Origin of the sequence: Streptomyces sp. NPDC015032, assembly GCF_043080425.1 — a bacterium.
Lineage (GTDB): Bacteria > Actinomycetota > Actinomycetes > Streptomycetales > Streptomycetaceae > Streptomyces.
The window spans coordinates 169219-226292 of the sequence record NZ_JBIBVN010000012.1; the positions used below are offsets into that span (position 1 = coordinate 169219).

Annotated in this window: 48 protein-coding genes and 3 pseudogenes (1 of these 51 running past the window's edge); 19 read left to right on the forward strand and 32 right to left on the reverse strand. The window is 70.6% G+C overall.

Annotated elements, in window-relative coordinates; genetic code table 11:
- From ACF08M_RS19550 to ACF08M_RS19570, 5 genes are all read right to left on the reverse strand, one after another.
- On the reverse strand, positions 1-1658 hold the 5' portion of the coding sequence (locus ACF08M_RS19550) for an ABC transporter permease (RefSeq protein ID WP_392186496.1). Its footprint begins 745 nt before the window's first position; 1658 of the gene's 2403 nt are visible here — the first part of the coding sequence; its start codon is at positions 1656-1658; its stop codon lies beyond the left edge, outside the window.
- Entirely contained in the window at positions 1655-2341 is a 687-nt protein-coding gene (locus ACF08M_RS19555; protein WP_392186497.1) for an ABC transporter ATP-binding protein, read from the reverse strand. The genes ACF08M_RS19550 and ACF08M_RS19555 overlap by 4 nt, the downstream gene beginning before the upstream one ends.
- Positions 2338-2862 carry a PadR family transcriptional regulator gene (locus tag ACF08M_RS19560; protein ID WP_392186498.1) on the reverse strand — a complete coding sequence of 175 codons (525 nt, stop codon included), beginning with the start codon at positions 2860-2862 and terminating at the stop codon, positions 2338-2340. The genes ACF08M_RS19555 and ACF08M_RS19560 overlap by 4 nt, the downstream gene beginning before the upstream one ends.
- A gap of 154 nt (positions 2863-3016) precedes the next feature.
- The gene (locus ACF08M_RS19565; protein WP_392186558.1) at positions 3017-3205 is read right to left on the reverse strand and encodes a hypothetical protein; all 189 of its coding nucleotides are present in this window, start codon (positions 3203-3205) and stop codon (positions 3017-3019) included.
- Positions 3206-3269: 64 nt separating this feature from the next.
- Positions 3270-4181, reverse strand: coding sequence for an SPFH domain-containing protein (locus tag ACF08M_RS19570; RefSeq protein ID WP_392186559.1), 912 nt, complete (start codon positions 4179-4181; stop codon positions 3270-3272).
- Between the two features lie 289 nt (positions 4182-4470).
- Between ACF08M_RS19570 and ACF08M_RS19575 the strand changes: the two genes are divergently transcribed.
- Positions 4471-6708, forward strand: coding sequence for a transglycosylase domain-containing protein (locus ACF08M_RS19575; protein WP_392186499.1), 2238 nt, complete (start codon positions 4471-4473; stop codon positions 6706-6708).
- A gap of 82 nt (positions 6709-6790) precedes the next feature.
- Here ACF08M_RS19575 and ACF08M_RS19580 read toward each other — a convergent pair whose 3' ends face one another.
- From ACF08M_RS19580 to ACF08M_RS19595, 4 genes are all read right to left on the reverse strand, one after another.
- On the reverse strand, positions 6791-8269 hold the full coding sequence (locus ACF08M_RS19580) for a catalase (RefSeq protein ID WP_392186500.1): 1479 nt from the start codon (positions 8267-8269) through the stop codon (positions 6791-6793).
- A 135-nt stretch (positions 8270-8404) separates the two neighbouring features.
- The gene (locus ACF08M_RS19585) at positions 8405-10345 is read right to left on the reverse strand and encodes a SpoIIE family protein phosphatase (RefSeq protein WP_392186501.1); all 1941 of its coding nucleotides are present in this window, start codon (positions 10343-10345) and stop codon (positions 8405-8407) included.
- 371 nt (positions 10346-10716) lie between these two features.
- Positions 10717-11412 carry a DUF402 domain-containing protein gene (locus ACF08M_RS19590; protein ID WP_392186502.1) on the reverse strand — a complete coding sequence of 232 codons (696 nt, stop codon included), beginning with the start codon at positions 11410-11412 and terminating at the stop codon, positions 10717-10719.
- A gap of 300 nt (positions 11413-11712) precedes the next feature.
- A complete protein-coding gene (locus tag ACF08M_RS19595; RefSeq protein ID WP_392186503.1) occupies positions 11713-13137 on the reverse strand; it encodes a class II fumarate hydratase in 1425 nt (474 codons plus the stop codon).
- A 142-nt stretch (positions 13138-13279) separates the two neighbouring features.
- Between ACF08M_RS19595 and ACF08M_RS19600 the strand changes: the two genes are divergently transcribed.
- On the forward strand, positions 13280-14809 hold the full coding sequence (locus tag ACF08M_RS19600) for a ricin-type beta-trefoil lectin domain protein (protein ID WP_392186504.1): 1530 nt from the start codon (positions 13280-13282) through the stop codon (positions 14807-14809).
- Between the two features lie 172 nt (positions 14810-14981).
- On the opposite strand, the pseudogene ACF08M_RS19605 reads toward ACF08M_RS19600, so the two are convergent.
- Positions 14982-16055, reverse strand: a pseudogene (locus ACF08M_RS19605) (M18 family aminopeptidase); the annotation flags it as partial.
- Between the two features lie 119 nt (positions 16056-16174).
- Between ACF08M_RS19605 and ACF08M_RS19610 the strand changes: the two are divergent.
- Complete coding sequence (locus tag ACF08M_RS19610; RefSeq protein ID WP_392186560.1) at positions 16175-17803, forward strand: IS200/IS605 family accessory protein TnpB-related protein; 1629 nt, start codon at positions 16175-16177, stop codon at positions 17801-17803.
- 655 nt (positions 17804-18458) lie between these two features.
- On the forward strand, positions 18459-18686 hold the full coding sequence (locus ACF08M_RS19615) for a hypothetical protein (RefSeq protein WP_392186505.1): 228 nt from the start codon (positions 18459-18461) through the stop codon (positions 18684-18686).
- Between the two features lie 104 nt (positions 18687-18790).
- Here ACF08M_RS19615 and ACF08M_RS19620 read toward each other — a convergent pair whose 3' ends face one another.
- The gene (locus ACF08M_RS19620) at positions 18791-20464 is read right to left on the reverse strand and encodes a fumarate hydratase (protein WP_392186506.1); all 1674 of its coding nucleotides are present in this window, start codon (positions 20462-20464) and stop codon (positions 18791-18793) included.
- 208 nt (positions 20465-20672) lie between these two features.
- Here ACF08M_RS19620 and ACF08M_RS19625 point away from each other — a divergent pair, with 208 nt between their 5' ends.
- Together ACF08M_RS19625 and ACF08M_RS19630 are read left to right on the forward strand one after the other, a co-directional pair.
- Positions 20673-21341, forward strand: coding sequence for a DUF1707 domain-containing protein (locus ACF08M_RS19625; RefSeq protein ID WP_392186507.1), 669 nt, complete (start codon positions 20673-20675; stop codon positions 21339-21341).
- Between the two features lie 237 nt (positions 21342-21578).
- On the forward strand, positions 21579-21962 hold the full coding sequence (locus tag ACF08M_RS19630) for a WhiB family transcriptional regulator (protein ID WP_392186508.1): 384 nt from the start codon (positions 21579-21581) through the stop codon (positions 21960-21962).
- A gap of 226 nt (positions 21963-22188) precedes the next feature.
- Here the strand turns inward: ACF08M_RS19630 and glpX are convergent, their stop codons facing one another.
- Positions 22189-23220 (reverse strand): class II fructose-bisphosphatase, encoded by a 1032-nt coding sequence (glpX, locus tag ACF08M_RS19635; protein WP_389794188.1) that lies wholly within the window; start codon positions 23218-23220, stop codon positions 22189-22191.
- Between the two features lie 142 nt (positions 23221-23362).
- Here glpX and ACF08M_RS19640 point away from each other — a divergent pair, with 142 nt between their 5' ends.
- On the forward strand, positions 23363-23881 hold the full coding sequence (locus ACF08M_RS19640) for a DUF4245 domain-containing protein (protein ID WP_392186509.1): 519 nt from the start codon (positions 23363-23365) through the stop codon (positions 23879-23881).
- A gap of 148 nt (positions 23882-24029) precedes the next feature.
- Here the strand turns inward: ACF08M_RS19640 and ACF08M_RS19645 are convergent, their stop codons facing one another.
- The 4 genes from ACF08M_RS19645 to ACF08M_RS19660 form a co-directional block, all read right to left on the reverse strand.
- Positions 24030-24620: a malonic semialdehyde reductase gene (locus ACF08M_RS19645; RefSeq protein ID WP_392186510.1), complete on the reverse strand. Its 591-nt coding sequence runs from the start codon at positions 24618-24620 to the stop codon at positions 24030-24032.
- Between the two features lie 309 nt (positions 24621-24929).
- On the reverse strand, positions 24930-25196 hold the full coding sequence (locus ACF08M_RS19650) for an exodeoxyribonuclease VII small subunit (protein WP_392186511.1): 267 nt from the start codon (positions 25194-25196) through the stop codon (positions 24930-24932).
- A gap of 211 nt (positions 25197-25407) precedes the next feature.
- On the reverse strand, positions 25408-26619 hold the full coding sequence (xseA, locus tag ACF08M_RS19655; protein WP_392186512.1) for an exodeoxyribonuclease VII large subunit: 1212 nt from the start codon (positions 26617-26619) through the stop codon (positions 25408-25410).
- Between the two features lie 257 nt (positions 26620-26876).
- Positions 26877-28268, reverse strand: a complete 1392-nt coding sequence (locus tag ACF08M_RS19660; protein WP_392186513.1) for an APC family permease — start codon at positions 28266-28268, stop codon at positions 26877-26879.
- 74 nt (positions 28269-28342) lie between these two features.
- Between ACF08M_RS19660 and ACF08M_RS19665 the strand changes: the two genes are divergently transcribed.
- Positions 28343-29332 (forward strand): 4-hydroxy-3-methylbut-2-enyl diphosphate reductase, encoded by a 990-nt coding sequence (locus ACF08M_RS19665; RefSeq protein ID WP_392186514.1) that lies wholly within the window; start codon positions 28343-28345, stop codon positions 29330-29332.
- A gap of 67 nt (positions 29333-29399) precedes the next feature.
- Positions 29400-30140 (forward strand): polyphosphate--glucose phosphotransferase, encoded by a 741-nt coding sequence (gene ppgK / locus ACF08M_RS19670; RefSeq protein WP_392186515.1) that lies wholly within the window; start codon positions 29400-29402, stop codon positions 30138-30140.
- A gap of 103 nt (positions 30141-30243) precedes the next feature.
- Here ppgK and ACF08M_RS19675 read toward each other — a convergent pair whose 3' ends face one another.
- Positions 30244-30849 (reverse strand): DUF6542 domain-containing protein, encoded by a 606-nt coding sequence (locus ACF08M_RS19675; protein ID WP_392186516.1) that lies wholly within the window; start codon positions 30847-30849, stop codon positions 30244-30246.
- Between the two features lie 249 nt (positions 30850-31098).
- Between ACF08M_RS19675 and ychF the strand changes: the two genes are divergently transcribed.
- Positions 31099-32187: a redox-regulated ATPase YchF gene (ychF, locus tag ACF08M_RS19680; protein WP_392186517.1), complete on the forward strand. Its 1089-nt coding sequence runs from the start codon at positions 31099-31101 to the stop codon at positions 32185-32187.
- Between the two features lie 134 nt (positions 32188-32321).
- Here ychF and ACF08M_RS19685 read toward each other — a convergent pair whose 3' ends face one another.
- Positions 32322-32585, reverse strand: coding sequence for a type II toxin-antitoxin system RelE/ParE family toxin (locus tag ACF08M_RS19685; RefSeq protein WP_392186518.1), 264 nt, complete (start codon positions 32583-32585; stop codon positions 32322-32324).
- Positions 32578-32847, reverse strand: a complete 270-nt coding sequence (locus ACF08M_RS19690; RefSeq protein WP_100828042.1) for a type II toxin-antitoxin system Phd/YefM family antitoxin — start codon at positions 32845-32847, stop codon at positions 32578-32580. Before ACF08M_RS19690 ends, ACF08M_RS19685 begins: the two co-directional genes overlap by 8 nt.
- Before the next feature lie 42 nt (positions 32848-32889).
- Here ACF08M_RS19690 and ACF08M_RS19695 point away from each other — a divergent pair, with 42 nt between their 5' ends.
- Positions 32890-33024, forward strand: a complete 135-nt coding sequence (locus ACF08M_RS19695) for a hypothetical protein (protein WP_392186519.1) — start codon at positions 32890-32892, stop codon at positions 33022-33024.
- A gap of 407 nt (positions 33025-33431) precedes the next feature.
- On the opposite strand, the gene ACF08M_RS19700 is transcribed toward ACF08M_RS19695, so the two are convergent.
- From ACF08M_RS19700 to ACF08M_RS19710, 3 genes are all read right to left on the reverse strand, one after another.
- Entirely contained in the window at positions 33432-34478 is a 1047-nt protein-coding gene (locus ACF08M_RS19700) for a hypothetical protein (protein ID WP_392186520.1), read from the reverse strand.
- Between the two features lie 107 nt (positions 34479-34585).
- Entirely contained in the window at positions 34586-34711 is a 126-nt protein-coding gene (locus ACF08M_RS19705; protein WP_392186521.1) for a type II toxin-antitoxin system RelE/ParE family toxin, read from the reverse strand.
- A gap of 65 nt (positions 34712-34776) precedes the next feature.
- Complete coding sequence (locus ACF08M_RS19710) at positions 34777-35163, reverse strand: hypothetical protein (RefSeq protein ID WP_392186522.1); 387 nt, start codon at positions 35161-35163, stop codon at positions 34777-34779.
- 19 nt (positions 35164-35182) lie between these two features.
- On the opposite strand from ACF08M_RS19710, the gene ACF08M_RS19715 reads away from it, so the two are divergent.
- Positions 35183-35518 carry a hypothetical protein gene (locus ACF08M_RS19715; protein ID WP_392186523.1) on the forward strand — a complete coding sequence of 112 codons (336 nt, stop codon included), beginning with the start codon at positions 35183-35185 and terminating at the stop codon, positions 35516-35518.
- Between the two features lie 166 nt (positions 35519-35684).
- On the opposite strand, the gene ACF08M_RS19720 is transcribed toward ACF08M_RS19715, so the two are convergent.
- Both ACF08M_RS19720 and ACF08M_RS19725 read right to left on the reverse strand, forming a co-directional pair.
- The gene (locus tag ACF08M_RS19720) at positions 35685-38360 is read right to left on the reverse strand and encodes a discoidin domain-containing protein (protein WP_392186524.1); all 2676 of its coding nucleotides are present in this window, start codon (positions 38358-38360) and stop codon (positions 35685-35687) included.
- 87 nt (positions 38361-38447) lie between these two features.
- A complete protein-coding gene (locus ACF08M_RS19725) occupies positions 38448-39545 on the reverse strand; it encodes a threonine synthase (protein WP_392186525.1) in 1098 nt (365 codons plus the stop codon).
- Positions 39546-39802: 257 nt separating this feature from the next.
- Between ACF08M_RS19725 and ACF08M_RS19730 the strand changes: the two genes are divergently transcribed.
- The 5 genes from ACF08M_RS19730 to ACF08M_RS19750 all read left to right on the forward strand — a co-directional run bounded on the left by ACF08M_RS19730 (position 39803) and on the right by ACF08M_RS19750 (position 45021).
- Positions 39803-40555, forward strand: a complete 753-nt coding sequence (locus ACF08M_RS19730) for a GntR family transcriptional regulator (protein ID WP_392186526.1) — start codon at positions 39803-39805, stop codon at positions 40553-40555.
- A 297-nt stretch (positions 40556-40852) separates the two neighbouring features.
- Positions 40853-41035 (forward strand): SPOR domain-containing protein, encoded by a 183-nt coding sequence (locus ACF08M_RS19735; RefSeq protein WP_392186527.1) that lies wholly within the window; start codon positions 40853-40855, stop codon positions 41033-41035.
- Positions 41036-41077: 42 nt separating this feature from the next.
- The gene (locus ACF08M_RS19740; RefSeq protein ID WP_392186528.1) at positions 41078-41482 is read left to right on the forward strand and encodes a (deoxy)nucleoside triphosphate pyrophosphohydrolase; all 405 of its coding nucleotides are present in this window, start codon (positions 41078-41080) and stop codon (positions 41480-41482) included.
- Positions 41483-41845: 363 nt separating this feature from the next.
- A complete protein-coding gene (locus ACF08M_RS19745; RefSeq protein WP_392186561.1) occupies positions 41846-42274 on the forward strand; it encodes an ATP-binding protein in 429 nt (142 codons plus the stop codon).
- A 203-nt stretch (positions 42275-42477) separates the two neighbouring features.
- Complete coding sequence (locus ACF08M_RS19750) at positions 42478-45021, forward strand: SpoIIE family protein phosphatase (protein ID WP_392186562.1); 2544 nt, start codon at positions 42478-42480, stop codon at positions 45019-45021.
- Between the two features lie 349 nt (positions 45022-45370).
- Here ACF08M_RS19750 and ACF08M_RS19755 read toward each other — a convergent pair.
- The 6 genes and pseudogenes from ACF08M_RS19755 to ACF08M_RS19780 form a co-directional block, all read right to left on the reverse strand.
- Positions 45371-46621, reverse strand: a pseudogene (locus tag ACF08M_RS19755) (TPM domain-containing protein); the annotation flags it as partial.
- Positions 46622-47366: 745 nt separating this feature from the next.
- Complete coding sequence (locus ACF08M_RS19760) at positions 47367-48857, reverse strand: glucoamylase family protein (RefSeq protein WP_392186529.1); 1491 nt, start codon at positions 48855-48857, stop codon at positions 47367-47369.
- 299 nt (positions 48858-49156) lie between these two features.
- Positions 49157-50359 carry a glycoside hydrolase family 1 protein gene (locus ACF08M_RS19765; RefSeq protein ID WP_392186530.1) on the reverse strand — a complete coding sequence of 401 codons (1203 nt, stop codon included), beginning with the start codon at positions 50357-50359 and terminating at the stop codon, positions 49157-49159.
- 114 nt (positions 50360-50473) lie between these two features.
- A complete protein-coding gene (locus tag ACF08M_RS19770) occupies positions 50474-51382 on the reverse strand; it encodes a carbohydrate ABC transporter permease (protein WP_392186531.1) in 909 nt (302 codons plus the stop codon).
- Positions 51379-52368 (reverse strand): carbohydrate ABC transporter permease, encoded by a 990-nt coding sequence (locus ACF08M_RS19775; protein ID WP_392186532.1) that lies wholly within the window; start codon positions 52366-52368, stop codon positions 51379-51381. Before ACF08M_RS19775 ends, ACF08M_RS19770 begins: the two co-directional genes overlap by 4 nt.
- Before the next feature lie 5 nt (positions 52369-52373).
- On the reverse strand, positions 52374-53624 hold the full coding sequence (locus ACF08M_RS19780; protein ID WP_392186533.1) for a sugar ABC transporter substrate-binding protein: 1251 nt from the start codon (positions 53622-53624) through the stop codon (positions 52374-52376).
- A gap of 262 nt (positions 53625-53886) precedes the next feature.
- Here ACF08M_RS19780 and ACF08M_RS19785 point away from each other — a divergent pair, with 262 nt between their 5' ends.
- Positions 53887-54876, forward strand: a complete 990-nt coding sequence (locus ACF08M_RS19785) for an acetylxylan esterase (protein WP_392186534.1) — start codon at positions 53887-53889, stop codon at positions 54874-54876.
- 148 nt (positions 54877-55024) lie between these two features.
- Here ACF08M_RS19785 and ACF08M_RS19790 read toward each other — a convergent pair whose 3' ends face one another.
- A complete protein-coding gene (locus ACF08M_RS19790; RefSeq protein WP_392186535.1) occupies positions 55025-56077 on the reverse strand; it encodes a LacI family DNA-binding transcriptional regulator in 1053 nt (350 codons plus the stop codon).
- A 169-nt stretch (positions 56078-56246) separates the two neighbouring features.
- On the opposite strand from ACF08M_RS19790, the gene ACF08M_RS19795 reads away from it, so the two are divergent.
- Positions 56247-56714: a MarR family winged helix-turn-helix transcriptional regulator gene (locus tag ACF08M_RS19795; protein WP_392186536.1), complete on the forward strand. Its 468-nt coding sequence runs from the start codon at positions 56247-56249 to the stop codon at positions 56712-56714.
- Between the two features lie 49 nt (positions 56715-56763).
- On the opposite strand, the pseudogene ACF08M_RS19800 reads toward ACF08M_RS19795, so the two are convergent.
- Positions 56764-56901 (reverse strand): annotated as a pseudogene (locus ACF08M_RS19800) (succinate dehydrogenase/fumarate reductase iron-sulfur subunit); the annotation flags it as partial.
- Positions 56902-57074 lie beyond the last annotated feature (173 nt).

A 57074-nucleotide genomic window follows, 5' to 3' on the forward strand; every position in this document is an offset into this window, starting at 1 on the left:
CGGACGACGAAGACATCGCCCTCCTCGCAGGAGCTGATCCGGGCGATCTCGCGCAGGGTCGCGCAGTCGCCGACGGTCAGCGAGGTGGTGGGCTGGACCTCGTCGTCCTTGTACTTTCCGGGTTTGACGACGTACGTCTCGACCATCCCGATGACCCCGGTCACCCCCTCGGTGGCCCGGAACTTCTTGATGGTCCGCGTGGCCGCGTCGCCGGTGACGGTCGCGGAGAACGTGAAGAACTGGGCCCGCGTGGGGTCCTGCCCCGTCATCCGGCTGAACTCGTTGCCCACCGCGGCGAACAGCATCTGCAGCGCCACCGCACCCGCGACCGCGACCGTGATGCCGCTGACCGCGCGGGAGGCCGCGCTGCTGCTCAGCTGGAGCCTGCGGGTGGCGAGCTGCCAGGGCACCGGGCCGCCGCGCAACCGGTTCACGCACGCCTCGACCAGCCACGGCAGCAGCAGCGCGAGCCCGACGAGCACCAGCACGGCGCCGCCCGCGATCGGATACGGGTTCACCTCGGTGCCCGTCTTGCCGGACAGCACGAGTATCGCCAGGCCCGCGACCGGAACCAGCAGGCGCCACCAGAGCCGGCGCTTGTGGTCGCGGCCGCTTCGCACGACTCCGAGCGGTTCGATGACCACCGAACGCAGGGCAATCAGCGTGACCAGCACCGCCGCCACCGGAACCGCGACCACGACCAGCGCCGCCAGCCAGGGGTCGGGAACCAGGTCCGCGGGGAAGGCGCTGACGTCCCACACCTCGACGGAGCCCATGAAGTGACGCCCCACCAGGAAGAAGACCAGGCCGGCCAGCAGCCCGAGCACCGCCCCGAAGAACGCCTCGCCGGCCGCGATCCGGCGGGTCATCCGGCTGTCCGCACCCACCAGACGCAGCGCGGCGAGCCTGCGGTCGCGCCGCTCGCCGCCGAACCGCACGGCCGTCGCGATGAAGATCGCGACCGGCATCAGCAGGACGACGCAGATCATGATGGTCAGCACGACGAGGATCGGCGACAGGGGATGGGGCGGGCCCGGGTCGCCGTAACCGGCGATCCGATGGCCGCCGTTGGCGGGAGTCAGTGTGTCGCTGCCCGCGTAGTAGAACAGCTCTCCCGGAGAGATCAGGCCGGGGTCGGCGATCGTGCCGGTGATCCGGTACGGCAGCCGCTCCCTGAGGAGGCTTCCCTCCGAGGAGCCGAGCAGCTCCTTCAGGGCGGGGGAGACCACCATCTCGTCCGCGCCGGGGAAGCGTGCCACACCCGGCGGGACGACCGGACGGGTACCGTCCGCACGCATCAGGTAGCCCCGGACGGTCCGGCCGCGGTACTCGGTCTCCGCGTTGATCCGGAGCACCGAGGTGTCGGTCTTCTCGGCCTGGGTGTCGGGCGATTCGGAGTTCGTGGTCTCGGAGCGGGCCTGGTCGCGCGCGGAACGGTGGTCGAGCAGCTGAGGCACGGAGGCGGCGACCAGCAGCAGCGCCACACCGAGGCCGACGCCGACGGCGGTCAGCAGGGTGCGGATCCAGCCCTCGCGCCCGCCGCCCGCGGCGAACCGGATACCGAGACCGAGGTCGCGGAGCCAGGCGGCGAAGCCGGTGGGCGCGGTGGGCCGGGGCGGTGTCGCGGCCGGTGCGTCCTTGTGGTCGAGCAGGGTCATCCGGCGTGCTCCAGATCCTGGGCCCGGCCGTCGCGCACGGTGACGTCGCGGTCGGAGTACGCGGCGACCCGGGCCTCGTGGGTCACCAGGACCACGGCGACATTGGTGGACCGGGCCGCCTCGGTGAGCAGTTGCATGACCCGCTCGCCGTTGAAGGAGTCCAGGGCGCCGGTCGGTTCGTCGGCGAATATCACCCTGGGGGAGGCGGCCAGCGCACGGGCCACCGCGACGCGCTGGCCCTGGCCGCCGGAGACCTCGCCGGGGCGCTTGCCGCCGACGGTGTCGACCTCCAGGCGCTCCAGCCAGTGGCGAGCGGTGGATTCGGCGACCTTGCGCTTGGTGCCGCTCAGCCGGAGCGGCAGGGCGACGTTCTCCACGCAGGTCAGCTCCGGGACGAGCTGGCCGAACTGGAAGACGAAGCCGAACTCGGTGCGGCGCAGGGTGCTGCGTTCGGCGTCGGACAGTGCGGAGAGCTCGCGGCCCGCGTAGGTGATCGTGCCCTTGTCAGGGGTGACGATTCCGGCGAGGCAGTGCAGCAGGGTGGACTTGCCGGAGCCCGACGGGCCCATCACGGCGACGACCTCGCCGGGGTGGATGGAGAACGACGCGCCGTCGAGCGCGGGCGTCGTTCCGTACGACTTGTACAGGCTGTCGGCGCTGAGCAGGGAGCCGGTGGGGGTCATGCGCCCACCTCCGCGGCGAGCCGGTCGAGCCGGGCGGCGGTCAGTTCGAGCCAGCGCAGATCGGCTTCGAGATGGAAGAGCGCGTGGTCGCAGATCAGCTGGTCGGCGAGGTCGCCCTTGCGCTTGCGGTCGGTGAGGATGCGCATGAGGCGCAGATGCTCCCCGCGCTGGGCGTCCAGCAGGGTCTCGGCGCTGCGGCCGGTGAGCAGGGCCAGGACGACCTTGGTGTAGAGCGTCGACTGGAGGTACGGCTCGGGCTTCTCCGGCTGCGCGAGCCAGGTGCCGACGTCGGTGATGCCCGCCTCGGTGATGGCGTACCGCTTGCGCTCGGGGCCGCCCCCGCTCTCGACGCCGTCGACCTCGACGAGGCCGCTCTTGAGGAGCCGGGACATGGTCGAGTAGACCTGCCCGTAGTGCAGGGGGCGGTCGTGGCCGAACTTCTCGTCGAAGGCGCGCTTGAGGTCGTAGCCGTGGCGGGGGCCGGACTCCAGGAGCCCGAGCAGGGTGTGGCCGATAGACATGCGCAGCACTATACACGGCATGTATACCTCGGGTGTATACGAGTCTCCCGCCCTCGGGCCTCTGGGCCCCGGCCTCCCCTCCCGGACCCCGGCCCCTCGAACCCCGAATCCCGAGCCCCGAACCCCCGAGCCCCGAACCCCGGGGGCCCCGGAGTCACTCGGGGGGCGGGGACTTCGGGGGCCGCCCTCGGCGGGGAATCGGGCGGGCCGTGCCGGGCAGGCGGCCGGCCTCGGCCAGCGCCCTGCGCAGCAGGAACTCGATCTGGGCGTTCGCGCTGCGCAGCTCGTCGGCGGCCCAGCGGGAGAGTGCGTCGTGCACCGCGGGGTCCAGCCGCAGCAGCATCTGCTTGCGCTGCTGCGGCTGCGGCGGCTTGTGCCCGGGGGTCTCTTCCGTCACTGGTCTTCCGTCACTGGTAAAGAGTGCCCGTGTTGAGGACCGGCTGCGCCGCGCGGTCACCGCAGAGCACCACCATCAGATTGCTGACCATGGCGGCCTTCCGCTCCGAGTCGAGCTCGACGATGTCCTGCTCGGCGATCCGGGTCAGCGCCATCTCGACCATGCCGACCGCGCCCTCGACGATCTGCTGCCGGGCCGCGACCACCGCGCCGGCCTGCTGGCGCTGAAGCATCGCGGAGGCGATCTCGGGAGCGTACGCGAGATGACTGAAGCGCGATTCGATGATCCGTACGCCGGCGGCCTGCACCCGGGCGGTGAGCTCCACGGCCAGCTTCTCGGTGATCTCCTCCGCGTTGCCGCGCAGCGAGAGGGCGCCCTCCTCATGGGCGTCGTAGGGGTACTCGATCGCGATGTGCCGGACAGCCGCCTCGGTCTGGGTGGCGACGAACTCCAGGAAGTCGTCGACCTCGAAGAGTGCCTGCGCGGTGTCCTCGACCTTCCAGACGACGATCGAGGCGAGCTCGATCGGGTTGCCGTAGGCGTCGTTGACCTTCAGGACCGCGGTCTCGTGGTTGCGGACCCGGGTGGAGATCTTCCGGCTGCTGGTGAGCGGATTGATCCAGCGCAGCCCGTCGGTGCGGATCGTGCCGACGTACCGGCCGAAGAGCTGGATCACCCGCGCCTCGCCCGGTGCGACCATCTTCACACCCGTCATGCAGAAGAACGAGGCGATGACGAGCAGGACCCCGAAGATGCACACCGGTATGCCCACGCCGTTGTTCCCGTTCGAGCCGACGACGCCGCCGACGATGGCCAGGCCGATGCCGGCGATCACCCCGACCACAGTCAGCAGCAGGCCGAGACCGCCGGGGATGCTGTGCGCCGTCACCTCTCTCACCTGCGGTTCGGGCATCTCAGGCATCTCGGGCGCGAGGTCGGCGGTCAGGGTGGACACGGTGTGCGGATTGCCTTGGTCGGGCATGGGATCCCCCGTTTCGAAAGACTGGCAGAGAAACACTCAGTGCTAGCAATGTGATTACACATTACCTGGATTCGCAACCCTGGGCGCCTCTCATGAGTCGGTTCCCTAGAGAACGGGTGCTGATTGTCACGTCCGGAAAAGACCACATCGCTTGCTTTTTGTCCTCGCCGACGGTGTTAGCTGGCTGGGCTGAGCTGTGGTCGAGCAGAGAAAGAGGAGCAACACAGAGATGGGTCGAGCGGATGCGCGACGAGCCCAGGGGCGCGAGTCGCGTCGGGCCGCGAAGAGCGGCGGCATACGCAGACTCTTCACCTGGCGGAAGATGCTGGGCACGTTCCTCGGGTTCTGCCTGCTGATCATGGGCGCCTTCGTGGCGCTGTACATGTACGTGGACATTCCCAAGGCCAACGCCTTGGCCGAGCGGCAGAGCAACGTCTACCAGTACAGCGACGGCACCGTGCTGACCCGCACCGGTGACGGGGTCAACCGCCAGATCGTGGACCTCTCCGAGGTGCCCAAGGAGGTGCAGCACACCTTCGTCGCCGCCGAGAACAAGACGTTCTACCAGGACCAGGGCGTCGACTTGAAGGGCACCGCGCGCGGCCTCCTCAACACGCTCACCGGCAAGGGCAAGCAGGGTGGCTCGACCATCACCCAGCAGTACGTGAAGAACTACTACCTGACGCAGGACCCGACGATCAGCCGGAAGCTCAAGGAACTGGTGATCTCTCTCAAGGTCGACCAGCAGAAGAGCAAGAGCGAGATCCTCGCCGGGTACATCAACACCGCCTACTACGGACGCGGTGCGAGCGGGATCCAGGCCGCGGCGCAGGCCTACTACGGGGTCGACGCCAAGGACCTCAACGTCTCCCAGGGCGCCTACCTGGCCGCGCTGCTCCAGGCCCCCAGCCAGTACGACTGGTCGTCCGCCACGGAGACCGGCAGGAAGCTCGTCAAGGACCGCTGGGGCTACACGCTCGACAACATGGTCGAGATGCACTGGCTCGGCAAGTCCGAGCGCGACAAGCTGGAGTTCCCGGTCCCGGACAAGCCCAAGCCCGCCAAGGGCATGGAGGGCCAGACCGGCTACCTCGTCGAGGCGGCCAACAAGGAGCTGGACAAGCAGGGCATCACCGCGGAGGTGCGGCGGACCGGCGGCTGGACCTTCACCCTCAACATCGACCGGAAGCGGCAGAAGGAGCTGGAGAAGGCGGTCGACCGGCAGCTGGAGTCCAAGCTGGACCGCAAGGGCAACAAGGTCGACGCGACCGTCCAGGCGGGTGCCACCTCCGTCGATCCGAAGACCGGTGCCGTCGTCGCGCTCTACGGCGGGGTGGACTATGTCAAGCACTACATATCCAACGCCACGCGCCAGGACTACCAGCCCGCCTCCACCTTCAAGCCGCTGGTGCTCGCCTCCGCCCTGGAGAACGAGTCGAAGACCCAGGGCGGCGACCTGATCGGCGTCAACACCCGTTACGACGGCACCAGCAAGCGCCCCGTCGTGGGCAGCGACACCCCGTTCGCCCCGCAGAACGAGGACGGCGTCAGCTACGGCGATGTCACCGTGCAGAAAGCGATGAACAACTCGATCAACTCGGTCTTCGCGCAGATGGTGGTCGATGTCGGCCCGTCCGCGGTGAAGAAGACCGCGCTGGATCTCGGCCTCCCCGACAAGAACTTCCCCGAGCGTCCCGCCATCACGCTCGGCACGATGAACGCCTCGACCTGGGACATGGCGGGGGCCTACGCCACGCTCGACAACCACGGCAAGAAGATCACCCCCTTCATCGTGAAGTCCGCCAAGCACCGCGACCGGACGGTCGAGCCGGTCAAGGGCGTCGGCGACCAGGTGATCAGCCGCAAGTCCGCCGACACCATCACCTCCGTCCTCCAGGGCGTCGTGGAGAGCGGCTCCGGCAGCAAGGCGGCCAACGCCTCGTACCAGGCGGCGGGCAAGACGGGTACGTCGGAGAACAACAAGTCGGCCTGGTTCGCCGCGTACACCCCGGACCTCACCACCGTCGTGGCGCTCTTCGGCGAATCCCCCAAGGACGGCGGCGGCCAGGTCACCCTGACCGGTACCGCCAACTCCGGCCGGGCCAACGGTGGCGGCTTCCCGGCGGAGATCTGGGCGGACTACACCCTCGATGCGCTGAACGGCGGTTCCGGGGCCCGGTTCGACCTCCCGGACGTCGAGCGCGGCCAGGTCACCCTGCCGTCCAGCCCGCCGAACACCCCCTCGGCACCGGAGAGCCCCACGCCGCCCCCGTCCCAGGAGCCGAGCCGGCCGGCGCAGAGCCCGAGCGACAAGCCCAGCCCGCCGGCCAGCCAGTCGCCGGAACCGCCGGCGAGCCAGTCCCCGGAGCCGCCGGCGAGCCAGAGCCCGGGGCTGCCGGACGGGGGAGCGGACTCCGGAGGGCCGGGCAACGGCAACAACGTCGCGAAAAACCCGCCCGGACAGTGAGGGCATGAGGACATGAGGACATGGGTGAGGGGCGGTGCCGGCCGGCACCGCCCCTCACCCATGTCCGCCGCGTACGACGGTGTCAGCCGCCGTCGACCTTCTTCGCGATCCGGTCGCCGAGATCCTTGTCGACATTGCGCCAGTACTGCAGCGCGCGTTCCAGGACCGGGGCGCTCACACCGTCCAGCAGATGGCCGGAAATGTTCGACACCAGCCGCTCGCGGGCTGCCTCGTCGAGGACCTTGCGCACCAAGGTGCCCGCCTGGCCCCAGTCGTCGTCCTCGCGGTGCAGCTTGTACGCCTCGTGCACCATTTCGCCCGCCGTGGCCCAGCCCGCCGGGTCGCCGAACCGCTGGGTGTCCGCAGTGGGACCACCGTACGAGTTCGGTGCGTAGACCGCTCCCGTACGCGTCGGCTCGTACCGCATGGGGCCGTCCTTCGCGTACGAGTTCCGCCCGAACCTCGGACGGTTCGGGGGCAGCTGCGCGTAGTTCGGCCCGATCCGGTACCGGTGGGTGTCCGGGTACGAGAAGAGCCGGCCGAGCAGCATCTTGTCCGGCGACGGACCGATGCCGGGCACCAGGTTCGACGGCTCGAAGGACGCCTGCTCGATGTGGACGAAGAAGTCCTCGGGGTTCTCGTCGAGCGTCATCCGGCCGACTTCGATCTCCGGGTAGTCGCCGTGCGGCCACACCTTCGTGAGGTCGAACGGGTTGAACCGGTAGTCCGGCGCGTCCTCGAACGGCATGATCTGCACGTACAGCGTCCAGCTCGGGTGGTCACCGCGCTTGATCGACTCGAACAGGTCGCGGCGGTGGACGTCCCCGTCGACGCCCGCGATCTCGTCCGCCTCGGCCTGCGGGTAGAAGTCGATGCCCTGGTCGGTCTTGAAGCGGTACTTCACCCAGAACTTCTCGCCGCCGGCATTCACCCACATGTAGGTGTGCGAGCTGTAGCCGTTCATGTGGCGGTACGTCCTCGGGATGCCCCGGTCACCCATCAGCCACGTCACCATGTGGGCGGACTCCGGGGAGAGCGTCCAGAAGTCCCACTGCATGTCGTGGTCGCGCACCGCGCTGTCCGGGCGGCGCTTCTGCGAGCGGATGAAGTCCTGGAATTTCATCGGGTCGCGCACGAAGAAGATCGGCGTGTTGTTGCCGACCATGTCGTAGTTGCCGAGCTCGGTGTAGAACTTCAGGGCGAACCCACGGGGGTCGCGCCAGGTGTCGGGGGAGCCCTGTTCGCCTGCGACCGTGGAGAAGCGGGCGAGCATGGCGGTCTGCTTGCCCGGCTGGAAGAGGTCGGCCTTGGTGAACTGGCTGACGTCGTTGGTCACCTTGAAGAATCCGTAGGCACCGGAGCCCTTGGCGTGGACCACTCGTTCGGGGACCCGTTCACGGTTGAACTGGGCCATCTTCTCGATGAGGTAGTGGTCCTGGAGCAGGATCGGCCCGTCGGATCCGACGGTGAGCGAGTGTTCGTCGCTCTCCACCGGGATTCCGGCGTTGTTCGTGGTGTAGGGGGTGTTCAGAGTCTTGGGGGTATGCAGTTCCTCGGGCACGAGCGTCCTCCCGTCGGTGGGGGTTTCGGTCAGGTCGTCTCGTTCACGACTGAAGTCAACTCCGCCGACAGGAGGTCGGCAACATTTGGCTACCGTCTGTGCAGGGCTCTTCCCCGTGCCCGGTCCGGGCCCTCTCTACTGGCCCCGGGTCGGCATCTCGAACCAGACCACCTTGCCCGTCGAAAGACGTGTCGCGCCCCACCGCCGGGCCAGCCGGTTCACCAGGAACAGGCCGCGGCCGCCCTCGTCCATGTCCCGGGCCCGGCGCTGCCGGGGCAGCTGCGGGGCGTCGTCACCGACCTCGCAGCGCAGGGTGTCGGTCCGCAGCAGCCGCAGCGTCACCGGCCGCTCCGCGTAGCGCACGGCATTGGTCACCACCTCGCTGACCAGCAGCTCCATCGAGTCGGAGAGATCGTCGAGCCCCCAACGGCTCAGCGCCCGGCGGGCCAGTCTGCGGGCCCGCCCCGGAGCGGTCTCCTCCGGTTCCAGGTGCCAGTACGCGACATCGCTCGGCGCGATCCCGTCGAACCGGGCGGCGAGCAGCGCGATGTCGTCGTCCCGGTCGCCGGGACCGAGCATGTCCAGGACGTCGTCGCACAACGCCTCCAGCGGCGGCGAGTGGTCCGGGCCGGTCAGCCCGGCGGTGGTGGCGAGCCGTTCGCGCAGCTGCTCGATCCCGGTCCAGACGTCCCGCAGCCGGGATTCCACCAGACCGTCGGTGTACAGCAGCAGCGTGGCGCCCGCGGGCGCGTCCAGTTCGACGGCCTCGAAGTCCACCCCGCCGACGCCGATCGGGGCGCCGGACGGTACCCGCAGCACCTCCGCGCGGCCGCCCAGGTGGAGCAGGACGGGCGGCGGATGCCCGGCGTTGGCGATCGTGATGCGGTGCGCGACCGGGTCGTACACCGCGTACAGGCACGTCGCCATGCGGTCGCTGCCGAGCCGCTGCGCCTGCTCGTCGAGGTGGTGCAGCACCTCCTGCGGCGGCAGGTCCAGCCCGGCGAGGGTCTGCGCGGTGGTGCGCAGCTGGCCCATGATCGCCGCCGAGGTCATGGAGTGGCCCATGACGTCCCCGACGACGAGGGCGACCCTGCTCCCGGGCAGCGGGATCGCGTCGTACCAGTCGCCGCCGACCCGGGCCGTCTCGGCGGCCGGGAGGTAGCGGGAGGCGAGCCGGACGCCGGTCGGCTGCGGCAGCGAGTCGGGCAGCATGGTGCGCTGGAGCTCGTCGGCGATGTACGCCTCGCGTCCGTACAGCACGGCCTTGTCGATGCCCAGCGCGGTGTGCGTCGCCAGCTGGGCGGCTACCAGCAGGTCATTGGCCTCGAAGGGCGGCCGCTCGGTTCCGCGCAGGAATACGGCGGCGCCGATCACCCGTCGCCGGCCGCGCAGCGGGGCGAGGATCGCCCGGTGTCCGGTGGGTACGGTCCGGCCGGAGCCGAGCAGTTCGGGCAGCGCGGCGCGGGCCGCCGCGGAGTCGCCGAAGACCGGCCGCACCCCGCGCAGCACCTCGGCGAGCGCGCCGCCCGAGCGGACCTCGCACAGATCCGCCGCGGGCGGCAGATCGCCGTGCGGGTCGATGACGGGCAGCCGCAGGCGTTCGATCTCCGACGAGGTCTCGGTCTCCTCCTCGTTCAGCCGCAGCCGGTCCGACCGGCGCAGCCGCAGCACGAACGGGGAGACCGGCCGCTCGTCACCGACCGGGAGCGGGTCGCGGAGATAGACCAGTATGGCGTCGGAGAACGTCGGCACGCTGGCCCGGCACAGGCCCAGCACGATCTCGTCCAGGTCTATGCCGCGGGCGATCCGCCGGGTGGCGGCCCCCACGAAACGCAGCCGGTCGCCCTCGCGACGGGCGGCGGCCTGGGGGTCGAGTCCTGGGGGGCCGGGGCTCACCGCGGAAGCGGCGGGAGCCGCCGGACTGGCCGCGGCGCCCGGCGCCGTGGCGGGGCCGGGGATCGCGGCGGTGGCAGGGGAAGCAGCCGGCGCGGCGTCCTGCTGCCGCGGCCGGGTGCGTTCCTGCGACCGGGCGGCGAGAGGCTGCCGGCCTTCGTGGGAGGTGGGATGCTCCGTCACGCGTGGGGTTCCGTCCGTCCGGGCCGGTTGTATGAGGCAATCACCTCGTGAGGCGCTACTGTGCCCCGGCAAGAGCGGTGATAACAACGGCTGTCACCGGATGCCCCCGAAAGAGGGGCCGAAACCGGATGCCCGCAGGGTGGTTCGCCGACAACGTTTCCGGTGACGGGGCGGGCGACAGCGAGCACGTCTCCACCCCCTCGTAGTGGCTCATGCGATTCATACGACTGATGTGGCTCATCCAGCTCATGCAGTGCGTGGTGCTCGTGCGATGACTTGCGGTCAGGTCCGGTGCCGCGCGCCCCGGTTGGAGCGGTGCGGCTCTCCGGAGGGCGATCCTACGTTTGCCCCCCTGGGGTGGGACAAGGGTCTCACGATGCCATGGGGGAGGGGGTACGGTCCCAGTCATCCGGGAGCATGGGAACGCGCCAGTGCGGATCGGGCCGCCAGTCCTCCCAGCCGTCCCGGAACGGCGTCCCCCATGCCCGGATCACCTCGACGGCCGCGTGGCCCGCCTCCCGCACCCGCCGAGCGGTCCGCGGGGTCATCAGACCGACCCGCTGCGCCTGGGCGAACTCGTCCTCGTCGCGCCAGACCCAGCTGCGGTCCGGGTGGACGGAGATGTCGAGAAAGTGATCCTCGGAGTCGACGCCGCCCGCCCAGCGGGTGCGCGGTTCCTCCAGGTTCACGTACCAGCTGCGGAACTTCCAGCCCTGCTCCCAGAACAGCCACACCGACCAGGGTTCACCAGGACGGGCGAGCTTCAGCACGCCGTTTCCGAGCCAGGGCGAGCGGGCGGTGGTGCGCGGGGCGGTGTAGCGGGTGGCGAGCGGCTCGTCGTGCACCTCGGTGCCGTTCGCCAGCACCGGCTTCACGCACTCGGTGCCGGGCGCCACCCACACGGCGAGCAACGCGTCGGTGTCCTGGACGACGGTGACGGGGCGGCAGATGTGCACCGGGGCCGGGGCGGGGTCCGGCGCCTCCCCGGGCAGCGGGCCGTTGCCGCGGTAGCGCCACAGGATCTGATCGCCCGGCGCCCAGTGCTCGATGTACTCCGTACCTGCCATGGGCAGATCCTAAGTGCTGTCCCGTAACCCCTGGCGGGCGCACGACGACAGCTACTTCCCCAAGCTCTCGGCTGCGCTCGAGCAGGGGAGGCCCCATCCTCGCCGCGTTGTCGGAATGTCCGAATACATCCAGTATGCGGACGTCCCTCAGCCTTGCGATGCACCGCATCTGACGCCGCGCGCTGATCCACCAGGGATTACGGGACAGCCCTTAGGCCGACCGGCACGGGGAGGGCGGTGTCCGTCCTCCCCGTGCCGGTCGGCCCAGGATCTGCCGCGGCCCCCGCGCCGCGAGGCGTATCACGGGCGGGTCATACGCAGCACGTCCAGTGCCTCGTCGAGCTGCTCCACCGTGAGATCGCCGCGTTCGACGTATCCCGAGGCCAGCACCACCTCGCGGATCGTCCGGCGCTCGGCCAGGGACCTCTTGGCGACCTTCGCCGCCTCCTCGTAGCCGATGTACTTGTTCAGCGGGGTGACGACGGACGGCGAGGACTCCGCGTACTCCCTGGCCCGCTCCGCGTTCGCGGTGATCCCGTCCACCGTGCGGTCCGCGAGCAGCCGGGAGACGTTGGCCAGCAGCCGTACCGACTCCAGCAGGTTCTTCGCGATGACCGGCAGCATCACATTCAGTTCGAAGTTGCCCGCCGCGCCCGCGACGGCGACCGTCGCGTCGTTCCCCATCACCTGGGCCGCGACCATCAGGACGGCCTCGGGAATGACCGGATTCACCTTCCCCGGCATGATCGACGAGCCGGGCTGGAGGTCGGGCAGGCTGATCTCGGCCAGGCCGGTGCGCGGCCCGGACGCCATCCAGCGCAGATCGTTGGAGATCTTGGTGAGCGAGACGGCGAGGGTGCGGAGCTGGCCGGACGTCTCCACGAGCCCGTCCCGCGCGCCCTGTGCCTCGAAGTGGTCCCTGGCCTCGGTGAGCGGCAGCCCGGTGACGCGGGCGACCTCGGCGATGACGGCGGCGGAGAAGCCGGGCGGGGTGTTGATGCCGGTGCCGACGGCCGTGCCGCCCAGCGGCAGCTCGGCGAGGCGGGGGAGGGACGCGCGGAGCCGTTCGATCCCGTACCTGATCTGCGCCGCGTAGCCGCCGAACTCCTGGCCCAGGGTGACGGGTGTGGCGTCCATCAGATGCGTACGGCCCGACTTCACGACCGTCGCGAACTCGGCGGACTTGCGCTCCAGCGCGGTGGCCAGATGGTCCAGTGCCGGGATCAGCTCGCCGGTGACGGCGGCGGTGGCGGCGATGTGGATGGAGGACGGGAAGACGTCGTTGGACGACTGCGAGGCGTTGACGTGGTCGTTGGGATGGACCTCGCGGCCCAGGCGTTCGGTGGCGAGGGTGGCCACGACCTCATTGGTGTTCATGTTGGACGAGGTGCCGGACCCGGTCTGGAAGACATCGATCGGGAAGTGGGCGTCCCAGCGGCCGCCGGCGACCTCCTCGGCGGCCTCCTGGACGGCCAGGGCGATATCCGGGTCGAGCACTCCCAGTTCGGCGTTCACCTTGGCAGCGGCCGCCTTGATCCGGGCCAGGGCCTCGATGTGGGCCCGCTCCAGACGCTGCCCGGAGATCGGGAAGTTCTCCACCGCGCGCTGCGTCTGGGCCCGCCACCTGGCGTTCGCGGGCACCCTCACCTCGCCCATCGAATCGTGCTCGATGCGGAAATCCGTGCCGTCCGCGGGGGGCTGTGCGGTGGCCTGTGCGTCGTCCATGGGGTTCAACCTCCTGAAAAAGTTGAGCACTTGTCTCGTTCTGTGTATTCCCAAGTTGCCTACCGGCCAGTAAATACCGGGGGTGCTGCATTTCCCCGGGGGACGACCCCCGTACCCCCGTGCAGCAACCCGGGGAGGCGCAATGAGGCGCACCAGGCACAGACTTCGCAGTACGGTCGCGGCCGCCGCGGCCATGGCGGCGGCATTCGGCGGCATGGCCGCCGCCGCAGGACCGGCGGGTGCGGCGGACCGGCCCGGTACCACCACTACCGCATCCACCCCCCTCTCGCCCGAACTGGAGGCCATCCGCGCCGCCGAAGCCACCCGGCTGTACGGCGACCCGGCCGAGCGCCCGCTCGCCGACCGCAAGACCGGGCTGATCTCGCTCGGCGACAGCGAGATCTCCGGCGAGGGCGTCGGCACGTACGAGGCGGGCACCGACGGCCCCGACAACTGGTGCCACCGCTCGCCCGACTCCGCCATCCACCGCACCGGCATCCCGGCCGACGTCACGTACAACGTCTCCTGCTCCGGCGCGTACACCGGCAACATCGTGATCGGCGGTTCGAAGCAGTACGCCGACGAACTCGTGCAGAGCGACAACCTCGCCATCAAGGCGCGCAACACCCGCATCAAGATGATCGTGCTGGTCGCCGGCGCCAATGACGACCTCCAGTTCGGCCCGGTGATGACGGACTGCGTCCAGCGCTGGGTGCTCTCCCAGGGGACCTGCCGGCCGCAGTACGAGGGCGGCTGGCAGGCGCGCGTCGACGGACTCGTGCCCGAGGTCGAGAAGACGGTGCGCGACCTGAAGACCGTCATGTCCGACGCCGGATACACCAACGGCGACTACAAGCTCGTGGTCATGGGCTACCCGAGCCCCATCGGACCGGACTTCTACGACAACCCGGACTTCCCCGGCAAGCTTCCCGGCGGCTGCGCCGGCTACGACTCCGACGCCGCCTGGGGCCGCAACGTCGCGGTCCCCGCCTTCGAACGCGGTATGCGCAGGGCCGCCGCCGACACCCGGGCCGTCTACCTCGACAACTCCCGGCTCTTCCACGGCCACGAGGTCTGCAGCGAGAACACCTGGGCCCGCGGCCTCTCCATCGACCTGTCGCACTTCCCGCCGGACTCCAACTCCGTCCGGCAGTCCTTCCACCCGAACGAGCGGGGGCACGGCGCCTTCGCGTCCTGCCTGACCCAGATCTACCACTCGAACCTGCGCGAGGCGAGCTGCGCCGATCCGGCGAGCACCGGGCAGCCGGTGCTGGAGGCCGCGGCGTGGGACGACGTCTTCAGGCCCCTGAAGAACGAGGCCACGGGCACCTGCGTGGACGTTCCCGCCTCGGTGACCCGCAAGGACACCGGGATCGGCGGCTGGGACTGCCACGGCGGCCGCAACCAGGGCTGGTGGTACGACTCCGGCACGAAGAACCTCCGTACCGAGCTGGGCCACGACCGGTGCCTCGACGTGCCGGGCGCCGACTACAGGGCGGGCGCCGCGCTCATCCTGTGGAACTGCTCCGGCGCGGCCAACCAGCAGTTCGTCAAGGAGTCGGGCACCGTGCGTCCGGCGGCCGCCACCGGGCTGTGCCTCACGCTCGCGGCGGCCGAGGACCCGCTGAAGCTGCAGACCTGCGACGGCAGCGCGAAGCAACGGTTCGCGTAACCGCGTCCCGCGAGGGGGAGGGGCGGGCCGGTCTCGGTCCGGGCGGCCAGGACCGACCCCGCCCCCGCCCCTCCCCCTCGGGTGCGTGGCCCCGGCCGCCCCCGCCCCTCCGCCCCGGCCGCCCTCGTCCCTCCGCCCCGGCCGCCCTCGTCCCTCCGCCCCGGCCGGTGCGTCAGCCGGACGTCATGAACGCGCCCAGGACAGCGGCCAGATGACCGGGGTCCGCGGCCCCGCACAGCTCACGCGCCGAGTGCATGGACAGCCCCGGCACCCCCACGTCGACCGTCGTGACACCCAGCCGGGCCGCGGTGAGCGGGCCGATCGACGTGCCGCACGGCATCGCGTTGTTGGAGACGAACGGCTGCCACGGTGCCCCCGCCCGCTCGCACGCCGCCGTGAACACCGCCATGCCGGTGCTGTCGGTGGCGTACCGCTGATTGACGTTGACCTTGACCGTGGGACCGCCGTTGGGCAGCGGCTGGTGGCCCGGGTCGTGCCGTTCGGCGTAGTTGGGGTGGACCGCGTGTGCCATGTCGGCGGAGACGCAGAAGGCACCGGACAGGGCGCGGGACCAGTCCTCGGAGCTGCCGCCGCGCGCGGCGACCGCCCGGCCGAGGACGCGTTCCAGCAGCGGGCTCTGCGCCCCGGTGTCCGAACCGCTGCCGACCTCCTCGTGGTCGAAGGCCGCCACGACGGGGATGTACGAGGGCTCCTCGGCCGCGGTCGCCGCGGCCACCAGGGCCGTGACACCCGCATGCACCGAAACCAGGTTGTCCAGCCGCGCGGACACCACGAACTCCTGGTCCGCGCCGAGATATCCGGGCGGCTGGATGTCGTGGAGCATCAGGTCCCAGCCGAGGATGTCGCCCCGCTCCACCTCCGCGGCCGCCGCGACCCGGCGCAGCAGCGCACCCTCCTCGGGCGCCCCGAGCGCCCACAGCGGGGCGAGATGGCGCTGCCGGTCCAGGGCGAGCCCCTCATTGACCGTGCGGTCCAGGTGGATGGCCAACTGGGGCACCCGCAGCAACGGTTCGTCGATCTGGACGAGCCGGGACTCGACGCCGCCGCCCGGGCCGCGCAGCGCGAGCCGTCCGGAGATGCCCAGATCGCGGTCGAGCCAGGTGTTCAATGGAACGCCGCCGTAGACCTCCACGGCGATCTGCCGCCAGCCCGCCGACCCGGTGTCGGGGGTGGTGGGCTGCTGTCGGTTTGCTGCGTTGAAGTGGGTTGTGGTGAGCAGGGGTGGGTCCTGGCGGTGGGTTCGTGGGGTGGGAACGGGGGTTCTGGGGTCGAATGGGTGACCTTTGCGGTTGGTGCTCGTTGGGCTGGGTGGTGGGTGTCCGGCCTTGGGGGTGGGGGTTTGTGGTGGGTGGTGTGCGGGAGTTGGCGGCGCCGTTCGTGGTGGCCGGGCCGTGCGGGGTGGCGGTCCGGGACCGTCTCAAGCACCTCACGCCCCGGGACGAGGAGGTTCTGCGTGCGGTCGGTGAGCACCAGGGCCGTCTGGCTTCCCGTGATCTGAAGGCCCGTTGTGCGGGTGGACTGGAGCACAGTGCGCAGACCTGGGCGTCGCGTAAGCGGGACCTGACCGTACAGTCGTCGTCGCGGATCGCGGGTGCGATCACCAAGGCCACGCACGATCAGTGGGCGCTGGCCCGGCGTTGCCAGGCGGCGCACGTCCAGACGCTGGAGGCCGGGATCAGGGCGCTGCGGCACCGCCTGTCCCTCCCCGTCGGCGCGCCGGGAACGAAGCGGGCCCCGGGTGGTTACCGGTCCAGGGGTGAGTGGTTCCACAAGTCCCGCCGTCTCGCGGCGCTGGAAGCCCGGCATGATGCTGCGGTCCGTGACCGGCAGGCCGGACGCGTCCGGGTCGTGCGGGGTGGCAAGCGTCTTCTCAACACCCGCCACCACCTCGCCCAGGCCCGGCTGACCGAGGAGCAGTGGCGGGAGCGCTGGGAGGCGGAGCGCTGGTTTCTTGCCGCGGACGGCGAGTCCGGGAAACGGTTCGGGAACGAGACGATCCGCGTCACCCCGGACGGCGAGATCAGCATCAAACTGCCCGCCCCGCTCTCCCACCTCGCCAACGCCAAGCACGGCCGGTACACCCTCGCCTCGACCGTAAGGTTTGCGCACCGGGGCGTGGAGTGGGCCGACCGCATCACCGCGAACCGGGCCGTCGCCTACCGCATCCACCTCGACACCGGCCGTGGCCGCTGGTACCTCACCGCGTCCTGGCAACGCCCCGCCGTCCAGACGATCCCGCTGGCCACCGCCCGCGCCCGGGGCATGGTCGGCGTCGACACCAACGCCGACCACTTCGCCGCCTACCACCTCGACCCGTACGGCAACCCCACAGGCGAGCCCCGGCACTTCTTCTACGACCTGTCCGGCACCACCGCTCACCGCGATGCCCAGATCCGCCACGCACTGACCCGCCTGATCAACTGGGCCAAGCAGGCCGGTGTTGCCGCGATCGGCATCGAGGACCTCGACTTCACCACCGAGAAGACCCAGGAGAAGCACGGCCGCAGGAAACGGTTCAGGCAGCTGATCTCCGGCATCCCGACCGGCAAGCTCAGGGCCCGGCTGGTCTCCATGGCCGCGGAGCAGGGCCTGAGCATTGTCGCGGTCGACCCCGCCTACACCAGCGTGTGGGGTGCCCAGCACTGGCAGAAACCACTGGCCACCCCCAAGCGAAAGATGTCCCGTCACGATGCCGCCGGCATCGCGATCGGACGACGCGCCCTCGGACACCCGGTCCGGCGTCGGACGGCACCGCCCCCACACGACCGGAGAGATCGTGCGGGGCATCGGACCGCCCAGGCCGAACCGGGCACCCGGGGGCGTGAGGGAACCCGCCCACCCGCCACGGACCACGCCCCTGGAGGCGTGCTGCCGAACGGGACGAGAAAGCGGCAACCCAGCGCATCCAACACCGTTCGGGACGCGCCCAGCACACATGATTGGGTCCAGGACCCACTCATGCACACTGGCTAGGAACGGTGACGTCCGGTTCCTGGATCCCCAGGGCTGTTTCCCGCGTCGGGGGAGTACGTCAGGAACGTTCGACAATCCACCGCAGCGGCCCGGCGCGGTGCAAGCCCGCGGCGCGGCCGGCTGCGTGAAAGCTGCGGTGCCGGATCGGCCGCCGCGGCACCGGGATCCGGGGTGGCGGGGGTGTCCGGGGTCCGTACCGGAGGCGTCGCGGAAGGCGTACTTGAGGGTGTGGACGGGCGGCATCCGGTTCCGGGACGCCGCCCGCGCCCGTCCTCCCGTCGCGCCGGGCACCGCGGGCACCCGCGACCCGTACCGCGCACGCGCCGTGGACCACCGGCGCCGACCGCACATCCACGCCCGACGCACCCGTACGGGGCCGGGCGGCCGGTTGCGCCGGGACGGGCCGAAAATTGGCTGAATATCGTCGCACGTGAACCCGTCGCACGTGAACCCGTCGCACGTGAACCCGTCGCATGTGAACCCGTCGTACGTGAACCCTCACGGCACCTGCCCGTTGCGATCGGCGCCGGAGCGGGGAGCGGGTACGCGATCGCCCGGCGCAACCCCGCCACCCGGATCAGGAACAGCACGCCGACCACGAGGAGCGATCGCCCGGCAGCGCCGCACGCTGCGTTCGGCCCGTGCCGCGCTGGCCGTGTTCGAGGGCCTGTACGCCGATGTGCACCGGTTCGAACCGCCCGCCCTCGCCCGGCTCTCCGGTGAGGCCGTGATCGGCAAGGCGCTCGAAGCCGGCGTCGCCGGCTGCCGTGAGGAGGTCCGCACCGCTCACCCCGGCGGCGGCCGTCCCGTGCACATACTGGAGGAGTCGCTCCCCCGGGACCTGCGCAATCTGCGACGGGGCATCCGGCAGCGGACGATCTAGCCACCCCCGCGGGGGCGGGAACGGCCCGCGGGGGCGCCCCGGCCGGTGCGATGCGGCCGGAACGCCCCCGCGGGAAGGCGGCTCGGGGATGTCCCGACGACCCGTCAGGCGAGACCCGGGCCCCGTACCGGAATGCTGGTGAACGTCGGTGCCGGGGCGGGCTCGGTGAAGAAGTCGTTGCCCTTGTCGTCGACGACGATGAACGCGGGGAAGTCCTCCACCTCGATCCTCCACACCGCTTCCATGCCGAGCTCCTCGTACTCGACGACCTCGACCTTCTTGATGCAGTCCTGCGCGAGACGCGCCGCCGGGCCGCCGATCGAGCCCAGGTAGAAACCGCCGTGGGCGTCGCACGCGTCGGTGACCTGCCGGGACCGGTTGCCCTTGGCGAGCATCACCTTCGAGCCGCCGGCCGCCTGGAACTGCGCGACGTAGCTGTCCATACGGCCGGCCGTCGTCGGACCGAAGGAACCGGAGGCGTACCCCTCGGGCGTCTTGGCCGGGCCCGCGTAGTAGACCGGGTGGTCCTTCAGGTACTGCGGCATCTCCTCACCCGCGTCCAGCCGCTCCTTGATCTTGGCGTGCGCGATGTCGCGCGCCACGACCAGCGGACCGGTGAGCGAGAGCCGGGTCTTCACCGGGTACTTGGTCAGCTCGGCGAGGATCTCGTCCATCGGCCGGCTGAGGTCGATCTTCACGACATCCCCGTCCCCCGCCTCGTCGAGGTGCTCGTCGGTGGTGTCGGGCAGGAAGCGCGCCGGGTCCTTCTCCAGCTGCTCCAGGAAGACACCCCCGGCGGTGATCTTCGCGGTGGCCTGACGGTCCGCCGAGCAGGAGACGGCGATGGCCACGGGCAGCGAGGCGCCGTGGCGGGGGAGGCGGACGACACGCACGTCGTGGCAGAAGTACTTGCCGCCGAACTGGGCACCGATACCGATCTTCTGCGTCAGCTCGAAGACCTTCTCCTCCAGTTCCTTGTCCCGGAAGCCGTGCCCCGTGGGGGAGCCCTCGGCGGGCAGCTCGTCCAGGTAGTGCGCGGAGGCGTACTTCGCGGTCTTCAGCGCGAACTCGGCCGACGTACCGCCGACGACGATCGCCAGGTGGTACGGCGGGCAGGCGGCCGTACCCAGCGAACGGATCTTCTCCTCCAGGAACTTCATCATGGAGGCCTCGTTCAGCACGGCCTTCGTCTCCTGGAAGAGGAACGACTTGTTGGCCGAGCCGCCGCCCTTCGCCATGAAGAGGAACTTGTACGCGCCGCCGTCCGTGGCGTACAGCTCGACCTGTGCCGGAAGGTTCGAGCCGGTGTTCTTCTCCTCCCACATGGTGAGCGGAGCCATCTGCGAATAGCGGAGGTTGAGCTTGGTGTACGCGTCGAAGATGCCGTGCGACAGGGCCTCTTCGTCACCGCCCTCGGTGAGTACGTTCTGCCCGCGCTTTCCCATGACGATCGCGGTGCCGGTGTCCTGGCACATCGGCAGGACACCCGCGGCGGCGATGTTCGCGTTCTTCAGCAGGTCGAGCGCCACGAACTTGTCGTTGGACGACGCCTCGGGGTCGTCCACGATCCGCCGCAGCTGCGCCAGGTGGGCGGGGCGCAGGTAGTGGGAGATGTCGTGCATGGCCTCGGCGGCCAGGGTGCGCAGTGCCTCCGGGGAGACCTTGAGGAACGTACGACCGTCGGCCTCGAAGGTGGAGACGCCTTCGGAGGTCACCAGACGGTAGGGCGTGGTGTCCTCTCCCAGAGGGAGCAGATCGGAGTACGCAAACTCTGGCATTACGGCCATTCCTCACTCGGCAGACAGTGGCTGACCTCCCTTGGACAGCGCATCCACCAGGGTAGAACGCCCCACGGACACCAAGGCTGTGAGGTAAGGCTCAGTCGGGCATCCGCGCGGCGACGGCGCGGGGACGGAGCGAGGGGCGACACGGCGGGGGCGGGGCGGGGGCTAGTCGCGATCTATCGCGTTTGGGTACGCTGGGTCGGTGGACCTCGAAAAGCACCCCCAGCAGCCCGTAGCCCCGGCGGAGCCGGCCGGTATCCGCGCCTCCGACGCGGACCGCGACCGGATCGCGGACATCCTGCGCGAGGCCATGGCCGAGGGCCGGCTCACCGCCGAGGAGCATGCCGAGCGGGTCGACGCGGTCTACCGCGCCAAGACCGTCGGTGAACTCGAACCGCTGGTACGGGATCTGCCCGCGCCGTCGGGTGCCTCGCGCCCGGCCGCCGCACCCGGCACGGGTGGGTCCGGTCAGGAGGGGCCGACGGGTCCCGCCGAGAACCTGGTGGCGATCTTCAGCAGCTCCACCCGCAGGGGCCGTTGGCGGGTCGGCGGCCGTACGAACGCCTTCGCCCTCTTCGGCGGTGTGGAGATCGATCTGACCGAGGCTCTTTTCGGCCAGAGGCTCACGGTGATCAACGCGACGTCCATCTTCGGCAGCGTCGAGATCAAGGTCCCCGAGAACATCTCCCTGCGCGGCAGTGGTACGGGCGTCTTCGGCAGTTTCGAAGTCGCCACACTGGAATCCGCCGACCCCGAAGCGCCGGTGGTCGTCGTCAATGGCTATTCGGTGTTCGGCAGCGTCGAGGCGAAGCCCAAGCGGGGGAAGTTCATCGCGGACCTCCAGGACCGGCTGCGTAAATATCTCGGCTAGGAGTCGCGCGTGCCGCCCGCTTCTCCGCTTCTCCATGCCTGCGAACTCTTCCGAAGTCCTCCGAACTCCTCCGAACCTCTCTGAACTCCTTCGAACTGCTTCGAAAACAAGCCATATTCCTGACCGGCGGCAATTCCGTGGCCCGGAACCGGGAGCACTCAGTGCATAGGCGCACGCACAGCGGGTAGGGAGTGCTGCATCGTCTCTCGCTCGCGAAGCCGTCGTCAGGAGTAGACCGTGCTGCAACTGCCGCATCAGCCCCTGCAGGTCGCCGCTGTCCCTCCCCAGCGCACCCCTGCTCGGGAGGACCAGGCCGGCCCCTGGCACTCGGAGGCGGTGTGCCGCCGGGACGAGGCCGGGCTGTTCTTCGCCCCGTCGAAGGAGCCGACTGCTGCCAGACTCGCGCGCGAGGAGTCCGCGAAGCGGGTCTGCGCGCGCTGTCCGGTGATGGTCGAATGCCAGGAGCACGCCCTCATGCAGCCGGAACCGTACGGGGTGTGGGGTGGCCTCACCGCCGCCGAACGCCGGGTGGTTCTCGCCCGTCGCAGACGACGCGAGATGGAGCTCAAGGCGTCATCCGCGTCCTCCGGCACGGCGGGCCGGGTCGCGGCGGCGGGCTGACCGGCCAGGACCTCGGCATCCCGGCGAGTGCCGGGAGCCGGACCGGTCCCTCCGTGTCACTGCACATCCGTGCAGGCCCGTACGCGTCACATGTCCGTACCCGTCACATGTCCGTACCCATCGCACGTCCGTACCCGTCGCACGTTCCGTACAGAGCGAAGAGACGCCCCCACCGCACATGGGGGCGTCTCTTCGCTTTCCTCTCCCCGGACCCCGGGGACGGGGGCTACTTCGCGCGGTCGAAGTCGATCGCGCTGTAGGCGCGCAGCTTCGACAGCCGGTGCGTCGAGTCGATCTTCCGGATGGTGCCGGACTTGGACCGCATGACGATCGACTCGGTGGTCGCCGTCTCCGCGCGGTATCGCACGCCGCGCATCAGTTCACCGTCCGTGATGCCGGTCGCGACGAAGAACACGTTGTCGCCGCTGACCAGGTCGTCGGTGGACAGCACCCGGTCCAGGTCGTGCCCGGCGTCCAGCGCGCGCTGCCGCTCGGCCTCGTCCTTCGGCCAGAGCTTGCCCTGGATGACGCCGCCGAGGCACTTTATGGCGCAGGCCGAGATGATGCCCTCGGGGGTGCCGCCGATGCCCATCAGCAGGTCGACGCCGGTCCCTTCGCGGGCGGCCATGATCGAGCCCGCGACGTCACCGTCGGAGATGAACTTGATCCGGGCGCCGGTCTCCCGGATCTCCTTGACGATGCCGTCGTGGCGGGGGCGGTCGAGGACGACGACGGTGACGTCCTCGGGGGCGGAGTTCTTCGCCCGCGCGACACGGCGGATGTTCACCGAGACGGGCGCGTTGATGTCGACGAATTCGGCGGCCTCGGGGCCGGTGACCAGCTTGTCCATGTAGAAGACCGCGGACGGGTCGAACATGGCGCCGCGGTCGGCGGCGGCCAGCACGGCGATCGCGTTCGGCATGCCCTTGGCGTTCAGGGTCGTGCCGTCGATCGGGTCCACGGCGATGTCGACCTCGGGACCGGTGCCGTCGCCGACGCGCTCGCCGTTGAACAGCATGGGCGCTTCGTCCTTCTCGCCCTCGCCGATGACGACGACGCCGTTCATCGAGACGGTGGAGACGAGGGTCCGCATGGCCTTCACGGCGGCGCCGTCGGCGCCGATCTTGTCGCCACGGCCGACCCAGCGCCCCGCTGCCATGGCGGCGGCTTCGGTGACCCGGACCAGCTCCAGGGCGAGGTTGCGGTCGGGGGCCTCCGGGGAGACCTCAAGCTGGGACGGCAGATGATGCTCGGACATCGGAGCGCACCTTTCTGTACGACGACGACCGGAAGAGGGTGCTGTGACTCTATCGTCAGGTCGACAAAATGAGCAGACCGGGTCACTTATGAGCGGCTGCCCCCGGAATCGGACCCAGTGGGTCTGATGCGACCATGGACCCGTGGCTAGCAAGCGAGGCAAGCAGACAGTGCGGGACATGTTCCTGTCGATGGCGGTGATCTCCGCCGCGGCAGGGGTTGTTTACATCTTCGTTCCGCATGACGAGAACGCCAACCCGGTCGAGGCGATCGACTACCGGGTGGAGCTCTTGACGGCGCGGCGCGCGGCACCGTATCCGGTGGAGGCCCCGGACGGACTGGCCAAGGAATGGAAGCCGACCTCCGTCAGCTACGACCGCAAGGCCGGCAACAGCTGGCACCTGGGATTCCTCGACCCGGAGGGCAAGTACGTCGCCGTGGAGCAGTCCACGTCACCGGCGAAGAAGTATGTGACCGAGGTCAGCCAGGACGCCAGGAACACCGGGCGTACGCGGGAGGTCGCGGGCGAGACGTGGCAGCACTGGAAGGGCGACAAGTACGACGCCCTGGTGCGCCAGGACGAGGGCGCGACCACGGTGGTCACGGGGTCCGCCTCGCCGGAGCGGCTGGCGGAGATGGCGGCCGCGCTCAAGTCGTCCTGACGTCATGCGCGGTATGAGGCCGTGCGTGTCCTGACGGCACATGCGACGTGACGCCGTGTGGTGGATGCGGCGATGTACGGAGAAAGGCCCTGGAGCACTGCGGTGGGCGGTGCCGCTCCAGGGCCTTTCTCGATACGCACGGAGACGGTCAGACGGTCGTGACGACCTCGTCGTAGGCGAGGCGCGGCAGACGCGGGAACCAGGCGTCCTCGCCCGGCTTGCCGATGTTGACGACCATCAGCACCTTGTGGTCGCCGTCCAGGAACTCCTTCTCGATGCCCGCGGCGTCGTAGCCGGTCATCGGGCCGGCGGCCAGGCCGGCGGCGCGGACGCCGATGATGAAGTACGCGGCCTGCAGTGCGCCGTTGAGCGCGGCGGACGACTCGCGGACCGGACGCTCGGAGAAGAACGCGTCCTTGGCCTGCGGGAAGTGCGGCATCAGGGCCGGGAGCTCCTCGTGGAACTCGTTGTCGGCGACCAGGATGGCGACCAGCGGGGCGGTCGAGGTCTTGGGCCGGTTGCCCTCGGCCATGTGCTTGACGAGACGCGCGCGGCCCTCGTCGGAACGGACCAGGACGACGCGCAGCGGCGACTGGTTGAACGCGGTGGGGCCGTACTTGACCAGGTCGTAGATCGCCTGGACCTGCTCCTCGGTCACCGGCTCGTCGGTGAAGGTGTTGGCGGTGCGGGCCTCGCGGAAGAGGAGGTCCTGGGCGGCGGGGTCAAGAACGAGCGACATCGTGCGTATTACCTTCCGGGCGTACAAGGGGATCAAGCAACGCCGATCACCGTACGGGAGAGGTAGGTTAACTTTCAACTAAAACGGGAGCGGAGTGATCTGTTCCACAGTGCGGCTCTCTTGCGTCCACGCGAGTCGTTTGCACCTGGTGCGGGCCTCTCACGCCTTCGCGGACACGCTCCGTTCCGTCAGGGCCGCAGCGGCGTGGCAAGCGCGCCGACAGGCGCCGCCCGACCGGGCACGGTGCCGACACGGGCGCCGCCCGTGACCGGGCGGTCCCGCCGGCTACCGGGCGTGGCCGGGGAAGCCTCAGGCGCTGTCGGCCGCCGGGCCGCCGCCGTTCTCCGCCGGGCCGGCAGGCCCCGCCAGGGCCGCGTCCAGCCGTGCGCGCGCGCCTTCGAGCCAGTGCCGGCAGACCTTCGCCAGCTCCTCGCCCCGCTCCCACAGCGCGAGGGATTCCTCCAGTGTCGTACCGCCCGCCTCCAGGCGGCGCACCACCTCGATCAGCTCGTCACGTGCCTGCTCGTAGCCGAGCGTGCCCGTGGCACCAGCCGCCGTGGTCCCGTCGTCCGTCATGCGCCCCACCCTACGTTCCGCCCCGCCAGGAGCCTTCGATCTCGTCCGTCATCACTGTCTCGTCCGCCATCGCTGCCGGCCCCGCGCTCCGGGCCCGTCCGCCCGCGCACGGCAGCCCCGGGTACGCAAGCCTCGCGCAGGGAACCCCCGCGCGCCGGACCTGCGTCCCGTGAACCCCCGCGCGCCGGGCCTCCGCCCCGCGAACCCCCGCTCATTCGCTCACCCGCACCGCGAACTCGCCCCCCGAAACCCGCGCACGGAGCACATCGCCGACCGCCCCCGCGTCCGCGGGAGCCCGCACCACATGACCGTCCGCCCGCTGCAGCACCGCGTATCCGCGCTCCAGCGTCGCCGCGGGCGACAGCGCGACCACCCGCGCCCGGGTGTGGGCGAGCTCCGAGTCCGCCCGGTCCAGCAGGTGACCCAGCACCCGCCGCCCCCGCCCGATCAGCGCGTCGATCTCCGCCGCCCGCTCGTCCACCATGCGCAGGGGATGCTCCATCGAGGGCCGGCCCAGCGCATGCGCCAGCCCGCGCTCCTCCCGGTCCAGCAGCCCCCGTACGGTCCGCAGCGCACGGTCCCGCAGCTGCTGCACCCGGTCCAGCTCCTCGCCCACATCGGGCACGACTTTCTTCGCCGCGTCCGTCGGCGTGGAGGCGCGCAGGTCCGCGACCAGGTCGAGCAGAGGGGAGTCGGGCTCATGACCGATCGCCGAGACCACCGGTGTACGGCACGCGGCGACCGTACGGATCAGCTGCTCGTCCGAGAACGGCAGCAGGTCCTCCACGCTGCCGCCACCCCGCGCCACGACGATCACGTCGACCTCCGGGAGGTCGTCCAGCTCCTTCACGGCCTGGACCACCTGATTCACCGCGTGCACCCCCTGCACCGCGGTGTTGCGCACCTCGAACCGCACCGCGGGCCACCGCCGCCGCGCGTTCTCCAGGACATCGCGCTCGGCCGCCGAGGCCCGCCCGCAGACCAGCCCGATCAGCTGCGGCAGGAACGGCAGCGGCTTCTTCCGGTCGAGAGCGAAGAGCCCCTCCGAGGCCAGCGACTTCTTCAGCCGCTCAAGGCGGACCAGCAGCTCACCGATGCCGACCGGCCGTATCTCCGTGGCCCGCAGGGACAGCTGACCGCGGGGCGCGTACCACTCGGGCTTGGCGAGGACGACGACCCGCGCCCCCTCCGTCACCACATCCGCGATCCGGTCGAAGACCTGGCGGAAGCACGTCACGCTCACCGAAATGTCCTGCGACGGATCGCGCAGCGTCAGGAACACCACACCGGCACCCGGCCGCCGCGACAGCTGGGTGATCTGCCCCTCGACCCAGACCGCCCCGAGCCGGTCGATCCATCCCCCGATGAGCCGCGACACATCACCGACGGGCAGCGGAGCTTCCGCGGACGTTTGGAGAGCCATGCGAGCGAGCGTATCCGCCCCCACCGACAACCGGCCGTCCACAACGAAGCCACGCCCACGACCGGCCGTGTCCCCCCTTGGCCACCCCACGCTTGGCCATCCCACGACGGTCCGCGTCCACCCTTGGCCATTCCGCGACGGGCCACGTCCGCGACGGGCCACGTCGATCGGCTATCCCCACCGGTCTTCACGACCGACCACCCCCCAGCCACCGGCCCCCGCGACCGGGAGCCACCCCGCGCTCCGGCTCTCCCGCCTCAGGCCCTGCGCCGACCCCGCTGCAACGCGAGCACCACCAGCCCCACCCCCAGCCAGCACACCCCCACCACCTGAGCGCTCGTGGTCGCCTCCGCGATCACCGCGATCAGCACGCCCGTGCCCACCACCGGCACCAGCACATGGCGCCACCAGCTCGGCGGCCCCTCCATCCGGCGTACCGCGAACCAGCCGACCACCGACGCGTGCAGCAGCACGAACGCCGTCAGCGCACCCACGTCGACGACCGAGACCAGACGGTCCAGACCGTCGGCGCGCCGGGCCGCCCACACCGCCGCCACCAGCGTCACCACCGCGGCCAGCAGGATCGCGAGCCGCGGCACCCCGGACCGCGGATCGACCTTGGCGAGCAGCGGGGGCAGCCGTCGCTCCCTGGCCATCGCGAACAGCAGCCGCCCCGCGGCAGCCTGCCCGGCCAGCGCCGCGAAAGCCGCCCCGATCGCCTTGCTGACCGCCACCAGATCGTGCAGCCAGGTCCCGACCGCGGAGTCCACCGTGTAGTAGAACGCCGACCCCTGCGCGGCCGGATCGGCGGCCAGCTCCGCCGACGTCATCGGTTCCAGCAGCGCTGCCAGATACCCCTGCGCCACGAACAGCGCACCCGCGAGCACCAGACAGAACAGCACCGCCCGTGCCACCTTCGACGAGCCCCCCGTCACCTCCTCCGCGAATGAGGCGATCGCGTCGAAGCCCAGATACGACAGCACCGCCACCGACACCGCCCCCAGCACCGCCGACACGGAGAAGCCGGAATCACCGGTGAACGGAGTCAGCCAGCCGCGCTGTGCCCCGTCCCGTACGAGAACCACCACCGCCGACACCAGGAACACCAGCAGCACCACGATCTCCATCGCGAGCACGGCGAAGCCGACGCGGGCGGCGGCCCGCACACCCCGGAGATTGAGGAGCGTGGTGACGACGACCGCCAGCGCCGTCCACACCCACTGCGACACCGACGGCACGAGCGCGTTGAGCGCGATGCCGGAGAAGAGATAGGCGACCGCCGGGATCAGCAGGTAGTCGAGCATCGCCATCCACCCGGCGATGAACCCCGGCCCCTCCCCGAGCCCCTTGCGCGCGTAAGCGAAGACCGAGCCGGCCAGCGGGGCGACGCGCACCATCTGGGCGTAACTGAAGGCCGTGAACGCCATCACGACGGTCGCCGCGACATAGACCAGCGCGACCGCACCACCCGATTTCGCGTCGAGGGCGCCGAATACGCCGACGGGCGCCATCGGCGCGATGAAGAGGAGCCCGTAGACCACCAGATCCCGGAAGCCGAGCGTCCGCCGCAGTCTGCCCTCCTCCTGGTGCGCCCCCCTCACCCCCGTGCCCCCGCCGCTGCCCCCGTTGCCGCTGCCCGTCCCCGACATGAGCCCTCCGTCGATCGCGTACGGATCAGTCTCGCGACCCCGCCGATCTTCCGCGCGTTCGGCGCGGCCTTACGATGGGACGCATGACTGCTACGACACCCCGCCGCGTCCTGCTCGCCGCTCCCCGTGGCTACTGCGCGGGCGTGGACCGTGCCGTGATCGCCGTGGAGAAAGCCCTGGAGCAGTACGGCTCCCCGGTGTACGTGCGCCACGAGATCGTCCACAACAAGTACGTCGTACAGACCCTGGAGAAGAAGGGCGCGATCTTTGTCGAGGAGACGGCGGAGGTCCCCGAGGGCTCGATCGTGATGTTCTCCGCGCACGGCGTCGCACCGACCGTGCACCAGGAGGCGGCCGAGCGGAAGCTCGCCACGATCGACGCGACCTGCCCCCTGGTCACCAAGGTCCACAAGGAAGCCGTCCGCTTCGCGCAGGAGGACTTCGACATCCTCCTGATCGGCCACGAGGGCCACGAGGAGGTCATCGGTACCTCCGGCGAGGCCCCCGAGCACATCACGCTGGTCGACGGCCCCGAGGATGTCGCGGGCGTCGAGGTGCGCGACCCGTCGAAGGTCGTCTGGCTCTCCCAGACCACGCTCTCCGTCGACGAGACGATGGAGACGGTCGGCGCGCTCAAGGAGAAGTTCCCGCTCCTGGTCTCGCCGCCCAGCGACGACATCTGCTATGCCACGCAGAACCGCCAGATCGCCGTGAAGCAGATGGGCACGGACGCCGACCTCGTGATCGTCGTCGGCTCCAAGAACTCCTCCAACTCGGTCCGCCTGGTCGAGGTCGCCCTCGGCGCCGGCGCCGGCGACGCCCATTTGGTCGACTTCGCCGACGAGATCGACGAGGCCTGGCTGGAGGGTGTCTCCACGGTCGGCGTCACCTCGGGCGCGTCCGTCCCCGAGGTCCTGGTCGACGGCGTCCTGGCGTGGCTCTCGGAGCGCGGTTTCGAGGACGTGGAGATCGTCAAGGCGGCCGAGGAATCCATCACGTTCTCACTTCCCAAGGAGCTCCGCCGCGACCTGCGTGCCGAGGCCGCGGGGCTCATGGCGAAGTGACGGCCGCGGGACGGCGGCTTCCCGCTCCGGGAAGTGGGCCGGGCCACCTGCCCGTACCGTGGGTTTCATGCAGATCTTCGGCGTGGACATCGGCGGATCCGGGATCAAGGGCGCTCCCGTGGACCTGGACCGCGGAGACCTGGCGCAGGAGCGCCACAAAGTACTGACACCGCACCCGGCCACGCCCGAGGACGTCGCCGGGTGCGTGGCCGAGGTGGTCGGTCACTTCGGCTGGTCGGGCCCGGTGGGCATCACCTTCCCCGGCGTCGTCACCGGTGGCTGCACCCGTACCGCTGCCAATGTCGACAAGTCCTGGATCGATACGGACGCCCGCGGACTGCTCGGGGACAGGCTCGGCCTCCCCGTCACCGTTCTGAACGACGCGGACGCGGCGGGCATCGCGGAGATGGCGTTCGGTGCCGGGCGCGGCCGCAACGGGACCGTGATCGTGCTGACGCTCGGTACGGGGATCGGCAGCGCCCTCTTCATCGACGGCAAGCTCGTCCCCAACACCGAGCTGGGCCACCTGGAGCTGAATGGCCACGACGCGGAGCAGCACGCCTCCACCAAGGCCAAGGAGGACGAGGAGCTGAGCTGGCACCACTGGGCGCACCGGGTGCAGGGGTACCTGGCCCATGTGGAGATGCTGTTCTCGCCCGAACTCTTCATCATCGGCGGCGGAGTCAGCCGCAAGGCCGACAAGTTCCTGCCGCTGATCGAGCACGTGCGGGCCGAGATGGTGCCGGCGGAACTGCAGAACAACGCGGGCATCGTGGGAGCGGCGATGGCGGCGGCGGACCAGACGTAGGCGATGGCGCCGGGCAGGACATGGGCGATGGCGGCGGCGGACAGAACAGGGGCGGCGGCGGACAGGACAGGGGCGGCGCGCCCCGCCCCTGCCCCCGCCCCGGTCAGCGCTGGGGGCGACGGGGCGGCTGTGCGGCGCGGGCCGTCTCGGCAGCGAGCAGCATCCGGCGCTGACGTTGCCGCTGCCGCATGAGCCGTACCTTCCGCACGGTCGTGATGAGCCCGGCGACGAGCGTCCCGCCGTACAGCCACCCGGCATGTACGGCGAGCGCGGTGACGAGCGCCATGGTCTGGCCCGCGAAACCGCTGGTGCCGCCGGAGATCGGGATGACCCCGACGGCGAACGCGATCGGCACGATGATTGGGGCGGTGACCAGGTCCGCGGGCCGCACCCACAGCGCGGTCAGCGCGCTGACCGGCAGGAACAGCACACCGAACACGGCCGACGAGCCGTCGAACAGAAGTTCGTCGAGGCATGCCAGTACAAACATGGAGGCGGCGGCGAAGAGCCCCGCACCGATGCCGGTCAGCCGGGGATTCGGCAGCCTGCGCAGTGCGAGAACGGCGGGCGGCACCGGCCGGGACCGGCCCTCCGGCTGCGCGTCCATCACTCGGTAGACGGCGGCGGCTTCGTCGATGGTGCTCTGCGGGGACAGCGGGGCCTGCTGAGACTGCCTGCGCTGCGGGGGACGTGTCCTGTGCTGCTCCACCGGGACAACGTAGGTCGCCGGGCGGGAGGAAACAGGTGCGGGACACGCGCTTTGGGTGACCTTGGGGATGAGTTCGATGCCACACGGCCGAACGGCAACGGAACCGGCACCCGACCGGACCCGTGGCTGCCCGGTTGCCCCCGCCCGTAAACTGGAGGTTCGGCCCACCCGGCCCCACGCATGTCCGCCCTCCTTCTCACTCCTTCTCGCTCCTCCTCTCACCTCCTCACTCCTCAGGAAGTCGCCAACGTGTCGCTCACGATCGGAATCGTCGGCCTGCCGAATGTCGGCAAGTCGACCCTGTTCAACGCCCTGACCAAGAACGACGTGCTGGCGGCCAACTACCCGTTCGCCACGATCGAGCCGAACGTGGGCGTCGTCGGCGTCCCGGACGCCCGCCTGAACAAGCTGGCCGAGATCTTCGGCTCGCAGCGACTGCTCCCCGCGACGGTCGACTTCGTCGACATCGCAGGCATCGTCCGAGGCGCTTCGGAGGGCGAGGGCCTGGGCAACAAGTTCCTCGCGAACATCCGCGAGTCCGACGCGATCTGCCAGGTCATCCGCGCCTTCAAGGACGAGAACGTCGTCCACGTCGACGGCAAGGTCTCGCCCAAGGACGACATCGAGACGATCAACACCGAGCTGATCCTCGCCGACCTCCAGTCCGTCGAGAAGGCCGTCCCGCGCCTCACGAAGGAGTCCCGCCTCCAGAAGGACAAGGTCGCGGTCCTCGCCGCGGTCGAGGAGGCCCAGAAGATCCTGGAGTCCGGCCAGACCCTCTTCGCCGCGGGTATCACCGCGGGCACGGAGAAGGGCAAGCTCCTCCACGAGCTGCACCTGCTCACCACCAAGCCCTTCCTCTACGTCTTCAACGTCGACGAGGACGAACTGGTCGACGAGGACTTCAAGAACGAGCAGCGCGCCCTGGTCGCCCCCGCCGAGGCCATCTTCCTCAACGCCAAGATCGAGTCCGAGCTGATCGAGCTCGCCGACGACGAGGCCCTCGAACTCCTCCAGTCCATGGGCCAGGAAGAGCCCGGCCTCGCCACCCTCGGCCGCGTCGGCTTCGACACCCTGGGCCTGCAGACCTACCTCACCGCAGGCCCGAAGGAAGCCCGGGCCTGGACGATCAAGAAGGGCGCCACGGCCCCCGAGGCGGCCGGTGTCATCCACACCGACTTCCAGAAGGGCTTCATCAAGGCGGAGATCGTCTCCTTCGAGGACCTGGTCGAAACCGGCTCGGTCGCCGAGGCCCGCGCCAAGGGCAAGGCCCGCATGGAGGGCAAGGACTACGTGATGCAGGACGGCGACGTGGTGGAGTTCCGCTTCAACGTCTGAGCGGATGAAATAACACCACGTCGCTGACGTGGTAAACATGCTGGTCAGAAGGGGTTGGGCTCCCGAGAGCCCCACCCCTTCGTCGACCCCGTGCTGGGGCGGTGCTGGATATTCCGACTTGACGTCACGAGCCTTCAGGCGCCGTAGGTCGTGGAGCGATGTCCGGCGTGTACGACCCACACCACCAGCTCGCCGTTGTCGATCGTGTAGATCATGCGATAGTCGCCCACCCGTAGGCGGCGACGGTCGGGCTGGGAGACGAGAGCTGTGGTGTTGAACCCCAGCGGGTCGGTCTCCAGCCCGGTCAGCTTGGCCAGAATGCGGAGGGCCATGTCTCGCGGGACCTTGCGCAGCTCGGCCTGAGCCTCGGGCCGGAAGACGGTGCGGTACTCACTCACTGCGCGCCAGCGTCTCCCTCATGATGTCCTCGATCGGGATGCCAGGTGCCGGGTTGGCCATGCGCTCGTCGATGATCCGGTTGATCTCGCGCTCTTCCCACTCCTGGTACTTGCGCAGCACCTCGATGGAGACAACGGCGGCGACTTGCTTGCCGCGTCGGGTGATCACGGTGGGTACGTCGTCCCGGTCGGCCCGCTCCACGACCTCGGCGAGGTGTGCCCGGACATCGCGAATGGACTCTATGGGCAGTGGCTGCGTCATGCACCCAAGGGTACCGAGTGTCCCATGTGTACACAATGGCTCATGGCTGCGCTGGTGTGCCGGGTACACGTCGCCGTGCTGGATCTGTGCTGGATGCGACCCCGGGAGGGTATGTCTCCGCAGGTCGCGGCGATCGGGATGTCGGGTCTGCGACTCGTCACCGTGGGTGACAGCTGACATCTATGTTAGTAACGCTCACGTTAGTGTCGCGAGTGGAGGTTGGCAGGCGAGGCACGGGAGTCGGTGAGACCTCGGCCCCTTACCGGCGTTGCTGTGTAGCGTTGGCGGTTTTGAGCCTTCTCGTGCTTTGTCGCGCATCCCGTGCTGGGATGGTGCTGGGATGCGCCTGTGTTTCCGCAGGTGGCGGCGTTGTGGGCTGCCCGGCGGCGATCAGGACCGGCCTGCCTCACGCCCCCGGCGTCGCACGGCGAAGCGCTGACCCGGGCGGGTGGGGTCGGCTCTACTCGGCAGACGGTTCGAGCATCGGCTCGAAGGAGGAGTCCTCCTCATCGGGGCCGTGCGGGAGGAATCCGTCGGGGACGGTGCGGGCGGCGGTGGCGAGGAGGCGGTCCAGGACTTCCCGTTCAGTGGCCGCGGGGAGTCCCAGGGCGGTGAGGAGACGGTTGCGGACCGCGGGGTGGTCCGGGTGGTCCTGGAGGTAGTCGGAGTTGAGAGCCGGGGGGCGGAAGCCCCCCCAGGGCGTCGTGCCAGGACGGGAGGACGATGGCGAGAGTCAGGGCCTCGGCGAGAGACTCGGCTATGAGGGAGGCCCGGCCCTCGGAGTCGGTGTAGAGGACGGGGCGGGGGCCGCCGGGGAAGGCGGGACCGCAGAGATAGTGGGTGCCGCCCGCGTTGCAGCCGGCGACGGGCTCCACCGGGAGGCCGTTGGGCAGGGCGATGGACTCGATCGGGTCGGTGCGGGCCAGGTCGAACTCGCCGTCGCAGGCCAGGTAGGAGGCGGCCTCGGAATGCGCGGCGATCCTGCGGAGGAGCGCGTCGTCCGAGAGGGCGGCCGGGTTGAGGGCCCCGGCGATCGCAGGGGTGAGGGGGTGTCCGGCGAGGACGTGGCGGATGGCGTCGAGAGGGACGGGGCGCTCGTAGTAGCCCTCGAAGTGCTCCTGGACGGCCTCGGGGGAGCGGTCGGCGAGGAGGTGGAAGAGGAAGCCGGAGCCGTCCGGTTCCTCGTTGCCGGAGGGGAAGGCGATGGCTGAGCCGGTGCGCCAGGTGGTGTCGCCGGTCTCCCGCCACAGGCAGGCGGTGACACGGGGGGCGTCGATGCCCTCGTCGCGGAAGGCGGGTTCGTCCAGGAGCGGGCGCAGCGCGGCGGGCACGTCGTCGATGACACCCGGCCAGACCTGTTCGTCGTCCGTCTCGTAGGGGCTCATCTCCGACTCGTGGTCGAAGCCGCGTATGAGCACGCCGGCCGGGGTGAAGAGGACCGAGAAGTCGTCCCCCGCGCCGTTCTTCATCAGGGCTGCTTCCACACCGGGGCCCCAGGCGGTGTCGAAGGTGTAGCAGCAGAACCGTGGATCGTCGCCGATCGTGGCGTCCAGAATGGCCAACGCGCGCAGATGGGCGCGGAGTTCTGCGGGACCGGGGAGGAGGGCGGCGGTCTCGTGCACAGTGCTCATGGCGTCATGAAAGCAGCCGCCGCTGACAACCCGGCCCGGTCGGCCCGGACAGTGGTGCCGCTGCCTCCGGCGAATTCCGGCCGACCGCACGTGTTCATGACGCGGGATCAGGTGTCGTCGACGATGGAGCGATGCCCGATGGATACGGCCCGCACCACCGGCTCGCCGTTGTCGATCGTACGGACGACGCGGCAGCCGCCCACTCGTAGGCGGCGGCGTCCGGGCCGGGACACGGGTGTGGGTTCCGGTCGCGTGACCGGTCGGCCGGTGACGCGTCACGGCATCGCCCCGGAACCGGTCAGTCGATGAGGCCGAGCCGCCGTCCGCCCCGGTCGTGCAGTCGCCTGAAGAAGGCAAGCACTCCGGCGGAGCCACCGGCCCAAGTGGCGCTCGATCCGGTCAGTTCGGCGTTCGGGAACGCGGGACGGGACCGGGGGCCGTCACTGCGGCTCAGGATGATCATCGCGACGGTCTCGGCGGCGTCCCAGAACTCCTCGGATCCGGACGCCTCGGCGACGTCCACCAGCAGATCGCCGACTCCGGACAGGCCGCAGCACTGGGTGACCAGCGGCATGCGTGGTGCCAGTGCGGCGCAGGTGCGTGCCGTCTGCTCCGCGAGGACGAGGTACCCGGGTTCGCCGAGGCGGTCGGCGGCCCGGACGAGTACGGCCCCGATCCCGGCCACCAACCTGCATCTGTTCACCGTGGCCGCCGCCGTGCCCGAGGTCGCCGTGCCGGTCATCGACACGTTCACCACTCAGGTGCTCGCGTACGCCAAGAAGAACAAGGGCGGCCTGCCCGTCGGGATGCAGACCGGTGTCGCGTCCTTCCCCGTACTGGTCAGCGACCGGATCGACCCGGCCGCCATGGCGTGGGCGGAGGAGAAGCAGCGCAATCGGTTCGCCTGCTTCGCGCGGCTGGTCGTCGTCGACAGTGCGCAGGGCTACGTGGGCATGTACCGGGGGAAGCCGGCCCTGGGGCGGGCCTACGCCTCCCACCTGATCGAGAAGGGGGCCCGCTACTTCCAGCCGCAGGGCTGAGCGGCCGGGTCCGGGGATCACCGCGCCGGCCTGTCCGTGCGGCGGCTCCGCACGGCCCGGCCACGTGGGCAGGAACGCCCGCGGCCGTGCCGCCTCCTCCGGTGGCAGGGCGTGGAGGAGGCGGCGTCCTCCGAAGGGCGCGGAAACACCCGGGCGGGTGGTCTCCCTACGGCTGCGTGATCCTCAACTCCCGTACGCCCACCGGTTTCTTCGGGTCCGCCGAATCGACCGTCAGCCGCACCCGGCGGGCCGTCGTCCCCGGCCTGTAGGGCTGCCAGTCGGTGCCGTTCAGGGACGCCTCCAGGCGGTACGAGAAGGAGCGTGCGTCCGTCCACTCCGGCTCGACCGAGGTCACCGGGGCAGCGCGGCCCAGGTCCACCGTCAGCGCGCCCGTCGCGCCGTCCGGGGACCAGGTCGTGGCCGCACTGCCGTCCACCGCCGCGGCGGCGTACAGGCCGGGGGTCTCGGAGGTCGCCGTCACCGGGCGGCAGCGGGCGGCGTTCGTCGTCCGGGCGAGGTCGGGGCGGCGGGTGGCGAGGGCGAGTGTGCCGGTGAGGAGGCGGGGGCCGGTGGGGGTGTGGACGGTGAAGGGGGCACCGGAGGTCAGCCGGACCGTCGTCGTCAGGGGTCCGATCGCGATGTCGTACGCACGGCCCCGGTAGCGCAGCCCCGTCAGCGTGACGCCCTTTCCCAGCTGCGGCGGCAGCAGCGGATCGAGGCGCACCCCGTCCTCCCGCAGCCGAAGACCCGTCAGACCGTGCGTGAAGACCTGGAGAAATCCGCCCTTCCCGGTGAGGAAGTCCTGGGCGGGCGAGCCCGACAGCGGGTCCTGTGCACCCGCTTTCGCGCCCCGGGCCTCACTGAACAGGGCGTACGGGCCGCGCATGAACGGGCGTACGGCCCGCTGGAGATAGGTGTACGTGGCACAGCCGGCCTCGCCGATCGTGGCCGCGTCGATCGCATGGACCGAGTCCGTCATCGCCGGGCCGTCCGGATCGGTGCGCTCGGCGTAGTAGTCGAGCGTGGCCGCCCGGGCGCCCGCCTCCATCGGCCATTCGAGCGGGTAGATCAGCAGCACCGCGTCGGCCTGTTTGATTGTCGAGCCCTGGTAGCCCGCGTACTGGAGGAAGAGCTTCCGCTTCGGGTCGTACGGGATGCGCAGACCGTCCGCGACCCGCGTCCACGCGGCCGGTGCCGGATGGCCGAGCAGCTGTGCCGCCCGGGTGGCGTTGCGCAGGGCGGTGGCCGCCACCGCGTTGGTGAAGACCCCGTCGGTGACGCCGTTGCTGTACTCGTCGGGGCCCGCGACGTCCCGCACCGAGTAGCTGCCGTCGTCGTTCGCGGTCGCCCGCGAGACCCAGAAGTCGGCGATCCCCCGGAGCAGCGGCCACCCGTGCCCGGCCAGCCACGCGCGGTCCCCGGTCGCCAGGTAGTACTGCCAGACGGCCAGCGACACATCGCCCTGGAGGTGGTTCTGGGTGAGGCAGTGCGGCGGGTCCCAGCTCTGGCACTCGGACCACAGATCGCCCCTGCTCGCGCTCGTCCATGGGTAGAACAGGCCCTGGAATCCAAGCTTCCGGGCGTTGGCGCGGGCGGCCCCGCGGGTGCGGTAGCGGTACTCGACGACCGAACGGGCCAGCTCGGGGCGGGTGACGAGCAGCCCCGGGTACATCCAGATTTCGGCGTCCCAGAACACCAAGCCCGCGTAGTTGTCGCTGGTCAGTCCGGTCGGGGCGATGCTGTCGAGGGACCCGGTCCGGGTGGAGGCGAGCAGGCCGTACTGCGCGGACCTCAGCCACTTCTGCAGCTCGGGACTGCCCGGCACAAGGACATCGGCCGCCCAGGCCCGCCGCCAGGCGGCGGCGTTCGCGTCGAGAACTCCGGACCAGCCGCGCCGGGCCGCGCGCCGGGACGCCTCGCGGGCGGTGGTGCGCGGGGCGGACGAGGTGAGCGAGGTGTCGACTCCGACGTACTTCTCGAAGGTGTACGTGCGCCCGGCACGTACCTGGGCCGTGGTGCGCAGGCGGGGTGCGGTGCGCGCCGGGGACGCGGGGCGGGCCGGGTGTGTGGTGCCCGCCCGGCCCGTGCCGCGTGCCGGTTCCGGTCCGCCGGTGCGCAGGGTCTGGACGATCGCGCCCGTCGTCCCGGTGCCCTGGGTGCGGAAAGTTCCGTCGGCGTTCGGAGTGATCCGGCGCGCGCCCCGGGGGTCGAGGCGGCCGGTGACGGTCGCCGCACCGTTCCAGTGCGGTGTCATGCGCAGCCGTACGGCGCCGGTGTGCACATCGGACCGGTCGGTCAGCACCTCGTACGTCAGGTCGGTCGCGCGCCCGTCGGCCGTGGTCCAGCGCAGGGACGTGCGCACCAGACCGCAGCGGAGGAACACCGTCTGGCGGTAGTGCGAGATCCGGCCCGGGGGCGTGTCGGAGTCGAAGGTCTCCTTGCCGACGCGTACCTCCAGGGTCGTCCAGCTCGGCAATGCGGCGACCACCTCGCGGCCGTCGGCGAGGTTCTTGTCGCGCCCGAACAGGCCGGAGACGAAGGCACCGTCGTAGCGCGGAGTGAACAGCGGCCAGCCGGTCTTCCCGCCCGGCGCAGCGTATCCGGCACCCGTGGCGGGCACGCGGTGGGCCAGATATCCGTTTCCGGCATAGGGGGTGTATCCGCCGGCTTCGCCGAACCGGGTGGAGGCCGGCGCCCAGGTGGGGTCGGTGTCCCGGCCGCAGGAAGTGGATGTGGGCGGGCGGGGAGCGGCCGCGTAGGAGAGGGACGGCGGCGGGGCGATCAGGGCGCCCGCGAGCAGGGATGTCAGGGACGTGAGGAGACAGACGCGCGAGAGGCTCACCGTACGAAGGTAGGGAGGTGAGCGCCGAGCGGCGGTGCGCGGCGCGCGGCGCCCGGGTGAACGGCCGACGGACCCACCGGCCGGCCGTCAGCCGGCGAGTCCCGTTTTGAGGCCCGCGCCGCACAGCGGGACGACGACGCTCCGGTCCGTCCAGCCACCGACCGCGGCCCAGCAGGCGACGCCCGTCGTTTCCACATAGAACCCGCGGGCGGCCAGGTCCAGCTGTGCCGTACGGATCTGATCCTCGGTCACCGTGAGGAAGGTGCCGCCCGATTCCCGCACGGCGGCCAGAATGGCCCGGCCGCGCGGCGGGCGGGGGATGGCGATGCCCTCGGCGAGCGTGGGGGCGGCCGTGCCGGCCGGGGCGTCGAGCAGTTCATCGGCGTCCGCGTGGAAGGCGGCGGCCAGCGGTGACACGGCCTCGGCCTGTACGGCGATCAGCGCCGGGCGCCGGTCGATCAGTCCCTGGGAGTGGAGTTCGGCGGTGGCCAGGGCGGCGCCGAGAAGAAGGGTGCCGTTGCCGACCGGCACGGCGATGGCGTCCGGGAGACGGCCGCCGAGGTCCTCCCACAGCTCGTACACGTAGGTCTTCGTGCCGTGCAGGAAGTAGGGGTTGAAGACATGCGAGGCGTAGAAGGTGCCGGGGGTGCCGGCGGCGGTACGGGCGGCCAGGGCGGTGGCCTCGCGGTCGCCGGGGACGATCTCCAGGCGGGCGCCGTGGGCCCGGATCTGCTCGGTCTTCTTCGGTGACGTGCCCTCGGGGACGTAGACCGTGCAGGGGAGCGAGGCCCGGGCGCAGTACGCGGCGACGGCCGTGCCCGCGTTGCCGCTGCTGTCCGCGATGACGCGCTCCGGCGAGAGACGGCGGGCCAGTTCGGCGAGCATCACGGCGCCCCGGTCCTTGAAGGAGAGCGTCGGCATCAGGAAGTCGAGCTTGGCCGACACCGTGCCGGTGAGCGGGACGAGCGGGGTGCGGCCCTCGCCGAGCGTGGTCGTGGGCGCGGCGAGCGGCAGCGCCTCTTCGTAACGCCACAGTGAATTGACCCGGCCGGCCAGGGCATCGAGCGAGAGCGGCCCGGTGACCTCGAAGTCGAGGTCCCAGGGGCCGCGGCAGACCGGGCAGCACCAGGTGAGGGCGGTGGTGGGGGCACGGGCGCCGTCCCGCGGGCAGAGATACATGACCATGCCCGACAGCATGTCAGGCAGGTGGCCGCGGCCACGGCGCGCAGGTGACGGGCCCCGTGACGGGCGCCGTCGCCGGTTCGGCGTACGGGGGCGGGAGGGCCCGCGGACGAGGGGTGCGGCCCCCGCGCCGGCCGGCCGGGGGGCCATGCGGAGGTGAGGGCGAATCATCACATCGGGTGAAACTGTGGCCTGGGCTTGCGGATATCAACCGACGGTTGTCAGTCTGTTGCAGACTGTCAACCTGTTGGGAGTGGCCTGTGACTTTCGGTGAGCAGCCCGCATATCTGCGTGTTGCAAGCGATCTGAGAGAGAAGATCGTCAACGGCTCGCTGCCGCCGCGTACGCGCCTGCCCTCGCAGGCGCGCATCCGCGAGGTGTACGGAGTCTCGGACACCGTCGCGCTGGAGGCGCGCAAGGTGCTGATGGCCGAGGGGCTGGTCGAGGGGCGTTCCGGGTCCGGTACGTATGTGCGCGAGCGCCCGGTCCCGCGCCGGATCGCTCGCTCCGGCTACCGGTCCGGCGCCGGGGCGAGTTTGTTCCGTCAGGAGCAGACGGCGGAGGGGGTGCGCGGGACATGGGAGTCCCGCAGCGAGCAGGAGGATGCGAGCGGCGAGATCGCCGAGCGCCTCGGTATCGAACCGGGTGACCGGGTGATGTGTACGAGATACACCTTCCGGGAGGCGGGGGAGTCGACGATGCTCTCGACTTCCTGGGAGCCGCTCGCCGTGACGGGGCGTACGCCCGTGATGCTGCCGGAGGAGGGGCCGCTGGGCGGCTGCGGAGTGGTCGAGCGGATGGCCGCGATCGACGTCGTCGTGGACAACGTGGCCGAGCAGGTCGGTGCGCGCCCGGGGCTGGCGGAGGAGCTCCTGGCGCTCGGCGGCGTTCCGGGGCACGTGGTGATGGTGATCGAGCGGACGTATTACGCGTCGGGTCGCCCGGTCGAGACGGCGGACGTGGTGGTGCCCGCCGATCGCTTCCGGATCGCCTACCACCTTCCGGTCCGGTGACCGGTACGCGAGGGGCGCTGCCCGGTGCCGGTGACGGCAGGCCGATGCCCTGCCGGGTGCCATGACGGACGGGTGATCGCCGACTGTCATGGCTTGTCATGTCCCGCTCCTGAGGGGGCGCATCCGGCCGGGTGCGCCCCCTCTTCTTTGGCCGGATCGGTATCTCTTTGTGTAATTACTTATCCGTTGAGTAAAGGTCAGGCGTAGGGTCTGGCATATGCGTACTACGGTTTCCTGGGGATCCTTAGAGACGTACATGCCGTTCGAGGGAGGGGCGCAATGCTCGGGAGGGGCGCGATGACCGACAGTGGTGCCGAGCTCCCGTGGCTGGTGATCAGAGAGGACGGCAACGGCAATCGCTACCGCGTCGGCAGGTATGCCACGCGGAGCGAGGCCCAGAAGATCGCCGACAAGCTCGATACCCATGGCCGTGAGCGGCTCTACTGGGTGGAGCGCAGCGGGCAGCGCACCCGGCCCTGAGGGCGGCCGCGGGGGTGGCGCGGGGGAGTTACGCTCCGCCCCATGGATGATCGCGTGGTGGTGGCCGGAGCCGTCTACGACCGGGGCCGCCTGCTGGCCGCCCGCCGCAGCTCCCCGCCCGAGCTGGCCGGCCGGTGGGAGCTGCCGGGCGGGAAGCTGGAGCCGGGGGAGAGCGGCGAGCAGGCGCTCGTACGGGAACTCCGCGAGGAACTCGGTGTGGAGACGGAGCCGCTGGAGCGCATCCCGGGTGAGTGGCCGCTGAAACCCGGGTACGTGCTCCGGGTGTGGACGGCCCGTCTGGTGTCCGGGGTGCCCGCACCGCTCCAGGACCATGACGAGCTGCGCTGGATCGGGCCCGGCGAGAGCGACACGGTCGACTGGCTGGATCAGGACCTGCCCGCGGTCGCGGAGGCGATGCGTCGTCTGCCGGACGGCGTGCCTCGCTGAGGCGGTGCGGGCCGGTCGGGCGGTACGCCCCGCCCGGCGGGGTCCGCCGAGGTCTGCTGGCCTGTCGCGTGCCTGCCGACGGGTTTTTGCTGGTTGCCGGGCCGCGTCTCGCGTCGGCCGGAGTCTGCTGGTCCGTGTCTCCGCCGACGGTGCGCCCCTCGGGCGCCGAGCGCTGCCGGTGTGGATTCCTGCGGCGCGCACCCACAGCCTTGTGCGCCCCTCTTTCTGTGTACACCTGTTCGTGCGCGCGGTCATACACCCGTACGCCCCACGTGTCGATCGTGGCGGTAGTTCGCCCTGAATATCGGGTATGTGCTGGTTAACCCCGTAAAACAGGACGTCCTCCGTTGCTGGTCTTGGGAAGTGGTCGGCGTGATCGACAGCGAAGGCGACTGCGCCGAGTGGACCTTTCCGGCTGTTCCCGGCGCGGTGCGCTCCGCGCGGCACGCCGTCCATGAGGCGCTGCGTGGCTGGGGGCTCGACGATGCCGTGGGGGAGGTGGCGGTTCTGCTGGTCAGCGAACTGGTCACCAATTCCATGCAGTACACCTCGGGCCCCATCGGGGTACGGTTGCAGCGCCCTCATCCCAATGGTGACGGCCCCGCCGCGCACCCCGGGCTGCTCGTGGAAGTTTCCGATCCGCTTCCGGATCCGCCCACCGAACGCAAGGCGGGACCCGACGACGAGGGCGGCAGAGGGCTGCAGTTGGTGGCCCGTTCCGCGCGCCGCTGGGGGACAAGACGTGGAAAGACCGGCAAGGCGGTGTGGTTCGAGCTGGCTTTGCCTGGTTAGGAGTGGGGTGGGAAGCACAGCGATCACCGAGGTCGGGCCGTGGGCCGGACGGACCTGGCCGAAAGGGACTGAGACCGTGCTGTGATCGTGAACGCCGTGTCGGTCGGGGCCGTAGTGCTGAATACTGCGGGCAGGACCGGTCCGGTGTGTGAGCTGGAGGGGACGGTCGCGTGAGCGAAATACCTGGGACAGCGGGCGGCGTCGTGTGGCAGAGCAGCCCGCCTGGCTCGATCTACGACTACATCAGGGTCGCCTCCTTCTCGATCGGCCCCGATGGCCTGATCGAGCAGTGGAGCCGCCGGGCCGCCGGCCTCTTCGGCATTGCCGCGGACAAAGCGGTGGGTCTGGATCCGGTCGAGGCCTTCATGCCCGCCGAACTGCGCACGAACGGCCGGCGCCGGATCGGCGAGATCCTCGACGGCAAGGAATGGACGGGCCTCGTCCCCTTCCGGATACCGGGCGATGACCCGGTGCACGGGCTCGCCGAGATCTATGTGATGCCGAGTGAGTCGGAGACCGGGGAACGGGCTGCGCTCTGCATCGTCGTGGACGTCCGCGCGCTGCGCCACATCGAGACGGACCTCGCCGCATCACAGGCGATATTCGGCCAATCTCCTTTCGGTTTCGTGCTGTTCGGCACGGACCTCACGGTCATCCGCGCCAACCAGCGCTTCGCCACCGTCTTCGGCGGCCGGGCCGCCGACCACCGCGGGCGCACGGTCGACGACTATCTCTCCCGCCCCGAGGCGGACCGGCTCACCGCCACCCTGGAACGCGTCCTGGAGACCGGCGCGTCCGCCACCGACCTCCAGCTCGTCGGCACCGCGCCGGGTGACACCGAGAGCCGCCACTGGTCGATGAACCTGTACCGCGTGCACAGCCGGTCGGGCCGCCCCATCGGCATCGCCGGACTGGCCACTGACGTGACCCGACGGCACATCGCCGCCCGCGAGGCCGCCAGCGCCCGCCGCAATCTCGCGCTGCTCAACGAGGCCAGTGCGCGGATCGGCAACTCCCTCGATCTGGAGACCACCGCCCGCGAACTCCTCGACGTCGCCGTGCCCGGCTTCTGCGACCTCGCCTCCGTCGACCTCTACCAGGGGCTGCTCACCGGGGACGACGCGCCGCCCGGCCGCTGGGACTCGCTCCGTCAGGAGTCCGTCGGCGGCTCCGCCGAACTGCGCCGCGTCGCCCTCGCCAGCGCGGTGTCGGACGCCCTGCCCGCCGCCGACCCCGACGCGGGCACCGGCTCCCCCGCCCTCGGCGCCGTACACCGCTTCTCGTACAACTCGCCCTGTGCCATCGCGCTGCGCACCGGTCATGTCGAGGACGTGCCCGGCGACGACCTGGGCTTCGTCCAGTCCACGCTCGCCGTACCGATGGTCGCCCACGACACGGTGGTCGGCCTCGTCCAGTTCTCCCGCACCAAGGGCAGCGAACCCTTCGGCGAGCGGGACCGCGCACTGGCCACCGAACTCGCCGCCCGGGCCGCGGTCTGCATCGACAACGCCCGCCTCTACCGGCGCGAGCACGAGCGCGCGCTGATCCTCCAGCGCAGCCTGCTGCCGCCCGGCGACCCCGTCGCCGCCGGTCTCGACATCGCCTGTCGCTACCTCCCCGGCAACACGGCCACCGAGGTGGGCGGCGACTGGTTCGACGTGATCGAACTCCCCGGCCACCGCACCGCCCTCGTCGTCGGCGACGTCATGGGCCGCGGACTGCGCGCCGCCGTCGCCATGGGCGAACTGCGCACCGCCGTACGGACCCTGGCCCTGCTGGACCTGGAACCCGCCGAGGTGCTCTCCGCGCTCGACGAGGTCGCCCGCGGGCTCGGCACGCCCGGCGGCACCACCGCCTCCTCCTCCGGCGGCGGCGCCCAGTGGCCCTCGCGGGCCGCCCACAGGTCCCGTGAGGCGGATCTCTCCGAGGTGTACCTGGCGACCTGCGTGTACGCGGTCTACGACCCGGTCACCCGGCGGTGCACCTTCGCCAACGCCGGCCATCTCCCCCCGGCCGCGGTCGAACCCGGCCAACCGGCCATGCTGCTCGATGTCCCGCCCGGGATGCCGCTCGGCGTCGGAGGCGAGCCCTTCGAGGAGGTCGAGGTCGAGCTGAAGGAGGGCGCCCTGCTCGCCCTCTACACGGACGGCCTTGTCGAGTCCCGCGACCATCCGCTCGACGAAGGGCTGGACGCCCTGCGTGGCGCGCTCGTCGAACCGGAACGGCCGCTCGAAGACGTCTGCGACCATGTGCTGACCACCCTCGACACCCGGCACGGCGAGGACGACATCGCCTTGCTCATGGCCCGCATCCGGGGGCTGCCGGTGGACGCCGTCGGGGACTGGCGGCTGCCCCGGGAACCCCGCTCCGTCGGCCGCGCGCGCGAACTGGCCCGTGGTCAGCTGATCGCCTGGGGGCTCGACGAGCTGGTGGACACCACCGAGCTGCTCGTCAGTGAACTGGTCACCAACGCCCTGCGGTACGGGGAGGGCGAGATCCGGCTCAGGCTGCTGCGCGACCGTACGCTCGTCTGCGAGGTGTGGGACGCGGGTTTCGTCCAGCCGCGGCGACGGCGGGCGCGCGACACCGACGAGGGCGGGCGCGGGCTGCAGCTCGTCGGGCTGCTCAGTGCGGCCTGGGGGTCCAGGCGGACCCCGCGGGGCAAGACGGTCTGGTTCGAACTGGCGCTGCCCGACGGGGAGCCGGCCGCCGAGCGCACGGTCGAGCAGCTGCTGAGCATGTTCTGAGCGGGAGGGCTCGGGAGTCCGGGGCCTTTCCTTTGGATCAGGCCGGACCCCGCGAGCCCGGCGTGATCCAAAGGAAAGGCCCTAAGGGCTGTCCCGTAATCCCTGGTGGATCAGCGCGCGGCGTCAGATGCGGTGCATCGCAAGGCGGAGGGACGTCCGCATACTGGATGTATTCGGACGTTCCGACAACGCGGCGAGGTGCCGTAGCTGTCGTCGTGCGCCCGCCAGGGATTACGGGACAGCCCTTAGGCCACGAGGCTGCCTTCAGGGCGGCGAGCCGGGCCTCGGCCTCGGCATTGTCGACCAGGCCGTCCACCTGCTCGAACCGGGCCGGACTTCGGTTCCGTCAGCGGGCCCGCCGATCGCCCTGTTCCTGTTCGCGGGCGCCGGCCGGTGTCGCGCCGAGTGCCGCGGCCGCCTCCTCGACCCTGCGCAATGCGTCGATGGGGTCGTACGGACCGGCCCGCATCTCCTCCCGCACCTCACCGAGCACCGACTCCGCACGGGCGATCCGGCCCCGCAGATCCGCCGCCGACACACCTTCCCCGGCGCCTTCGAGCAGCCCGCCCGCATCGGCCAGGCCGGCGTCCGTCCGGGTGAGGGCGGCAGGCAGTCTGCCCGCCGCCTCCGCGAGTTCGCGGCTCCGCCGGTCCACGGCGTCGACGAGGGTGGTCGCCCGGTCGATCGCGTCTTCACAGGCCCGTACATACACCGCCGCCGCCGCGTTGTTCCCGCTGTCCACGGACTGGCGGGCCCGATGGAGAGCGGACGTGGCGAAGACGAGCCGGTCCCTGGCCTGTTCGACGGCGTCGCCGGCCGACGCGGAGGCGGACTCCGCGTACCGGTCGCGCATCGTGCTCAGAGTGGCCCCGGCGGTGGTGACGCGGCCGGCCAGGGCGCGGAACGCGGTCTCGGCCACGGCCAGGGCCTGCGGAGCGTTGCGTTCCAGGGCGCGCAGCCGGCCGAAGTCCTCGGACACGGCGTCGAGGCGGGTGCCGGCGTCCGTGCACCGGCTGATGACCTCGTCCAGTATCCGGCGCCGCGTCGCGTCGTCCTCGGGAGAGGCGTCGTCCAGCTGCCGGTGCAACCGGAACGCGGCCGTCAGCTCGCCCTTGGCCCAGGCGACGGCCTCGGCGAACGGGGCCGCGGCCTCCTCCCCGAACCGGGCGGCGGCACAACCCAGTTCCTCCTCACTGGTGCGGACCGCGTCGTCGGTGTCCACCAGCGTCTCCTTCGCCCGGGCATCGAGCTCCGGCAACGGGACCGGCGGCCGGCGCGGCCCGTCCGGTCCGGCGGAGCCCGGGCCCCAGCCGGTCGCACCGGGCGTGGTGCGGGTCGTGGCCCGCCTCCTGCGCCGGGTGTGCGTGCAACCGGCGGCCACGGCGGCCACGCCCAGGACGACCACCGGCAGGATCAGGTCGCCGGTACTCGTCCCGCCGGAACTCCCGGTTCCCGGGCCGGGGGCCCCGGGGGCGAGGGCAGGAGCGGGCACGGCCCCGCCCGCCGGCGCGGCGGGGAGGACCAGCCAGCACACCGCCCACAGCATGGTGAGCAGGGCCCGGCCCGGTATCGGAATCCGGGTACGGCTCACGAGCGGCATCACCTTTGTGAGGCTATGTCCGCCCCGAGTCAGCCGCGACCCCGCGACCCCGCGACCCCGCGACCCGGCGACCCCGCGACCCGGCGACCGGGCGCGGGAACCGGGGGGCGCGAACCGGGGCGCCGTTCATACGGCGACAGCACACCACGGCACTCAGGGGGGTGCGGACACGTGCGGACACGTGCGGACACGGATGAGGCGCATGACCCGGGCGGTACGGAACGGGGCGGCTTTGCTCCGCTCCCTGTTCCGCCGGGGCGTGCTGTGGCGGACCTGGCCGCGGCGGATCGCGCTGGGCCTCGTCCTGGTGACCGTGGTTCCCGTGGTCACCGCCGGGGCGGCCCTGCGGCTCGCCTACGCGGGTGACCCCGGCGACGGCACCCGCACCCGGGGGCGCGATGCCATCCGGCTCGGCCATGCCTGGGGCGACGGCCGCAAGGACTATGCCGGCCTCGCCGCGTTCGCCACCCGGATCAGGGGGGCGGGGATCAAGGACCTGTACGTCCACGCGGGGCCGCGTCCCGTGGAGCGATCGTCCACGAGAACGGCCTCGGACACCACGAGTCGGCGGAGACGGTCGCGGCCGCGGTCCGGGGCACCCGACAGGCTCTGGGGCGTACGGACCGCGGCCGGGACCGGTTCGGCGTCGCGCTCCACGTCGACTTCGCGGCGAGGGAGGGCGACTGGGCGGCGTACCGGAAGGACTGGAACCGACCTGTTCCCGGGCACGCCGCCACAGGACGGATCAGAGGGAGAACCGCTCCTTGGCGAGCAGCGGACGCACCCTCGATTGGAACCCGCCGGTCCGGAACGGCCGCTGCAACAGGCCGGGGCGGATCGCCTGGGCCAGTGCCGCGGTGATCATGCCCTGGTCGAGGGCGAGCAGATAGTCGCTGACCCGCCCGGTGCCGATGTTGACGGAGTCCCGGAACCCGTATCCGTCGTGGTAGGCACCGAAGTCGCGGTCGAGCGCCCGCAGGTTCGCGATCGCCTCGTCCGGCGCGTAGGGCAGGGCGAGGAAGGACGCGTGCGGGGTGACCACACCATTGGTGAAAGCGGAGGCGGGCGGCAGCGGCGCACCGTCCGTGGTGTACGTACGGTCGGTGTTGGAGGCGTATCCGTCGACCTGCATGCCGATCGCGTCGACGCCGTACTCCTGGTACCCGCCCTCGGGAATGTTGGCGGGGGAGAAGCCCCAGTACCCGTACTCCGCCTCCTCCATGCCGTGCTCGATCTGGCTGCGGACGTAGCGCCGGTGCGTGAGGCCCCAGGACCGCGGCGACCACTCCGGCTCCGGCACGAACAGCGGCACCATCAGGGCCTCGAACATCGAGCCGCCCCAGCTGGGAACGATCTTCCGGCCGCGGTGGGTGTAGTGCCCCTGCCAGACCCGTACACCGTCCATGGTGACGTAACCGCCGCCGGGGTGCTGCTCCTGCTCGTGCTCGGGAAGCATCGTGCGCAGCAGGTGCCAGTAGTGGTCGGAGGGCAGCGAGCCGTCCGCGATGCCGAGATAACTGGCCATGCGCGGCTCGGTGTTGAGCGCCCCGTAGTGGTGCCCGGTGGGCTCCTCCGTGTCGGGCCAGAAGCCGCCGCGCAGCTGTCCGGGGCCGGCGACGGGGTCGGCCGGGTCGTACGGCGTGTAGTAGTAGGACCAGTCGGCGGTGGCCAGGATGCGGGCGACGCGGGGGCGCAGGGCCGGTGCGGCGTCGGCGGCGATGCGCAGACCGGTGGTCAGCCAGGCGTTGTCGACGGAGGAGAGGAACGGGCGCACCGGGTCGCCGGTGCCGGGCCACCGGGTCAGGACGGAACCGTCGTGCGCGTCGTACCAGTTGAGCCAGAAGCCGTGATGGCGTTCCAGCTTCTCGACGGCCCGGACGGTGTGCTCCAGCCTGCGCCGCATGGTGGCGTCACTGATCACACCGAGCCCGGCCGCGGCGACGGTCGACCAGAGACCGCAGCCGATGTTGGTGGGGGATGTCTGGCGCGACTGGACGGGGGCGCCGGAGCCGCTGACGTCGATCTTGTCGACGGCGAGACCGAAGTCGGTCGTCATCGCCTCGATCGAGCGGTAGGTGTCGCGGAACCAGCGCAGGAGCAGTGGTGTGTCCGGGCCGGGCGCGGGATGTGCGGGCCGGGCGGGCTGTGCGGCACCTGCTGAAGGCACGGATACGGCTCCGAGGGACAGGGCGGCAGCCCCTGTTCCCGCAGCGGTGAGAAATGTGCGACGGTCCATCAGAACCCCTCGAAGAAGAGCCACCGACTGTGGGCGGTGGGCGGATTTCGTTCGTCGGTCGTGTTCGTCGGTCGTGTTCGTCGGTCGTGAAAGAGGGCGCGGGGCGCCGAAACGCGCCACGGCACCCGAGCGGGCGCCGTGGCGCGGCAAAGCACCCGCGTGGGCGCCGCACCTGGGCGGGGCTGGACGTGGGCGGCGTCCACGCGGGCGGAGCGGTACGGGAACCGGCGTCCGTCAGGTGTCGCCGGTTCCCGTACGGGCGGGAGCGGTCAGGCCGCTCCCGGTCGGGGGAGCCGAGGTCAGTCGGCGATGCGCGGCAGCGCGCGCGTGCGGCCCATCTCGCCCAGCCAGACGGCGGACGGCTTGGGCAGGCGCTCGAAGGTCTCCGGGTCCCAGCCGATCAGACCGAAGGTCGGCTTGTAGGAGCCCCACTCGTAGTTGTCGAGTGCGCTCCAGGCCAGGTAGCCCTGGACGTTCAGGCCGTCCTGGATCGCGGAGGCGACCTCGTTCAGCGCACCGGTGTAGTAGTCGACGCGGCGGCTGTCGACATCGGTCGCGATGCCGTTCTCGGTCACGATCAGCGGGATGTTGTTGCCCAGGACCTCGGCGGTGTGGCGCAGCGCGTAGCCGACCGCACAGGGGTAGTACTCCCACTGCGTGAGGGTGCGCTCGACGCCCTCGGCCGTGGGGATCGGGCCGTCGGGGCCGATCTTGGTCCGGGTGTAGGACTGCACGCCGATCCAGTCGTCGCCGCGGGCGGCCTCGATGAAGACGTCCTCGCGGGGGTGACGGTAGGCCGCGGTGACCTCCTCGGCGCCGGGCAGGGCCTGGTAGACCTGGTTGGCGATGGTCCAGCCGACCTGGATGTCGGCGTTGATCGCCCTGACCTCCTCGACGGCCGCGTGGTGCGCGGCGATGACGGCCTGGGTCGTCTCGTCGTCGGGGGTCGGCAGACCGGCGGGCGGGAAGCTGTTGTCGCCCCGCTTGGCCTGGCCGGCCATCACGGCGATCATGTTCGGCTCATTGATCGTGCAGACGTGGCCGACGCCCTCGGCGATCACCGGTGCGCAGGCCGCGACGTAGCGGGCGAAGAGCTCGGTCGCGCCGTCGGCGGTCCAGCCGCCGCGCGCCTCGAACCACTGCGGCACGGTGAAGTGGTGCAGCGTGATCATGGGGCGCAGACCGCGCTCGATGGCGCCCTCGACCATGCGGCGGTAGTGGGCGAGCTCGGCGCGGGAGAAGCGGCCCTCGGCCGGCTCGATGCGCGCCCATTCGATGGAGAACCGGTAGTCGGTGAAGCCGAGACCGGCCAGCGTGTCCATGTCCTCGTGCCAGCGGTGGTAGCTGTCGCAGGCGTCCAGGCTGGGCTCCTGGATGTGGGTGCCCGCGGCGTGCTCCTTGACCCACCAGTCGCTGTTGGTGTTGTTGCCCTCGATCTGATGGGCGGCCGTGGAGGCGCCCCACAGGAAGCCTTCGGGGAACGGGACCTGGGTGTGAGTCATCGCAAACTGTCCTTCTGGTGCGTGAAAGGGGTGTGGCCGGTGGGGTGTGGGGTACGGCCTCGTACGTTTCGGTGGGCGGCCGGGACGACCCGGCCCGCCCGGGGCCGGATCGGCCTACTTCATGCCGGCCGTCGCGATGCCCTGGGTGAAGTGCCGCTGGAGCGCGATGAACAGGACCACGACGGGCAGGACGACCAGCAGGGAACCGGCCATCAGCATGCCGTTGGACCCGCCCGCCTTGTTGGGGTCGGTGGCGAAGGTGGCCAGCGCGACCGGCAGGGTGTACTTGTCGGGGTCGTTGGTCGCGATGAGCGGCCAGACGAAGTTGTTCCAGGACCCCAGGAACGTGAAGATCGACAGCGTCGCCAGAGCGGGCTTCACCAGCGGCATCACGATGCGCCAGAAGATGTACCACTCACCGGCGCCGTCCATCCGGGCCGCTTCCAGCAGCTCGTCCGGGATCGACTGCATGAACTGCCGCATCAGGAAGACACCGAAGGCCCCGGCGGCGAACGGCAGCACCAGACCGGCGTACGAGTCGATCAGCTGCAACTTGCTCATCAGCACGAAGAGCGGCAGCAGCATCAGGTTGCCGGGCACCATCAGGGCGCCGAGGACCAGGCCGAAGATCTTGTTGCGGCCGGCGAAGTTCAGCTTGGCCAGGGCGTACCCGAGCATCGAGCAGAACACCAGGTTCGAGACGGTGACCAGCACCGCCACGATCACCGAGTTCATGAAGTACAGCGGCAGATCGAGCTTGTCGAGCAGGTCCCGGAAGTTCTCCAGGGTCCACTCGGTCGGGATCCACACGGGCGGGCTGGCCGTCAGTTCCTGCGGTGTCTTGAAGGCCGAGAGGGCCATCCACAGGAACGGCGCCGACATGATCAGCAGGCCGGCCGACAGCAGGACGTAGACCAGGACGCGCTTCGGGTTGCGGGCCTTCTTCGCCGGCGACGGCTGCGTGTCCCCGGGCTTCTTCGACGGCGCCGTCGAGACGGCGCCCGGTGCACTGGTGGCGCTCATTTCGTGTTGTCCTTCAGCAGTCGGAGCTGCAGCACCGTGATGCCCATGATCACTACGAAGAGGACATACGCCATGGCACTCGCATAGCCCATGTGGAAGAAGTTGAAGCCCTCGCGGTACATGTTCAGCGAGACGGTGAGCGTGGAGTCCGAGGGACCGCCCTGGGTCATCACGAACGGCTCCTCGAAGACATTGAGGTAACCGATGGTGGTGATCACCGTGGCGTAGAGCAGCGTGGGCCGCAGCAGGGGCACCGTGATGCCCCTGAACTCCTGCCAGACACCGGCGCCGTCCAGCCGTGCGGCTTCCCGTACTTCGGTGGGAATGGCCTGCAGACCGGCGATGAAGAGCACCATGACCGTGCCGAGGTTGCGCCAGACCGCCATCGCGATCATCGAGGGCATGGCGAGCGTCTCGGAGCCCAGGAAGTCCGGCGAGGTGAGGCCCACTTCGGAGAAGAGCCCCGCGACGAGCCCGTCGCTCGGGTCGAGCACGAACCGCCAGACCACGGCGACCGCGACGATGGTCGTGACCACCGGGGCGTAGAAGCCGACGCGGAAGAAGGTCCGCGCCCGGTCGATGCCATTGTTCAGCAGAACGGCGACGACCAGCCCGAGGAAGATCGTCAGCGGCACGCCGATCACCACGAAGTACGCCGTGTTGAACAGCGACTTGAGGAACTTGTCGTCGCTGAAGAGGTTGACGTAGTTCTCGAAGCCGATGAAGTTCGCGTCCAGCGGGTGCGTGACGTTGCGCAGCCCGAAGTCGGTGAAGCTCATCACCAGCGTCGCGACGATCGGGAACGCCATGAAGACGAGGAAGAGGACGAGGAAGGGGGTGGAGAACAGCCAGCCGGCCACGTTCTGCACGCCCATCGACTTCCTGCGGCCCCGGCGACCCGCGGGCCCGGCGGCCGGGGACTCGGCGGTCCCCGGCCCGGCCTGCACCTTGGCCGACTCCGCGGCCTTTGAGGTCATGGTGCGCATGACTCCTACTTCACGAGGCCTTCGATTTCGGACTGGGCCGTCTTGAGCGCGTCCTCGGCGGACGCCTTGCCCTGGGTGACCTTGGCGATGGCCTGGTCGACCTTGTCGGTGATCTCGGTCCAGTTGGACAGCGACGGGGAGGACTTGGCGGTGTCCATCTGCTTCTTGAAGACCTGGAGGTCGGCGTCGTCGGCGAGGCCGCCGGAGGTCCAGGCGGAGGTGTTGGCCGGCAGGTCCTTGGTGCGCTTGTACCAGTCGGCCTGGCCCTTGGTGTCCGTCAGGTACTTGATGAACTCGGTGGCCGCCGCCTTGTGCTTGCTGTCCTTGGAGACGACCAGGGAGGAACCGCCGGCCATGGAGACGGAGGACTTGTCGGCGGGCACGTTGGCCACCGCCCACTTGCCCTTGATCTGCGGCTGGCCCTCGTTCAGCAGGGTGACGTGCCAGGGGCCGCCGAAGAACATCGGGACGCGGCCGTTGCCGAAGTCCTTCACCACGTCGTAGCCGGGCTGCACGGACTTGTTGGAGAGCCCCTTGTCGAAGTACGAGCCGTACTCCTTGAGGGCCTTGACGGCCTCCGGGCTGTCGATGACGACCTTGCCCTTGTCGTCGACGATCTCGCCGCCGGCCGAGTACAGGAAGGAGTAGAAGTTCTGCACCGTGTCCAGGCCGCTCGGCTGGATGGACAGGCCCCACTTGGTCCCGGCCTTCTTCTGGTAGGCCGAGGCGAGGTCCTGCATCTCCTTCCAGTCGGTCGGAGCCTTGGTGACGCCCGCCTTCTCGGCCAGGTCGGTGCGGTAGTAGAGGACGCGGGTGTCGACGTACCACGGCACGCCGTACGCCTGACCGTCCACCACGCCCTGCTTCCAGCCGGCCGGGAAGAAGTCCTTCTCGTTGAACGTCTTCGTGTCGACCGGCTCCAGCACACCGAGCTCGGCGAACTCGCCCATGTAACTGCCGCCCATCTGCGCCACGTCCGGCAGGGTGCCGGCGGCGGCCGCGGAGACCAGCTTCTGGTGGGCGACGTCCCAGCCGACCGGGGTCACCTTCACGGTCACGTTCGGGTTGGCCTTGGTGTACTCCTTGGCCACATCCGCGAGCTTCTCGCCCTCGGCCCCCATGGCCCAGACGGTGATCGTCTGCTTCTTGTCCGCGGCGACGTCGTCGCCACCGGAACTGCCGCACGCGGTGATACCGAAGGTGAGCGCGGTCGCGACTGCGATACCGACCGAAACGTTTCTGGCGGTGCGGGGCATGGAGGGCTCCTCCTCGAGCAATCCGAATGTATGCGCTGCCTGTAAGCGCATACATCACTCTGCGACAGGGATTCGGGAATCCGCAAGAGGGTGCTAGGTCACACTCGTGCAACGTGCTGGACATCTGAATGTTCAACTTGGCACGTTAAGCGCCTTGTTTGTGAAATTGGAAATGATGTGACCGATTTCGCGTGATTGATCCGCTACTGCTGGTCCGCACCGGCATGGGCGGGGCGGGATGCCGGGCGATATTGTCGTGATCATGGCTTCGTTCGCACATGACTTCCCCTTCGATCCGGCCTATGGGTGCACGCTCGACGACCTGCTGCGCATACCCGCTCCCGCCGCCCCGGACGACTACGACGCCTTCTGGCGGGCCCGGTACGAGGAGGCCCGCAAGGTCGCCACGGAGCCGGAGCTCGGCCCGCTGGAGGAGGAGCGCGACGGCGTACGGATCCACGGAGTGACCTTCACCTCGGTGGGCGGGGTCCGGCTCGGCGGCTGGGTCGCGCTGCCCGCCGAGGGGGCCGCGGAGTACGGATTCGTCATCGGGCACGGCTACGGCGGGCGGCAGGAGCCCGGCCCGGACGTGCCGCTGCCGTTGCCCCGGTCGGCGGCGATCCTGCCGTGCGTACGCGGCATGGGCGCGCGCGGCCTGTGGGACGGCATCCCGGACGTGTCCAGTGCCCACGTGCTGCACGGCATCGAGTCGCGCGACACCTACGTCATCGGCGACTGCGTGGCTGACCTGTGGTGCGCGGCGTCGGCGCTGCACGAACTGCTGCCGGAGCCGGTGCCCGGGGAGGGCGCGGTGCGGCTCGGATACCTCGGGGAGAGCTTCGGCGGCGGGCTCGGTGCGCTGGCCCTGCCCTGGGACGACCGGTTCGCGGCCGGGCAGCTGACGGTGCCGACCTTCGGCAACCATCCGCTGCGGCTCACCCTGCCGTGCGCGGGGAGCGGGGAGGCGGTGCGCGGGTACCACCGGGAGCACCCGGAGGTCACGGAGGTGCTGCGCTACTTCGACGCCGCCACGGCCGCGACCCGGCTGGAGCTTCCCGTGCTGGTGGCCGCGGCGCTCTTCGACCCCTCGGTGCCGCCGCCGGGGCAGTTCGCCGTGCACAACGCGCTGGCGGGCGAGCACGAGCTCCAGGTGCTGAGTGCGGGGCACTTCGAGCACGAGGGGCTGGCGGCGGAGACGGAGGAGCTGCGGGCAGCCCGTCGGCGGTTCTTCGGGGCGTGGCTCGGGCGCTGAGCCGGGCGGCGCCGCGGACGGGGCGGCCCCGTCCGCCAGCGGTGACCAGGGGCGTCTTGGCCCCGCTCCGGTGCCCAGCGACCGGGTGCCCGGCACCCGCTCGGGCGGCGGGCGGCGGACCGGCCCGGACCGCCTGCCGCCCGCCTCGTCAGCCGCAGCCGCAGCTCGCCCGGCGGACCAGGGACACCGGGAGCATCAGCGATACCGGGTCGCGTCCGCTGTCGCCCAGGCGCTGCACCAGCAACTCGACAGCCTGCTCGCCCAGTTGGCGGATCGGCTGGCGTACGGTCGTCAGCGGCGGCCGTACGATCCGGCTCAGCGGAATCCCGTCGAAGCCGGTCACCGCGATGTCCTCGGGCACCCGCACCCCGCGCCGCTCCAGTGCGCGCAGCGCGCCCACCGCCATCTGGTCGTTGGCGAAGAGCACCCCCTCCGGCCGTTCGCCGGGCCGGTCGAGCAGCGCCTCCGCGGCCCGCGCGCCCTCGGCCTGCGTCATCAGCTCGGCCCGCAGGTCCGGCTCGTCCGGCACCGGCAGTCCGGCGGCGCGGCATGCCTCCTGGAAGCCCTGGAACCGCGCCTCGGCGTCCGGCGAGTCGGCTTCGCCCCCGACGAACGCGAGTCTGCGCAGCCCGTGGTCCTCGATCAGATGGCGGGCCAGTTCCCGCTCCCCGTCGAGGTTCGCGACGACGATGTGGTCGAGATGGTCGATCTCGCGCGGTCCGGCGAGCATCACCACCGGAAGCCGGCGCGATATCACTTCGAGGTCCTCGGTCGGCACGGTCCGCGCCAGCACGGCGAAGCCGTCGACCCGTCCCGCGACCTTCGCGACGCTCTCCCGTCCGCCCTTCAGCGAGGCGGCGATCAGCAGCGCGTAACCGTGCCGGCGTGCCGCCCGCTCCATGCCGCGGATGATCTGGTCGGAGTACAGCATCACCGCGTCGTCGGCGTCGCTGTCGGCCTCCGCGTCGGCCTCTGCATCGGGATCGGCCATGTCGGGGAAGCAGAGGCCGAGTACGCCGGTGGTCCGGCTGGCCAGGCCCCTGGCGTTCCCGCTGGGTACGTAACCGAGCTGGCGGGCGGCTTCGAGGACCCGCTCGCGGGTCTGGGCGCGTACCGAATCGGGGGTGCGGTAGACCCGCGAGACCGTGGCAATGGAGACGCCAGACCGCTCGGCGACGTCGTACACCGTTGGGGCGCTCACTCGACCGACCGTCTCTTCTTCTTCCGTACCGAAGTACCTGCTGTTGCAGGTACCGATCCTCTTTTGAAAGCGCATTCACCCTAGATCGCTGGCTGCTTGACGGGCAAGACCATCCAATAAAAGACAGGTAACCTTGCAAGGTGGCCTGCGCATCTTTTACGGTGAAGCCATGCCGGAACCGACCGAATCCCGATCTGCCGACCCCCGCGTCGAGCCGACTGCCGAGCAATTGGCGACGCAGCTCACCGCCGCGGTCAGCCGATTGCTGCGACGGTTGCGCACCACGTCGTCGGACAGCCCGCTCACGCCGGCCCAGCGCTCGGTGCTCGCCAGACTGGACGGTGAGGGCCCGGCCACCACGGCCGCGCTGGCCCGCGCCGAGTACGTACGTCCGCAGTCCATGCGGCTGACTCTCGGCGCGCTGGAGAGCCAGGGGCTCGTCGAGCGGGCGCCCGATCCGGCCGACGGGCGGAAGTCGGTGATATCGATTACCGGTACCGGGCGCACCACGCTCGCCGCGGGCCGGGCCGCCAAGCACAACTGGCTCGCCGAGGCCATCGCCGCCGAGCTGGACGGGGCCGAACGCCGCACCGTCGCCGAGGCGGCCGAGCTGATCGGCCGACTGGTCGGGAAGTGACCGGCCGCCCCTCCGGCCGCGATCGGGCACCGCTTCGGCATCGGTGCCGCCGACACCGCCTGGCCGATCTCGGCTCGGCGGCGTCGAAGGGGTGCGTGTCCAGCTCGGCGATCCGCATCAGGAAGCGCGGTCCGGCGAACGCCGTCTTGTTCTCCTCGTGGTCGCGCACCGCGTGGCAGGTGTCCTGCCGTCAATTCTTCGCGCAGTGACATGACTTGCTCTCACTTCCGCGGTCGCGGGTGGTCATGTTCATGCGCCTGAGAGTGCCGCGCGCCACACCTCCGTTGCGAAGGGTGCGGGGCCTTCCGGTCTCCCGCGGGCGTTCCGCCGCGCGGGTGAGGTTCGGGGTGCGCTGCGCCG

Excerpts from the sequence above, each read along its gene's own strand:
- ACF08M_RS19595 (WP_392186503.1), bottom strand. The coding sequence starts at position 13,137 with ATGGACGACGCACAGGCCACCGCACAGCCCCCCGCGGACGGCACGGAT.
- ACF08M_RS19575 (WP_392186499.1), top strand. The coding sequence starts at position 4,471 with ATGGGTCGAGCGGATGCGCGACGAGCCCAGGGGCGCGAGTCGCGTCGG.
- ACF08M_RS19780 (WP_392186533.1), bottom strand. The coding sequence starts at position 53,624 with ATGCCCCGCACCGCCAGAAACGTTTCGGTCGGTATCGCAGTCGCGACC.
- ACF08M_RS19560 (WP_392186498.1), bottom strand. The coding sequence starts at position 2,862 with ATGTCTATCGGCCACACCCTGCTCGGGCTCCTGGAGTCCGGCCCCCGC.
- ppgK (WP_392186515.1), top strand. The coding sequence starts at position 29,400 with ATGCAGATCTTCGGCGTGGACATCGGCGGATCCGGGATCAAGGGCGCT.
- ACF08M_RS19565 (WP_392186558.1), bottom strand. The coding sequence starts at position 3,205 with ATGCTGCTGCGGCTGGACCCCGCGGTGCACGACGCACTCTCCCGCTGG.
- xseA (WP_392186512.1), bottom strand. The coding sequence starts at position 26,619 with ATGGCTCTCCAAACGTCCGCGGAAGCTCCGCTGCCCGTCGGTGATGTG.
- ACF08M_RS19775 (WP_392186532.1), bottom strand. The coding sequence starts at position 52,368 with ATGCGCACCATGACCTCAAAGGCCGCGGAGTCGGCCAAGGTGCAGGCC.
- ACF08M_RS19760 (WP_392186529.1), bottom strand. The coding sequence starts at position 48,857 with ATGGACCGTCGCACATTTCTCACCGCTGCGGGAACAGGGGCTGCCGCC.
- ACF08M_RS19700 (WP_392186520.1), bottom strand. The coding sequence starts at position 34,478 with ATGAGCACTGTGCACGAGACCGCCGCCCTCCTCCCCGGTCCCGCAGAA.
- ACF08M_RS19695 (WP_392186519.1), top strand. The coding sequence starts at position 32,890 with ATGGCTGCGCTGGTGTGCCGGGTACACGTCGCCGTGCTGGATCTGTGC.
- ACF08M_RS19795 (WP_392186536.1), top strand. The coding sequence starts at position 56,247 with ATGCCGGAACCGACCGAATCCCGATCTGCCGACCCCCGCGTCGAGCCG.
- ACF08M_RS19650 (WP_392186511.1), bottom strand. The coding sequence starts at position 25,196 with ATGACGGACGACGGGACCACGGCGGCTGGTGCCACGGGCACGCTCGGC.
- ACF08M_RS19770 (WP_392186531.1), bottom strand. The coding sequence starts at position 51,382 with ATGAGCGCCACCAGTGCACCGGGCGCCGTCTCGACGGCGCCGTCGAAG.
- ACF08M_RS19600 (WP_392186504.1), top strand. The coding sequence starts at position 13,280 with ATGAGGCGCACCAGGCACAGACTTCGCAGTACGGTCGCGGCCGCCGCG.
- ACF08M_RS19620 (WP_392186506.1), bottom strand. The coding sequence starts at position 20,464 with ATGCCAGAGTTTGCGTACTCCGATCTGCTCCCTCTGGGAGAGGACACC.
- ACF08M_RS19735 (WP_392186527.1), top strand. The coding sequence starts at position 40,853 with ATGACCGACAGTGGTGCCGAGCTCCCGTGGCTGGTGATCAGAGAGGAC.
- ACF08M_RS19690 (WP_100828042.1), bottom strand. The coding sequence starts at position 32,847 with ATGACGCAGCCACTGCCCATAGAGTCCATTCGCGATGTCCGGGCACAC.
- ACF08M_RS19645 (WP_392186510.1), bottom strand. The coding sequence starts at position 24,620 with ATGTCGCTCGTTCTTGACCCCGCCGCCCAGGACCTCCTCTTCCGCGAG.
- ACF08M_RS19555 (WP_392186497.1), bottom strand. The coding sequence starts at position 2,341 with ATGACCCCCACCGGCTCCCTGCTCAGCGCCGACAGCCTGTACAAGTCG.
- ACF08M_RS19570 (WP_392186559.1), bottom strand. The coding sequence starts at position 4,181 with ATGCCTGAGATGCCCGAACCGCAGGTGAGAGAGGTGACGGCGCACAGC.
- ACF08M_RS19725 (WP_392186525.1), bottom strand. The coding sequence starts at position 39,545 with ATGGTCATGTATCTCTGCCCGCGGGACGGCGCCCGTGCCCCCACCACC.
- glpX (WP_389794188.1), bottom strand. The coding sequence starts at position 23,220 with ATGTCCGAGCATCATCTGCCGTCCCAGCTTGAGGTCTCCCCGGAGGCC.
- ACF08M_RS19740 (WP_392186528.1), top strand. The coding sequence starts at position 41,078 with ATGGATGATCGCGTGGTGGTGGCCGGAGCCGTCTACGACCGGGGCCGC.
- ACF08M_RS19765 (WP_392186530.1), bottom strand. The coding sequence starts at position 50,359 with ATGACTCACACCCAGGTCCCGTTCCCCGAAGGCTTCCTGTGGGGCGCC.
- ACF08M_RS19660 (WP_392186513.1), bottom strand. The coding sequence starts at position 28,268 with ATGTCGGGGACGGGCAGCGGCAACGGGGGCAGCGGCGGGGGCACGGGG.
- ACF08M_RS19590 (WP_392186502.1), bottom strand. The coding sequence starts at position 11,412 with ATGGCAGGTACGGAGTACATCGAGCACTGGGCGCCGGGCGATCAGATC.
- ACF08M_RS19665 (WP_392186514.1), top strand. The coding sequence starts at position 28,343 with ATGGGACGCATGACTGCTACGACACCCCGCCGCGTCCTGCTCGCCGCT.
- ACF08M_RS19785 (WP_392186534.1), top strand. The coding sequence starts at position 53,887 with ATGGCTTCGTTCGCACATGACTTCCCCTTCGATCCGGCCTATGGGTGC.